Source organism: bacterium (assembly GCA_018812485.1).
GTDB lineage: Bacteria > JAHJDO01 > JAHJDO01 > JAHJDO01 > JAHJDO01 > JAHJDO01.
The window spans coordinates 1-48,130 of the sequence record JAHJDO010000115.1 but is presented as its reverse complement, the minus strand read 5'-3'; the positions used below and the strand labels follow the sequence as shown (position 1 = coordinate 48,130).

Annotated in this window: 49 protein-coding genes and 2 tRNA genes; 15 read left to right on the top strand and 36 right to left on the bottom strand. The window is 37.8% G+C overall.

Annotated features, from left to right (window positions below):
• From KKC91_09500 to KKC91_09450, 11 genes are all read right to left on the bottom strand, one after another.
• The coding region (locus tag KKC91_09500) for a glycosyltransferase family 1 protein (protein MBU0478785.1) at nt 1-654 on the bottom strand (654 nt) is incomplete at its 3' end.
• 14 nt (nt 655-668) lie between these two features.
• The gene (locus tag KKC91_09495) at nt 669-1,193 is read right to left on the bottom strand and encodes a PIG-L family deacetylase (protein ID MBU0478784.1); all 525 of its coding nucleotides are present in this window, start codon (nt 1,191-1,193) and stop codon (nt 669-671) included.
• Between the two features lie 52 nt (nt 1,194-1,245).
• A complete protein-coding gene (locus tag KKC91_09490) occupies nt 1,246-3,222 on the bottom strand; it encodes a methyltransferase domain-containing protein (protein MBU0478783.1) in 1,977 nt (658 codons plus the stop codon).
• A gap of 32 nt (nt 3,223-3,254) precedes the next feature.
• Entirely contained in the window at nt 3,255-4,178 is a 924-nt protein-coding gene (locus KKC91_09485; GenBank protein ID MBU0478782.1) for a glycoside hydrolase family 130 protein, read from the bottom strand.
• Nucleotides 4,179-4,193: 15 nt separating this feature from the next.
• Nucleotides 4,194-4,430 carry a 4Fe-4S binding protein gene (locus KKC91_09480; protein ID MBU0478781.1) on the bottom strand — a complete coding sequence of 79 codons (237 nt, stop codon included), beginning with the start codon at nt 4,428-4,430 and terminating at the stop codon, nt 4,194-4,196.
• Nucleotides 4,431-4,441: 11 nt separating this feature from the next.
• Nucleotides 4,442-5,575 (bottom strand): glycosyltransferase, encoded by a 1,134-nt coding sequence (locus tag KKC91_09475; GenBank protein ID MBU0478780.1) that lies wholly within the window; start codon nt 5,573-5,575, stop codon nt 4,442-4,444.
• On the bottom strand, nt 5,538-6,521 hold the full coding sequence (locus KKC91_09470) for a hypothetical protein (GenBank protein ID MBU0478779.1): 984 nt from the start codon (nt 6,519-6,521) through the stop codon (nt 5,538-5,540). The genes KKC91_09475 and KKC91_09470 overlap by 38 nt, the downstream gene beginning before the upstream one ends.
• A gap of 25 nt (nt 6,522-6,546) precedes the next feature.
• The gene (locus KKC91_09465) at nt 6,547-7,446 is read right to left on the bottom strand and encodes a sugar phosphate isomerase/epimerase (GenBank protein ID MBU0478778.1); all 900 of its coding nucleotides are present in this window, start codon (nt 7,444-7,446) and stop codon (nt 6,547-6,549) included.
• 76 nt (nt 7,447-7,522) lie between these two features.
• Nucleotides 7,523-7,666 carry a hypothetical protein gene (locus tag KKC91_09460; GenBank protein MBU0478777.1) on the bottom strand — a complete coding sequence of 48 codons (144 nt, stop codon included), beginning with the start codon at nt 7,664-7,666 and terminating at the stop codon, nt 7,523-7,525.
• A gap of 38 nt (nt 7,667-7,704) precedes the next feature.
• Nucleotides 7,705-8,031, bottom strand: a complete 327-nt coding sequence (locus KKC91_09455; protein ID MBU0478776.1) for a hypothetical protein — start codon at nt 8,029-8,031, stop codon at nt 7,705-7,707.
• Nucleotides 8,028-8,396, bottom strand: coding sequence for a metalloregulator ArsR/SmtB family transcription factor (locus tag KKC91_09450; protein ID MBU0478775.1), 369 nt, complete (start codon nt 8,394-8,396; stop codon nt 8,028-8,030). The genes KKC91_09455 and KKC91_09450 overlap by 4 nt, the downstream gene beginning before the upstream one ends.
• A 162-nt stretch (nt 8,397-8,558) precedes the next feature.
• On the opposite strand from KKC91_09450, the gene KKC91_09445 reads away from it, so the two are divergent.
• Genes KKC91_09445 through cobC form a run of 8 tightly spaced genes read left to right on the top strand, consistent with a single transcriptional unit; the run spans nt 8,559 to nt 15,975 of the window.
• A complete protein-coding gene (locus tag KKC91_09445) occupies nt 8,559-9,605 on the top strand; it encodes a rod shape-determining protein (GenBank protein ID MBU0478774.1) in 1,047 nt (348 codons plus the stop codon).
• Nucleotides 9,605-10,390 carry a rod shape-determining protein MreC gene (gene mreC / locus KKC91_09440; GenBank protein MBU0478773.1) on the top strand — a complete coding sequence of 262 codons (786 nt, stop codon included), beginning with the start codon at nt 9,605-9,607 and terminating at the stop codon, nt 10,388-10,390. Before KKC91_09445 ends, mreC begins: the two co-directional genes overlap by 1 nt.
• Nucleotides 10,390-10,917 carry a rod shape-determining protein MreD gene (gene mreD, locus KKC91_09435; protein MBU0478772.1) on the top strand — a complete coding sequence of 176 codons (528 nt, stop codon included), beginning with the start codon at nt 10,390-10,392 and terminating at the stop codon, nt 10,915-10,917. The genes mreC and mreD overlap by 1 nt, the downstream gene beginning before the upstream one ends.
• Nucleotides 10,884-12,653, top strand: a complete 1,770-nt coding sequence (mrdA, locus tag KKC91_09430; protein MBU0478771.1) for a penicillin-binding protein 2 — start codon at nt 10,884-10,886, stop codon at nt 12,651-12,653. The genes mreD and mrdA overlap by 34 nt, the downstream gene beginning before the upstream one ends.
• Before the next feature lie 11 nt (nt 12,654-12,664).
• On the top strand, nt 12,665-13,459 hold the full coding sequence (locus tag KKC91_09425; protein MBU0478770.1) for a hypothetical protein: 795 nt from the start codon (nt 12,665-12,667) through the stop codon (nt 13,457-13,459).
• A gap of 12 nt (nt 13,460-13,471) precedes the next feature.
• The gene (locus KKC91_09420) at nt 13,472-14,548 is read left to right on the top strand and encodes an aldose 1-epimerase family protein (GenBank protein MBU0478769.1); all 1,077 of its coding nucleotides are present in this window, start codon (nt 13,472-13,474) and stop codon (nt 14,546-14,548) included.
• On the top strand, nt 14,529-15,377 hold the full coding sequence (locus KKC91_09415; GenBank protein MBU0478768.1) for a PHP domain-containing protein: 849 nt from the start codon (nt 14,529-14,531) through the stop codon (nt 15,375-15,377). Before KKC91_09420 ends, KKC91_09415 begins: the two co-directional genes overlap by 20 nt.
• Nucleotides 15,355-15,975, top strand: a complete 621-nt coding sequence (gene cobC / locus KKC91_09410) for an alpha-ribazole phosphatase (GenBank protein MBU0478767.1) — start codon at nt 15,355-15,357, stop codon at nt 15,973-15,975. The genes KKC91_09415 and cobC overlap by 23 nt, the downstream gene beginning before the upstream one ends.
• A 216-nt stretch (nt 15,976-16,191) precedes the next feature.
• Here cobC and nifU read toward each other — a convergent pair whose 3' ends face one another.
• Nucleotides 16,192-16,548, bottom strand: a complete 357-nt coding sequence (nifU, locus tag KKC91_09405) for a Fe-S cluster assembly scaffold protein NifU (protein ID MBU0478766.1) — start codon at nt 16,546-16,548, stop codon at nt 16,192-16,194.
• Between the two features lie 439 nt (nt 16,549-16,987).
• Here nifU and KKC91_09400 point away from each other — a divergent pair, with 439 nt between their 5' ends.
• The 6 genes from KKC91_09400 to KKC91_09375 all read left to right on the top strand — a co-directional run bounded on the left by KKC91_09400 (nt 16,988) and on the right by KKC91_09375 (nt 21,216).
• Nucleotides 16,988-18,106 (top strand): site-specific integrase, encoded by a 1,119-nt coding sequence (locus tag KKC91_09400; protein ID MBU0478765.1) that lies wholly within the window; start codon nt 16,988-16,990, stop codon nt 18,104-18,106.
• Nucleotides 18,107-18,117: 11 nt separating this feature from the next.
• Complete coding sequence (locus KKC91_09395) at nt 18,118-19,236, top strand: hypothetical protein (protein ID MBU0478764.1); 1,119 nt, start codon at nt 18,118-18,120, stop codon at nt 19,234-19,236.
• A gap of 160 nt (nt 19,237-19,396) precedes the next feature.
• On the top strand, nt 19,397-19,642 hold the full coding sequence (locus tag KKC91_09390; protein ID MBU0478763.1) for a hypothetical protein: 246 nt from the start codon (nt 19,397-19,399) through the stop codon (nt 19,640-19,642).
• Nucleotides 19,639-19,824 (top strand): hypothetical protein, encoded by a 186-nt coding sequence (locus KKC91_09385; GenBank protein MBU0478762.1) that lies wholly within the window; start codon nt 19,639-19,641, stop codon nt 19,822-19,824. The genes KKC91_09390 and KKC91_09385 overlap by 4 nt, the downstream gene beginning before the upstream one ends.
• A gap of 46 nt (nt 19,825-19,870) precedes the next feature.
• A complete protein-coding gene (locus KKC91_09380; protein ID MBU0478761.1) occupies nt 19,871-20,578 on the top strand; it encodes a hypothetical protein in 708 nt (235 codons plus the stop codon).
• 164 nt (nt 20,579-20,742) lie between these two features.
• Nucleotides 20,743-21,216, top strand: coding sequence for a hypothetical protein (locus KKC91_09375; protein ID MBU0478760.1), 474 nt, complete (start codon nt 20,743-20,745; stop codon nt 21,214-21,216).
• A 21-nt stretch (nt 21,217-21,237) separates the two neighbouring features.
• Here KKC91_09375 and KKC91_09370 read toward each other — a convergent pair whose 3' ends face one another.
• The 5 genes from KKC91_09370 to KKC91_09350 all read right to left on the bottom strand — a co-directional run bounded on the left by KKC91_09370 (nt 21,238) and on the right by KKC91_09350 (nt 27,076).
• Nucleotides 21,238-21,882, bottom strand: coding sequence for an NYN domain-containing protein (locus KKC91_09370; GenBank protein MBU0478759.1), 645 nt, complete (start codon nt 21,880-21,882; stop codon nt 21,238-21,240).
• A gap of 160 nt (nt 21,883-22,042) precedes the next feature.
• On the bottom strand, nt 22,043-22,462 hold the full coding sequence (locus KKC91_09365) for a hypothetical protein (GenBank protein MBU0478758.1): 420 nt from the start codon (nt 22,460-22,462) through the stop codon (nt 22,043-22,045).
• The gene (locus KKC91_09360; GenBank protein ID MBU0478757.1) at nt 22,452-22,595 is read right to left on the bottom strand and encodes a hypothetical protein; all 144 of its coding nucleotides are present in this window, start codon (nt 22,593-22,595) and stop codon (nt 22,452-22,454) included. The genes KKC91_09365 and KKC91_09360 overlap by 11 nt, the downstream gene beginning before the upstream one ends.
• A gap of 73 nt (nt 22,596-22,668) precedes the next feature.
• Nucleotides 22,669-25,167 (bottom strand): DEAD/DEAH box helicase family protein, encoded by a 2,499-nt coding sequence (locus KKC91_09355; GenBank protein MBU0478756.1) that lies wholly within the window; start codon nt 25,165-25,167, stop codon nt 22,669-22,671.
• Nucleotides 25,160-27,076, bottom strand: a complete 1,917-nt coding sequence (locus KKC91_09350) for a site-specific DNA-methyltransferase (protein ID MBU0478755.1) — start codon at nt 27,074-27,076, stop codon at nt 25,160-25,162. Before KKC91_09350 ends, KKC91_09355 begins: the two co-directional genes overlap by 8 nt.
• A gap of 510 nt (nt 27,077-27,586) precedes the next feature.
• On the opposite strand from KKC91_09350, the gene KKC91_09345 reads away from it, so the two are divergent.
• Entirely contained in the window at nt 27,587-27,856 is a 270-nt protein-coding gene (locus tag KKC91_09345; protein ID MBU0478754.1) for a hypothetical protein, read from the top strand.
• Between the two features lie 659 nt (nt 27,857-28,515).
• Here the strand turns inward: KKC91_09345 and KKC91_09340 are convergent.
• From KKC91_09340 to nagB, 19 genes are all read right to left on the bottom strand, one after another.
• A tRNA-Met gene (locus tag KKC91_09340) sits at nt 28,516-28,592 on the bottom strand.
• Between the two features lie 12 nt (nt 28,593-28,604).
• Nucleotides 28,605-28,675, bottom strand: a tRNA-Gln gene (locus tag KKC91_09335).
• 24 nt (nt 28,676-28,699) lie between these two features.
• Complete coding sequence (locus KKC91_09330) at nt 28,700-29,284, bottom strand: septation protein SpoVG family protein (GenBank protein MBU0478753.1); 585 nt, start codon at nt 29,282-29,284, stop codon at nt 28,700-28,702.
• A gap of 33 nt (nt 29,285-29,317) precedes the next feature.
• Nucleotides 29,318-30,178, bottom strand: coding sequence for a 4-(cytidine 5'-diphospho)-2-C-methyl-D-erythritol kinase (locus tag KKC91_09325; protein ID MBU0478752.1), 861 nt, complete (start codon nt 30,176-30,178; stop codon nt 29,318-29,320).
• Nucleotides 30,171-31,040, bottom strand: a complete 870-nt coding sequence (locus KKC91_09320) for a dihydroorotate dehydrogenase (protein MBU0478751.1) — start codon at nt 31,038-31,040, stop codon at nt 30,171-30,173. The genes KKC91_09325 and KKC91_09320 overlap by 8 nt, the downstream gene beginning before the upstream one ends.
• A 38-nt stretch (nt 31,041-31,078) precedes the next feature.
• Nucleotides 31,079-31,921 (bottom strand): dihydroorotate dehydrogenase electron transfer subunit, encoded by an 843-nt coding sequence (locus KKC91_09315; GenBank protein ID MBU0478750.1) that lies wholly within the window; start codon nt 31,919-31,921, stop codon nt 31,079-31,081.
• 155 nt (nt 31,922-32,076) lie between these two features.
• Nucleotides 32,077-34,695 (bottom strand): DEAD/DEAH box helicase family protein, encoded by a 2,619-nt coding sequence (locus KKC91_09310; protein ID MBU0478749.1) that lies wholly within the window; start codon nt 34,693-34,695, stop codon nt 32,077-32,079.
• Between the two features lie 2 nt (nt 34,696-34,697).
• Complete coding sequence (locus KKC91_09305) at nt 34,698-36,398, bottom strand: AIPR family protein (protein ID MBU0478748.1); 1,701 nt, start codon at nt 36,396-36,398, stop codon at nt 34,698-34,700.
• Nucleotides 36,399-36,401: 3 nt separating this feature from the next.
• Nucleotides 36,402-38,390, bottom strand: a complete 1,989-nt coding sequence (locus KKC91_09300) for a site-specific DNA-methyltransferase (GenBank protein MBU0478747.1) — start codon at nt 38,388-38,390, stop codon at nt 36,402-36,404.
• A gap of 87 nt (nt 38,391-38,477) precedes the next feature.
• Complete coding sequence (locus tag KKC91_09295) at nt 38,478-39,107, bottom strand: hypothetical protein (protein ID MBU0478746.1); 630 nt, start codon at nt 39,105-39,107, stop codon at nt 38,478-38,480.
• The gene (locus KKC91_09290; protein MBU0478745.1) at nt 39,104-40,387 is read right to left on the bottom strand and encodes an MFS transporter; all 1,284 of its coding nucleotides are present in this window, start codon (nt 40,385-40,387) and stop codon (nt 39,104-39,106) included. Before KKC91_09290 ends, KKC91_09295 begins: the two co-directional genes overlap by 4 nt.
• Nucleotides 40,384-41,679, bottom strand: coding sequence for a dihydroorotase (locus KKC91_09285; GenBank protein MBU0478744.1), 1,296 nt, complete (start codon nt 41,677-41,679; stop codon nt 40,384-40,386). The genes KKC91_09290 and KKC91_09285 overlap by 4 nt, the downstream gene beginning before the upstream one ends.
• Nucleotides 41,676-42,614 (bottom strand): aspartate carbamoyltransferase catalytic subunit, encoded by a 939-nt coding sequence (locus tag KKC91_09280; GenBank protein MBU0478743.1) that lies wholly within the window; start codon nt 42,612-42,614, stop codon nt 41,676-41,678. The genes KKC91_09285 and KKC91_09280 overlap by 4 nt, the downstream gene beginning before the upstream one ends.
• Nucleotides 42,615-42,634: 20 nt before the next feature.
• Entirely contained in the window at nt 42,635-43,171 is a 537-nt protein-coding gene (pyrR, locus tag KKC91_09275) for a bifunctional pyr operon transcriptional regulator/uracil phosphoribosyltransferase PyrR (protein ID MBU0478742.1), read from the bottom strand.
• A gap of 190 nt (nt 43,172-43,361) precedes the next feature.
• Nucleotides 43,362-43,595, bottom strand: coding sequence for an acyl carrier protein (gene acpP / locus KKC91_09270; GenBank protein ID MBU0478741.1), 234 nt, complete (start codon nt 43,593-43,595; stop codon nt 43,362-43,364).
• A 35-nt stretch (nt 43,596-43,630) separates the two neighbouring features.
• Complete coding sequence (locus tag KKC91_09265) at nt 43,631-44,896, bottom strand: hypothetical protein (protein ID MBU0478740.1); 1,266 nt, start codon at nt 44,894-44,896, stop codon at nt 43,631-43,633.
• Nucleotides 44,897-44,934: 38 nt separating this feature from the next.
• Nucleotides 44,935-46,128: an acetate kinase gene (locus KKC91_09260; GenBank protein MBU0478739.1), complete on the bottom strand. Its 1,194-nt coding sequence runs from the start codon at nt 46,126-46,128 to the stop codon at nt 44,935-44,937.
• A 16-nt stretch (nt 46,129-46,144) separates the two neighbouring features.
• Entirely contained in the window at nt 46,145-47,131 is a 987-nt protein-coding gene (gene pta, locus KKC91_09255) for a phosphate acetyltransferase (GenBank protein MBU0478738.1), read from the bottom strand.
• A gap of 7 nt (nt 47,132-47,138) precedes the next feature.
• Nucleotides 47,139-47,885 (bottom strand): glucosamine-6-phosphate deaminase, encoded by a 747-nt coding sequence (gene nagB, locus KKC91_09250; protein ID MBU0478737.1) that lies wholly within the window; start codon nt 47,883-47,885, stop codon nt 47,139-47,141.
• Nucleotides 47,886-48,130: the final 245 nt, after the last annotated feature.

The following is a 48,130-nucleotide window of genomic DNA, read 5'->3' as shown; positions in this document are numbered from 1 at the left end:
CCCTAAATGGGTGGCTAATTGCAAATCGTCTAGATTCTGCTTATATGTACGCGGTTGTGGCCAAACTTTACAAGCATATTTCCAATCAGGAGCCTTAGTATCGTTTATCGCTAAAGCCTGCATAACTTCCTGTGCACCTTTTGAGGCTGCATCACCGCCTACAGTTAAAATCATTATTTGGCCATCTGCTATACCTAAAGTTTCACGCACAGCGATAACCTTTTGCTCTTTCTTATCGCGAGGAATAAAAGCATCCGTATCACAACCTACGTGCAAAACCTCAATGTTTTTACCACTAAGACCATCACGTATATACACTTTTTTAACCCAATCGGAAGTAACAAGCACTAAAGGCAAATTATCAAGTACCTCACTATAGTTCGCCATATAACCATCAGCGACCAGCCAAGGAACAGCTGTTAACCCGTATCTTTGGGGATGAAGGACTAAATGAGGTGTTTGTCCCCAGTATCCAATGCCTACAACAATATCAGGTTCAAACCACCTATAATACCACTCTTTCTCTTGAGCAGACTCAAAGTTTACAGAATAAACATCAATCCCCATTTCCTCCAGCCCTCTATGCAGCAAATGTCCTTGTGTCGCAAGACCTGCCGGTGAGGGAGGGTAATCATATAAAAGCAATACTTTCATTTAAACTCTCCCTTCTAAATTTTCATACGCCAGAATGCTTCTTTTCTGGGTGTTGTTCTTGCTTCAAAACTATCCTTATCGAAACCATATATTTCAGTTATAATACTATACTTCCTCTGCCATATCTCATCAGTAAGTTCAACTGACAAATCTGCCTCAACAATCGCTTTTGGGAGATATTTTCCGTTACCATCTTCATATGCAAATGTCCATAACTGATTTGCGGATACTTTCTTACTGCGCCACAAACTTAAAACTGCATTTGCAGTTTCTTCATGCCTTAAATGTCTTGTGTATTCACCATTCAAACTATGTGTAAGAATAATCTCAAACATGCTGGAAGGCAATAATTCCATTATAGTTTTTTGAATTTCTATACTGCTTAAAGGATTTTGTTCTGGTCCATCATTCAAATCAGCCATAAAGCCAGATGCTTTGAAATTATCAAGAGTTTTAAAAAACTTAGGGGCACGGTTAGTATCACTTTTTCTGCAAATTGTAATTATCGTCCAGTCAACTTGAGTATTTGAAAGTATCATGCCTCCAGCCCACAAAGTTTCATCATCCGGATGGGCAACAATAACAGCACATTTACTGTTTTTCTTTATTGTAGGCAACACGCTCCTCTATCCTTTCATCCGTCTGGATATTCAATCGTTGTTCGCCTGCTTTTAAGATAGCCTCCAGTGTTTCTGAATAAGACATGCCCGCTATACTTGCCATCTTTGTAAGATGTCCGTCCCAGCACCAGCCCGGATTGGGATTCACCTCAAGAAGCTTGGGATTGCCTTCTGAGTCAAGTCTCCAATCAAAACGGCAGTAATCTCTATTTTCCAGCCTTTCAAAAAGCTTTAAACACCATTCTTCAATAAGCTTATTTGTCTCCTCCGGTAGTTCAGCAGGGACGGATTTAATTTTCCAGTATGGTGAGTCTGGGAGCCACTTAGACTCGTATCCGCATATTTTTGGAAGTTCTGCTGAAATTAATGAATAATCCGCTTCAATAATGGGTAAGACTGTGTAAGATCCGGGGGAATTTCCTATTATTCCTACGCTCAAATCTTTTCCTGTAAGAAATTCCTCAACAAGAATAGGTTTATCATAGCCAAATTTCTCCCGCATTTCTGAGATTGCGTTAACAAGTTCCTCAATATTATTTGCCACACTTCTTTGGGTTATTCCAAAACTGGAATCGCCGAAGTTTGGTTTGACTATAACAGGAAATCCAAAGGGAAGTTCAAAAGCAGTGTCTTCGGGCTTGATAAAGAATGCCGTAGGTACAGGAATATCCATTTCCTGCGCAATTCCACGTACAAGTGATTTGTCATAACAATAAGCAAGAGACTGAGGTCCAGAGCCTGTATATGGAATATCAAGCATTTCTATCAGAGAAGGGATATGAAGCTCTTTTCTGGCATCATTATTGAATCCCTCATCGCATAGGTTAAGAACCATCAGATTTTCTTTTGTTTTCAGTTTTGCCATATCATGAAGCAGAGTATCGTGATTGCTAAGATAGGTAAAGGAATAGTCTTTCAGTTCCCTTAATGCATTTTTTAATTGATCGATTGTATAGTAGTCATCATCGTCAAAGGAAGATAATGGCTTCAAAGGATCTGGTTTTGCCGGGTCGCCTAAGATCACAACTACATTCTTTGCTGCCTCTTTTTTCTTCTTGGAAGCTGCCCATTCTTTTCTTACTAAGGCTGTTACGATAATTCTTCTCGCCATCATTCCCAAGTCCTGATTCCGTTGAGAATTAGTGGATATCTGCTCAGGAATGGTAATGTCGTTGAATCCTACTGTTTCTAAAAGTCCAGTTATTGTCTCGCGGGTATAGAGTCTCTCTGCATAAAATTGATCCGCAATAATGCCTTTTCCAACATGAGTTATCAATTCTCGAGAAATTAGACGCTGTTTGTCCGCCGAGAGCGAACGTTCCCTGCAAACGAAATACTTTTTATCTATCCATTCCCATGATCTTGTTTTATACTGTTTTCTTAAATATTCCCCGTCAGTAATGTCGATGAGAAGTTTTCCCCATGGCTTTAGGGCTCGAAAAATCTCTTTTAAAACTCTCATATCATCCTGAACTGTTTCAAAATAGCCAAAACTATTTCCTAAAACCATTACTACATCAAAGGTGTCTGGTGTATAGGGAAGTTTTCGGGCATCACCTTCCTTAAATTTAATATCCAACACTTTCTTTCTCGCTCTAAATTTTGCCTTTTGAATCAGATAGTGGGAACGATCTATCCCTTCAACATATTTGAAACCTCTCTTTGCTAATCCCATAGAATGACGTCCTTGTCCGCAGCATAAATCCAGGATTTTATTGTCTGGAGACAACTTTAGAATATCAGAGAACAAATCCAATTCTTGATTAGTGATATCCTTATCCTCAACTACATCACCATCTGTTTTTATATATAGGGAGTTGAAAATATTACGCCACCAATCTGGACGCACATGCTCTTCAAGACTTGATACGGGGCCTAATATTCTTTGATAGTATTTACTCTTTTTCTTACTTTGTGGAGGTTTGTCACTAGACGTTCTTTCATTCATCGTTTTTCCCTCTTTGTTTTGCTGTTATTGTGTTAATCAAAACATCTTTCCACCAGATTGTTGAGGTCAGCAGTAGCCAGGCAGATACAAGTATCACATGCTCCGTAGTAAATTTTTACCTCACGGGTTTTTCCGTCTAAAATCGCGCCGCAGCAGAAAACCACATTATTCACATCGCCCACCCTTTCGTAGTATTCTCGGGGAGAGAGGACAGGAGCTCTGCCCCTGGCGATTAATTTAGAAGGGTCTTTGAGGTCAAATAAAGCGGCTCCCAAGCGATAGATACTGCCGCTCGCTGTCTTTTTCACTCCATGATAAATTTCCAGCCAGCCTTTATCAGTCTCAATCGGCGGCGCGCAAGCGCCGATGCGATGGGAATCCCAGTAGCCGGATCTGTTCTCCATAACGCATATGGAATTTCCCCAATAGACTAAATCTTTGGAATAAGATATCCATATCCCTTCGCCAATCGGACGGTCAAAGCGGACAAAGTCGCCGTTAATCTTTTTGGGAAAAAGAACCGCATCCTTATTGTCCGGCTGTGAAATAAGAGCAATTCTTTCAAAAGTTTTAAAATTTTTTGTAGAAGCAAGGGCAATGCGTGGTCCGAAATGAGAGTAAGCGGTATAAATGATGTAGTAAATATTTCCAATCCTTGTAATTCTTGGGTCTTCTATCCCTCTCCTTTCATATGTCTCAAACGGCTCCTTATTACTTCGATGCATAACCGGATTTTGGGAAATTTTAAACTTAATTCCGTCCCGACTCTCTGCCAGGAAAAATCTTGACTTTCCGTCTAATCCTTCTACCCGCAGCAAAAGAAAATACTTATCCTGATAGTATGCTGCTCCCGCATTAAAGACCGAATTGCTAGCCTGTGGAATATCATTTAGAGTTATAATGGGATTCTTCTCATATCTTTTGGCAACCTCCTGCTGCCATTGTTTTTTATCCATCATACATTCTCCTTTCTAAAAGTTTTTTTTCACTTTCAATGCCTTCTCTGGACAGGCTTCTTGACACCCCCCACAGGCATCACAGAGCTTGATGTCCAGAATGGCTATCTTCTCCCTCACATCCTCTGACCAGCCCAAAGCTTTTTTAGGACACTTTTCAATACATTTTCCACAGATATTGCATAGGCCAGGAAATAAAGCGATGACTACTCCGTCTGCCTCATAAACCAAAGACCTTTCTTTATCTGCCATCCTCCTCTCCTTTATAGGTCAATATACCTTGCTCTCCCATAAGGGACAGAAACTACATTGTGATAAGCATCTCTCGTCCTCCTGGCTACAATCTCCCATGACAGAGTTTTCTTTACATAATCTCGGGCATTTTTTGATAACTCATTACTAAGGGCATCATCACTCAAAATTCTTACGATATGCTCCACAAATTCATCGTCATTATTGGCAATGAAACCACATTTGGATCTCGTAATCATATCTCTGAAAGCTCTCACTTCGGGAGAGACAACTACCGGGCGATTGAAAGCAAGACAGTGAGCTAATATTCCGCTCTGGGAACCATTCAGATAAGGCATGGGAACAACATCGGCAGCCGAGAGTATAGTGTCGAAAGTCTTCTGCGGAAACTGACCTCTAAGAACCTTTATCCTGTCAAAAACAGGCGAGTTATTCACTAAATTGAAGAACTCGTCTCTATACTCACTATACTCTTGCTGTCTCATCTTGCCTGCAATGACAAGGACTGCATTCTCTATTCTTTCCGCTATCTTGGGGAATATTCTTACTATTCTGTCCAGTCCCTTGGATGGTCTGAAGTAGCCGCAGAGAAGAATGACCTTTTCATTTTCGTTCAAGCCTATCTTCCTCTTCGCATCTGGGATGGGTTCGATTTCCCTTGAGCCATGTGGGATAACTATGATGTTATCAAAGGAGCCAATCTTGTTGAGAATCGCTTCTTTCTGATATTCTTCATGGACTATTACTGCATCAGTGCCCCGAATAAGTGCTTCCAAAATTATCTTTTTCTCTCTTGAAAAGTCCTCATAAACAGTGTGTAAGGTTATAACCACCGGTATCTTGCGCAGTTTGAGTCTATATAACAGAGGAATGATATTCACTCCCTTGTCTTTTCCAAAGAGCCCATATTCGTGTTGTATGTGGACAACATCTGGAGTGAACTTAATCATGATCCGAAAGATTTTGTCGGCTAAATCGGGATCATCGGCATGGAAAGCTGGATAAACTCTCTTACCCTCTCCTCCAAACTGGCTGACGATATAGACCTCACTGCCAGACATCCGCAGGGCGTCAACTAAGTATCCTGTATAAGTAGCAATACCACACTCAATCGGCGGGTAGGTAGAGACCATCCCGATTCGCAATTTTTTTCTCCTCGCTTTCTATCAAACGACCAGCTAAATGGGAAACCTTCTCATCCAGCTCTTTGATTATCTCCAGTTTATCGTGAAACTCATTCATTCTACCCTCAATTATAGCTTCTTTCAATGTTTTTTTGTATCCGCAGTAGCCGGATAGAACGCCCAGCCAGAACATAAATTCTTCTCTTCGGTCATTGGTATTTATGGCCTGAAGGATATATTCGCAACATTCTTTACCGGCGGCTTCAACAGAAGCCTTAGCTAACCAACGCAAACTGGCATAGAAGTAGCCAATTGCCCAGTAGTAGTTGATTCTATCCGACCAGCAGTCGTAGTCTGTAGTCAAAGCCCGAAACTTCCCATCATACCTGACGATGCGAAAATTTTTAATATCAGGATCCTCAATGCCCGAACCGTAGCAAAAGCAAATGCCTTTGTCTCTTAACTTGGGAAGGACATCTTTCGTCCCTGAGATGAAAGGGGCGAGTTGAGGGAATTGCTCGCTCAATTCAAGGAATCCTCTCAAGGCACGCGGCACCTGAAATATATCCTTTCTTGGAAACATAGTGTCCAGCAGGTCTAAGTAGTCGAGGACAGCATCTATGGCAGAATAGGCTTCCTCGCCTAACAGAAACGGAGGAAGAAACTCTCCTATATAATGGCAGACGATTGTTCTCTCCTTTTTGCAAACTTGGAATATCTCGGGGTGAAAAATCCCGCGTTCCTTTAAAAGAGCAAATATTTCTAAGGATCTCAGGTGCCTTTCCTCATCGGGGAAAGTTGTGGAGACAAACCTCCGAGTCTTATCCTTGAGAACGGAACAGACCACTTTTCTCTCCCAGCTGTCTTTGGCATTTAATCTTGACTCAAAGACATAGCCATACTTCCTGAGAGGGAATCTTTCTAAGAAGTCCTGACTTACATTACAGTCCTTCAATTCCTCAAGCATACAAGTCCTTACTCAATTAAAAATTCTAATCTATCCCTGTTCTTTTCAAAAAATTCAGGCTTTCTTTCAAATCTTCACCAGACACATTACCTCCTACTTCCACTATCTTAATGGTCTTTTTCGATAGATACTTCCTGACTAAAGAGAAATCCATATCTCCCAGTCCGGGCAGGAGATGATCTTCTAAGCATCTAACATCGTGCAGATGAATCCCAACCATTTTCTCCCTAAAAGTCTTGAGCCAATCTTCTTGTCTGCTTAATCCCATGTTCTCCTGAACCTGACAGTGTCCGGTATCGTGCCAATAGCAGAGGTTATATTCTTTTATCCTGTTAAATATTCCTTCCATCTCTTTAAGGCTTGGAATCTCATAAAAATTTACTCTTGGTTCAAGACAGAATAAAGTTTCCCTATCTCTCTGGCAGAGCGTCTTTAAGCTCCTGATAACCCTTTCCACGTACTCGTAGGCGTATCTTGTTCGCATTTCCAGCAAATGCTCTCTTAGCACTTGCAAATGAGTACTCCCTTCAGACCATCTCTTCTTGAAATCTCTGTAGCTCTCCTTCAAGTCTTTATCTTCAATATACCCGGCATGGAGAACGACTACCCTTGCTCCCAAGGATTTAGCAAACTTAGCTGTTTCCAGGGTGAGTTCAATTGTCTCCTCTCTTTTCTTCTCGTCAGCGGACGCGAGGAAATCTCCTCGTTTATTCTCAGGATCAACAGGCTTATCGGTAAATATGTTGTGGACACTTGCTACCTTTAAATTCAATCTCCTCTGACAATTTAGAATATCCTTTTTAGATACTCTAGAAGAGGATACTCCGATCTCAAACGTGCCAAAGCCTATTCCTGTACTCCTTTTAAAGAATTCATCTAAATTGGATGACAATCCAGGCATACAGGCAGTGGAAATACCTAACATAAATTCTTAAACCTCCTTATCGCCAGACAGCGGGGTAAAGGGATTTCTCACCCCGCCGACTGGGAGAAGAATAACACTATTCTTCCACTTCTGCCGCTGGAGCTTTTTCCTCAACTGCCGGCTTCGTCCCCATAGCTGATTCCTTCTTACAGCCAGTTGCAATTATGGAAATAGAAATAATCAGGCAACCGACCATCACCAACCTTAGCCATCTCAACATTGTTTTTTCACCTCCTTTGAAAGCAAGCGTTTTTATCATTAGTCTTCTTTCTCAACAGAGATAATCTTAGCTACTTTTTTGCCGTCTCTAACCACATACTCAATTTCGACACTATCACCTGCGGCGATATCTTCCAGTGCCTTCACATTTTTAAGTTCTACCTTGGTGTCTATAATGTAGGAGACATCTACTTCTTCGCCCTCGTCATTAGACTCTCTAACTACGAGTTCGTTAGAAGATAAGCTTCGCACTATACCGTAAGAGGACACTAACTCCCCTTCCTCTTGAGCCAGCGATATGTTAGATACAAAACACATCAGAAGACTTAACGCCAATCCTGCAGCTATCACTAAATGTCTATTCATTTTTTATCACCTCCTTTCGCATTTGTATTTTTCCTAATCTTTCTGATTTCTTTGAGCCTGTCCAAATCCTGCTTAAACGTCTCTAATCCATCAAGCCCAACTGTGACAATCCTAAGCAATTCTTTATAAGCCTTTCCCTCTGGTTTTATTAATTGATAATAAACGTTGAGCCCGTCTTTTCTATCACATACCACTCCGGTTAATCGTAGTCGAGTAAGATGCTTGGAAAGATTGGATTGATTTGATTGCAGAACTTCGCACAGCTCAGTCACATTTAATTCGTGCTTGCTGAGGAGATTTATGACTCTTAGCCGAGTTTCATCGGCAAAGGACTTTAATATCTGGTCTGCCTTCTTAATTCTCATCGACAACCCTCCTATTCTATCACTATGCAACTATATGACCATATAGTCATATAGTATGACTATGGAAATTATATTGTCAAGTAAAATGTCAAGCAAAATAGTAATTGACCTAGTCTGCCTTGTATGATACTTTTAGATTATTAAAACAATATGGAGGAAGGGATGAATACAATTTTTCAGTCCATTTTTAATTTGTTTTCAAATGACATAGCAATAGATCTTGGAACGTCTACTACTCTCATTTATGCAAAGGGCAAGGGCATTGTTCTTTCTGAACCATCGGTTGTTGCTATAAGAGGAAATACAAGCAAAGTGCTGGCTGTTGGAAACGATGCAAAGAAAATGCTCGGAAGAACGCCTGGAGATATTTCTGCAATAAGGCCTCTAAAGGATGGAGTCATTGCGGATTTTGAGGTAGTGGAGATAATGCTAAGACATTTTATAACAAAAATCCATAATAGAAGAATGTTTATAAGTCCAAGAGTAATTGTTGCTATTCCATCAGGTATAACAGCCGTAGAAAGGAGGGCTGTGGAGGATTCGGCTATTCATGCTGGGGCAAAGGAGGTTTATTTAATTGGAGAACCAATGGCAGCAGCTGTAGGCGCAGGACTTCCTGTCCAGGATCCGGCTGCAAGTATGATTGTAGATATAGGAGGTGGAACTACAGAGGTTGCTGTTATATCTCTTGTTGGCAGCGTTTATGGACGGACGATCCGTATTGCTGGCGATGAGATGGATGCAGCTATTATAGAGCATATCAAAAAAGCGTACAATGTTCTTATTGGTGAACGTACAGCAGAGGATATAAAAATAAAAATAGGTTCAGCATTTCCAGCAGACAAAGAGGGAAAAATGCAGGTTAAAGGAAGAGATTTGGTTGCAGGATTACCAAGGACTGTATCTGTGTCATCTGAGGAGATAAGAGAAGCTCTGAGTGAGCCTGTGTCTGCAATTGTTGAGGCTGTTAAAGCAACTCTTGATAGAACGCCACCTGAGTTGTCAGCAGATCTGGTTGACAGAGGAATAATATTAGCAGGAGGAGGAGCACTTCTTAAGGGACTGGATAAATTGCTCATTAAAGAAACGGGTCTTCCTACCAACATAGCAGAAGATCCTTTAACTGCTGTGGTTAGAGGCGCTGGAAAGATACTGGAAGAGTTAGATTTTTATAAGGATGCTTTGATACATTCTGAATACAGGACGTAGTGAAACGCGTTCTAGTTCCCGTTATTATTTTATGCGCCTGCATTATTCTACTCACCGTCAGTCATAATTATTCACAAGATAATGTAAGATCAGTATTTTTAAATCTACTATATCCATTTCAGAAATTAACGCGCTCTGCATATAAATCTGGTGTGAATCTAAAAAAAGCTATTCTCTCTGTAAGGGAAATGCGTTCTAAGGAGGATGCTCTGGAAAAGGAGATTGAAAGCTTATCAATAGAGATAAAGTTGTTGAGATCTTTACGTACAGAGAATAAGAAATTAAGAGAACTTTTAGAGATCAAGAATAAATATAATTATCAGATAATTTTTGCAGAAATTATTGCAGGAGATATAACAAGTTTGTATGATTCAGTAATAATTGACAAAGGGAAAAAGGATAATATTGAGAAGAATATGCCAGTTATGACAGCACAGGGCATTGTAGGAATAACACAAGATGTAGGAGCATACTCAACCAGGATTATAACTATTCTAAATCCAAATTGCAAGCTAGGTGTATTTGTTGGCAGAAGTTCCCTAAGAGGAGTTATGCAAGGCAAAGGCGATTATTGCGTTATAAAATATATATCTATAGAAGAAAATATAGAAATAGGAAACAGGGTATACACCTCTGAAGGAGGAGGAATATATCCGGAAGGAATAGAAGTTGGAAAAGTCTTCAGAATAGATAAAAACCCGCATGATATTTTTCAGGTTATATACGTTCTTCCTTGTGTAAATATTCGAACACTTGACAAGGTTGCAGTAATTAAAGACAAATAATGAAATTCCTTATCTGGCTATTTCTGGGCCTATTTTTAATCATTTTCCAAACATCGGTTTTTGACAAACTGGAGATTTTTGGCGCAAAGCCGGATTTATTGTTAATTCTAGTCGTTTACGCCAATTTAGATAAAAAGATATATAAGGGATTAGCAGTTGCATTAATTGGCGGTATTTTTGCCGATGGATTTTCAGGCACTATTTTTGGGATACAGCTTATTTGTAAACAAGTTGATGCATTCGTTACCCAATTCTTATCAAGAAGATTATTTGCTAATGAGAAATTTGTAAAAATTTTAGTAATAGCGATAGTTAGTCTTGCGGATAGGGTAGTATTATATTCAACATTCATCTTACTGAATCAAAATATGAATACATTGTTATACTTGGTAAGAAATACAGCGGTTATTATTCTATACAACGTAATAATCAGCCTTATTCTTTTCAGATTCTTCGATTACGTCTTCATATTGGGGGATAAAATCTATAAAACATGTTACATGATAAAAAAGAGACTGCGAACATAAAGAAAAGAATAAAGAACGTTGCCTGGATATTACTGGCATGTTTTTTGGTTATTATCTTTCGTCTATGGTACTTGCAGCTCATAAGAGGGAACCAGTTCAGGGATAGAGCAAAATCCAACAGGATACGTTTAGTTCATCTTAACGCTCCGAGAGGTTGCATATACGATAGAGATGAAAATCTTCTTGTTAAAAATGTCAGCTCTTTTAATGTGCTGGCAGTCCCAAATGAAATAAAAGACATAGGCGCAACAGTCAAATTACTCTCCGAGATTCTTGGCTTAGAACAAACTCTCATAATGAGAAAACTCTACGATTTAAACTCTAAGGAGTACTCTGGTATCGAACTTGCATCAAATATTAGTTTGGAGAAAGTAATATTGATTGAAGAAAGAAGCTCCCTTCTTTCAGGGATATTTATTCAGATAGAGCCTCGGCGAAAATATATATTAGGAGAAAGTGCAGCGCATATAACGGGACATGTTAGACAAATTAGAAAAGGAGAGATTGAAAAGAAGCAGTATCATATATTTCAATACAATGAATTTAAGGGAGAAGGAGGCGTTGAGGAAGCTTTTGATAATTTTCTGAAGGGATCTGATGGAGGAAAACAGATTGAGGTTAATTCTAGAGGGGAACAAGTAGCATTGCTTGTAGAAAAAAAGCCGGAAAGAGGCAGCAATATTATTCTTACAATTGATAAGCACATGCAAGAATTTGTAAGCAAATTATTAGAGGATAAGACAGGTGCAATAATCGTTATGAATCCTCAAAATGGAGATATACTCGCAATGGCAAGCAGCCCTTCTTATGATCCTGAGATTTTCAATACACCTGTTCTTCAAACAGATTTAGACGCTTTAGCCAAAAAGGATGCGCCTTTACTTAACAGAGCTATTTCTGCTTTATATGCACCCGGTTCAATATTTAAGATACTTATAGCTGCTGCAGGCTTGAAATATCATGTTGTAACTTGCCCTCAAGAACTGGAGTGTAGAGGACACTTGAAAATCGGGGAAGGGATATTCTATTGCTGGAACAGAGCAGGCCATGGATATATGAATATGTATAATGCTATAAAAGATTCATGTGATGTTTATTTCTATAGACTAGGACTGTTATTGGGGGTTAATAGGATTGTAGATTTTGCGGATAAATGCGGATTCGGCAAACTTACAGGCATAAAGCTTTCTGGAGAAAAAGCTGGGCTTATACCAGATAAAAGCTGGAGAAAAAAGAGGGCTTGGTATTCTGGAGATACAGCGCTCTTATCAATAGGACAGTCCTATCTCTTAGTAACTCCTATTCAACTAGTAAGCCTGATTAGCGCAGTAGCAAATGGGGGAACTATGTACAAACCCAGAATTCTTTTGCAGACACCGCCTGAGCAGATAGGTAAGTTGCCATGCAACAAGGAGGCAATAAGACAGATTAAAAAGGCTCTTTGTGAGGTTGTAAGCGATAAAGGGACCGGTAAATTCGCCCAGGTTAAGGGATTGGAGATTGCAGGTAAAACCAGCACGATTCAGGTAGTAAAGATGGAACATATCATCAAATACAAAGATATTCCGTATAAATTCAGGGATCACGCTATGTTTGTTGCTTTTGCTCCTGCAAAAAATCCACAGATTGCTCTCGTAGTTGTTATTGAACACGGTGGAGAAGGGGGGAAAGTAGCTGCGCCTATTGCAAAACAAATATTTAAATGGTATATGAAAAACAGAAGTGATAAGTCATAGGGAGAAAGGTTATGTCAATAAATTTTGAATCCATGGACAAAATAGCAGAAGGGAAGACAAAGATAATTTATAGAAATCCTGAGGATGAGAAAACGGTTTATATGGTCTTCAAAGATGATATTACAGCAGGTGATGGAGTGAAACACGATGTAATTATGGGCAAGGCTTTAGTTGACTGGAAAACTAATAGAGATACATTTGAACTTCTTAATAGAAAAGGAGTTAGAACTCATTATATCTCAAGCCCCGAAGAAAAAGTCGCACTTGTAAGAAAACTTGACAGAAAGATTAACCTTGAAGTTGTGTCAAGAAGAGTTGCTGCAGGCTCTATTCTGAAATGGGGCAATGCTGCTGAAGGGCAGAGATACAATACTGTAATTACTCAATTTCACTATAAGGATGATCCGTTGCATGATCCTATGCTGGATAATGCCTATATTGCTTACATCATAAAGGCAAAGAGTGGTTTTGAATACGCTGCGATGAAAAAAATTAATGAACAGGCTTTCGGATATCTTGAGGCAGCTTTCGCACATTTTGATGTTCAGTTAATAGATATTAAGCTGGAATATGGTATTATTGATGGAGAAGTATATCTCATAGATGAGATTTCAGGAGGCTCATTTCGGCTGTGGCCCTACGCACACAAAAACCCTAATCTTAATCAAGCCAATGTATTGGGAGAACTCAATCCAGAAGCCAGGCTTGATAAGGATACGTACAGAATGGGGCAAAGCACAGACATGGTTAAAGATAAATTTGCAGAAATAGCCGATATAACTGCAGGTTTTAAGAACATAGAATAATAGGGGGTAAAAATGGCTGTCTTATACGGTAAAAGGATAGATAAGAAAACGTTACTAAAAAAAGTTGGAAGTATTTCGCAAGTTGCTGGCATAAAAAGATATACGCTTTTAGAAGGAAGAGGAAAGGGTGTTGAAGCTGCTGATATTAGGACAGGTTCGGGTTTTTCTTTTACAGTTCTTCCATCCAGGGGTATGGATATTTCTTTTGCACAGTATAATGGTAAGTCCTTATGCTGGAGATCGCAGACAGGTGATGTAGCACCAAGTTATTACGAGCCAGAAGAATTTGAATGGTTAAGAAGCTTTTATGGAGGATTGCTCCTCACATGCGGACTGACTCAGGCAGGTATGCCATGCATAGATAATGGAGAAAAGCTAGGACTGCATGGAAGAATATCAAACATACCAGCTACTGATGTTTCCATTAAGTCCGAATGGAAAGATGATAATTATATCATGAAGATAAAAGGGGAAATTATCCAGACCAAGGTTTTTGGCGAAAATATCTGTTTAACCAGAGAAATTACGGCAAAACTGGGTGAAAGCAGGCTGTTTGTTTACGATGTGGTAGAGAATTTAGGATTTGAGGATGTCCCTCATATGATACTGTACCACATTAACGGAGGCTACCCAGCAGTTGATGAAGGCTCAAGTTTAATTGCTCAAGTAAATAGTGTCTCTCCGAGGGACGATGAAGCAAAGATAGAACAGGAAAAATATAATAAGTTCAGCGGACCAATACATGGGTTCAAGGAACGAGTATATTATCTTAATATGGCTGAGGATAAAGATGGATTTGTAACAGCAGCGCTTGTAAATAAAACATGCGATAATGGAGAGGGATTCGGTTTCTATATTAGATATCTCAAGAAAGAGCTTCCGCGATTTATTGAGTGGAAAATGAATGGCGAAGGAACATATGTGGTAGGCATAGAGCCTGCAAATTGCATGGTGGGAGGCAGAGCAAAAGAGAGAGAAGCTAAAACACTCCAGTTTATGAGACCCGGAGAGAAAAGAGAATATCATTTGGAAATAGGTGTCCTCTCAGGTAAGGAAAGCATAGAGAAATATGAAGAACAAATGCGCTGATTTGCACATTCACACTACTGCTTCAGATGGAACTTTTTCGCCGAGAAGGGTAGTGAGGGAAGCAGCCAAAAGAGGCATACACGCAATAGCAATAACAGATCATGATACTGTTCAAGGCATTTCTGAAGCAATCAAGGCTGGCAAGGATATGAATGTTGAAGTTATTCCCGGAGTAGAATTGGCTACAGACGAGAAAGGAGTAGAGTTACATATTCTGGGACTGTTTATAGATTGGGAAAATAAAACTCTACAAGATACACTTAAAACCCTGTCTGTACAAAGAATTAGCCGAATGAAGAAAATGATATCCAAATTAGCTCAATTTGAAATGAATATAAAATTTGAAGAAGTTTTAGAACTGGCAAAAGGAGAGATAATAGGAAGACTTCATCTTGCCCGGGTCATGAAAAAAAAGGGGTATGTAGTATCTATTTCAGAAGCTTTTAATAAGCATATAGGAGACAGAAAAGCATGCTATGTCCCGAGATATAAATTGAGTCTGGAAGAAACTATTTTATTAATATACCGCGTAGGAGGTATCTCTATACTTGCACATCCAATGCTACTTCACAGAGATGACATTATAATAGACCTCCTAAAAAAGGGATTAGGTGGTATAGAGGTGTTTTATAATCATCAATCTAAAGAAACTGCTGAGCATTACGAAAAAATGGCAAAAGAGTATGGGCTATTGGTTACAGGCGGTTCTGACTGTCATGGAGAGGCAAAAGATCAGGTTCTAATGGGGAGTGTAAGAATACCCTATGAATATGTTGAGAGATTAAGGGAGAGCAAGGAGTCAATGAGTGGGGAAAATATTCATTATTAGACATGGCCAGACTTCTGGCAACAGCGCACTAAAATATTTTGGTATTACTGATGTGGAGTTAAATGAAGAAGGCATAATCCAGGCTGGATTGGCAAGTAAAAGATTAGAAAAGGAAAATATTTACAGAATTTACAGCAGTAGTTTAAAAAGAGCATTTAAAACTGCAGAAATAATAGCAAAGTCTCACAGAATAAGTATTGAATTAAAGGAAGACCTGAGGGAAATCAACTTTGGAAATTGGGAAGGCCTAAGTTTTCAAGAAATCCAGATGAGTTATCCACATGAATTTTCTGAGTGGCAGAATAATATAATGGGTTTCACAATGCCTCAAGGGGAATCAATATTGGAACTAAAAAGAAGAGTTGAGACAGCATTTAATGAAATATTAAACAGTGCAAGAGAGAATAATGTTGTTATTGTAACTCATGGAGGGCCAATAAGGATAATATTGAGTAAAATACTTTCTCCAAATGCGTTAGAGACTGCGTTCTGGAAGATAAAGCAGGATAATGCTGCATTAAATATTATTGAGAATACAGACAACACACAGATAATATCACTAATTAATGACACATCCCACCTAAATCAAAATTTATAATCGTTGCTATCTTTTTTTTGTAAATACTCAGTAAAGGCCATTATGAATAGAGATAAAACAGTGTAAATTCGAAGCACGAAATACGAAACAATATCAAATGACAAAAATACAAATGCTCAAAACAATACTTGGAATTTCGAAAATTTGAATTTAGAATTTGTTTCGAGTTTCGGATTTAGAATTTCGGATTTTTATGTAACGGAGTTTAGTGAATATTTACTTTCTTGTGGATTTTTTTAGATAGTCATTAATTGCTGATTTGAGTGCCTCCTCTGCTAAAACCGAACAATGCATTTTTATATGTGGAAGTCCACCCAATGCCTCTGCTACTGCTCGATTTGATATCTTAAGTGCTTCATCTATAGTTTTTCCTTTAACTAATTCAGTAACCATGCTGCTTGTAGCTATAGCTGCACCACATCCAAAGGTCTTAAATTTAGCATCTACAATAATATTATTTTTCACCTTAATATACATTTCCATAATATCCCCACAAACAGGATTCCCTACGTGCCCAATGCCATCCGGATTTTTTATTTCACCTACATTTCGTGGGTTTCTGAAATGCTCCATCACTTTCTTACTGTAGTTTTCCACTGTTTATCTCCTATAAGGATATATGCAAAGTTTTTTTTATCTTCTCAGGAATTATATAAATAAAAAGACGTCTTGCCAAGTATTTTTAGCGGATAGCAGGAAAATAGTATGACTAGTTGAAACTAAGCTATTAACTTGGTAGCGGGGGTAGGATTTGAACCTACGACCTTTGGGTTATGAGCCCGTCAAAACTACCATTTCTAATTTTTTCTATTTTTTACTTGACTTTACTAACTCCTTTATATATAGTGAGTTATATGAGAAATTACTTTTACTTTCGCTTACCATTTTTTACTAGCTTACCTTCCTTAAAGTTACTCTATGGTTACTCCAGCAGACCTGTGGGTTATTCTGTGGGTAACTTTATCTACTCAAATTATAGAGAAGGCAAAATGGATTGTAAAGGAATAAAATTATGCCTATTTATGTAGTATGTTCAAATTGCAAGAGTGTTCAGAACTTGAAGCGCAAACAATGCGGGAATTGTCAAAAATCTCTTCCAATGAAAGAACGGACTTATAAAGTAATCGTAAAGCATAATGGAGAGACAGTTACGAAACAAATTCCTTTCAATCTGGAACTTGCTAAGAAAATTGAGGCCAAGATAAAGAGCGAACTCATCGGAGATACCTATTATGATAGACGAAGCATAAAATACAGCTTGGATGATGCTGCAAAGCGTTATTTTGAAGAGTATAAGCTCAGAGGAAAAGATTGGAAGAGAACTTGGAGTCTATACAGCTATCTTCTTAAAAAGAGGTTTGGAGATAAGAAATTACATCAGATTGCCCCTTTTGATATTGAAAAACTCAAGATAGAGATGGGCAAGACTACCACAAGGTTTGGCAATCCTTATACATCTAAGAGCATCAGAAATGCTATGGAACTTATGTCCCGTATCTTTAACTATGCTCAAAGAATGAATCTTTATAACGGAAAGAACCCCGTTAAACAGGTAAATAAACCTAGAGTAAATAACGAGGTTATCAATGTGTTGGATAAAAAGCAGATTAACGGACTTCTTCAAGCATTAGAGGAATATCCTGACAAGGATATAGCGAACATTGTAAAGCTGGCTTTGTTCACCGGCCTGAGAAGAGGAGAGATTTTCAAGCTGAGATGGGAAGATGTGGACTTGAACAATGGATGGTTGTATATAAAAAACCCCAAAGGCGGGAAGAATGAGGTAATACCGCTAAACAACACCGCTTTGTCTTGTCTCAATGAACAGAAGCAATTAACAGAAGCAAGCGAATTAGTATTCCCGGGTAAAGGAAACAAACAAAGATATGATATAAAGAAACCCTGGAATAGAATAAAAGTGCTTGCTGAATTGCCTGATGATTTTCGTTTCCATGATCTAAGGCATACCTATGCTTCTATGCTCGCCTCTTCTGGTAAGGTAGATATTTACACTCTCCAGAGGTTACTAACACATAAAAGCCCTCAAATGACTCAAAGATACGCTCATCTGATAGAAGAGAGGCTCAGGGAAGGTGCAGAGGTTATGGATGAGGTGGTTGGGCATGGATAGGATGATATAAAATGCCAATAAATGATATTAATTTCAATGATTGGTCAATTACGTATGACGAGTTGGGATTTGGGCTACTAGATGAGGCATATTTTATGGGTTGGAGCGGTCATAACATACCCCCAGATAGTTTCCCTCCTAAACAACGTGAAAGCAAATTATGGCCATCCTTATTATATTCTTATGCTTCTTATTGTCCTAAAAACAAATCAAAAGAAACTTTAGAAAACGCACCTGAAATAATTAAGCAGTTATTTCTCAAATTCTATAATAAAGAGGCAAAAACAGTAACATTAGATGTATCCATAATCGCTAAGCCATACAAAAACTCTGATCTTTCGTTAGGATCTCTATTCTATTACTCTCTGCAGGATTATTGTTATATACCAAAAAAAACCAAAAATTATCCGAAAAGATATTATGAGTTCTTGCTTTCTGATTTTTGGATAAGAAATAAGATTTTTAAAAAAGGCACAAGTGAACACTATGGTTTTTCAACATTTGACGCACAATTTGAAGCGATATTCGTTATGATCTGGAAAAATTACTGCCAACTCGAACATCGCAGCTCATTAATGGGAGATATGGAATTTATGGGATATATTTATGCTTTACAGCAACTTGTAATCGATACAATAATAAATCCTATGCATGACATGGATGCCAAGCTTTTTAAAAGTAGATTTGAACGTCTCGAACCCGAAAGTGAAGATCCAGACGACTGTAAGTACTATGGCCTAAATCCTCAAACATGGGCAAATATTACTGATAATAACAAAAAATATATTCGCATTCTTGATTCTAAAGATTACTTGAATGCTTTTTTTGAAAAATATAATTATTCAACAATGAAAAATGCCTTAGAACTTTTCTTAATCAAAATGCTTGAGAGCTTTGGAGATGAACTGATAAGCAGACAATTGCTTTCTAAATGTGCTTTCTGTGAAGATTATTTTAGGTATTTAAAAGGCAAGAAGTATTGCTCACTTAGAGCAGAAGGTAAAGATTGCGGAAAGAGTGCACGCAATAAAAGATATTATAAAAAAAACACAGCAAAGATACTTCCTAAAGCTCGCAAATCCACAAGAGAGCTTCGAGAATTTTACAAGGAAAAAGGCATTAAGAAATAACCAGCCCCTACTGAATCTTTTTGCAAAATCCAATTTTTAGCCTACTAAATTCCCCTTCCAAATAGCCTGTTTTAGTAAATTTCCAAACTTTTAAAATAAGTTTATATTTAATTTATAAAGAATGATTACGTATCACAAAAGGAAAGGCAGGTGAATAAAAATGGAAACAGAAAGATATGTTCCAGTAAATGACGAAATACGTCTGAAACAGACTGGAATACCTTATACGAGGGCGACCTTATATCGCTTTAAGTGCCAGTCGAGATACCCAGGACTTGTTATTAAGATCGGCAATCGAGTTGTCGTAGATGTTGCCAAATTTGAAGAGTTAGTTCAAGAAGGGAAAAAAGATGCACTGAAAAAATCTGAGAAATTACAGAAGATAAGAGAGGAACTAAAACAATGAAGCGATTAACACCTATAAAAGCAATTAGAAAGAAATGTTTGGATTGTATGTGCAATCAATCCAAAGAGGTAAAACTCTGCACTAGTCCAAACTGTCCACTCTATCCCTATAGATTAGGAAAAAATCCTGCCCGTAAGGGAATAGGTGGGAAGATTGACAACTATAAGAAAACCCTAACTTGAGCTGGAGAATTCTGCGAGCAAAGGGTATTAACAGGGAGAGTTTACTTTGAAAAAGGCAAAGTGTTTTTGGGACTTTAAAAGAATAGAGAAGGAAGTCCGTATTGAGTCTGTATGTGCTGATATGGGAATAGTCATCGGGCCTTATAGGAAAATCCACTGTATCCGTCCTGACAGGCATAATAGAGGCGATAAGGATCCATCTCTTCATATTTATCCCGAGAAGAATAGATTCCATTGTTTTGGTTGTGGAATTTATGGCGGAGTTATTGAATTTACGAGAGAATGTTGCTTAGGAAGAGGTCAAAATATTTCTGTCTGGGATATTGGGAAGCATTTTTCGGATAAATATGGCATTGCGCCTAAATCAGGTAGTGAATTGGAAGTAACTGAAAGTGGGGAATTTGTGAAATTGTTTACGCTTCCTTATAAAACTGGATTGTTAGACAAAGTCTCATCTACCGCAGAGGCGGTTTATACTCGCCTCCGGGTAGAAGCTGGACCTAAAAGAGTAATGGCAAGTCCCAGTCAGGGAACACTTGCTTCAAAGATAAGTTGTAGCAGGCAGATGATAAATAAATGCATTAAAGAACTGACAAACGTTGGGCTGATAAAAACACACTGGTATAAGGGAACTTTGCATTATGTGTTGGTCAACGATACAGAACTTCTCAGGAAGATTCTTGGGAAAGAAGAGAAAAAGGTATGTAGTGTAAATACAGTTGACACTACAAGAGTAATGGTAGGAAATGTGTGATGTCAACTATATTGACAACCAAAGTCGTTCTAGTTGACACCACATGGCTATTATACTCTTATATAGTGTTAAAAGCTTGATGTTGTTAAGTAGTTTATTGTGAAAAGTTGAAAAAAGGTAAAAATTTTGATACCTCATGCTAACATAAAAAAGGAGAATACCTCATGCAATGCACAGCTATAAATAAAAGAACTAAAACAAGATGTCAGCGATACGCTATAAAGGGGAAGGACAAATGTTATCAACATGGTGGTGCTACTCCTATTAAACATGGATTATATTCTAAGTATAGGCAATCAACAAATGCAAATAGGATTGAAGAAAATCTACAAGATAAGAATTTACTGAATCTAAGGAATCAAATTGCTCTTATAGTTACACTTATACAAAACTATCTTGAGAAGTTTGAAGATATGCCAAAAGAGCTACGGGTTATGGAATCATTGGCAAATATGGCTGATAAGGTGTCATCTATGGCAGAGAGATTGCACAGGATAGAGAATGGGGACACTCTTAATATCAATATAAAAGAATTGAAGGTTATAGTCATTCAGATACAAACTATAATCTTAAAGCATATCAGTGATCCGGTGGTAAAAAATAGAATAGCACACGACCTTAAGGAGATAGGGTTATGAAGAACGACGAAAAGAGGATAACTAGTTATTTTTTTCTTTAGTCTTACCAATTCTATAATCATTAGAATCTATACAAGAATCATAAGTTTGTTTATCAATTTTAATCCAATCAGTCTTATTTATACCTCTCTTATTTTTACATGTAGGACTTGCAGGAAAAGCTGAAACTATTTTAATCCAACGCTTTTGTGCAATAGCAATTCCCCTTATCTCTTCCGCAACTTCGCTTAAATCTTGATCTTGGCTAAATATAATCGCTATATCATAAGCTTTTTCACGAGCAAGCCTAATAACATCAAGAGCTATACGAACATCTACTCCTTTCTCATGTCCTACAAGAGCAGTATAAAGTTTATTGCATGACGGACATTCCATTTTTTGATTATGGTATCTCAACTCTCTTGAAAAAGGCTTAATACCAGCCCGTCCCATATAACTTAATTTTTTACTCCAGAAATTATGCCAGAAACTGTTGTCTTGTGAATCCGGTATCCCCGTATAGAAATATACATCACCCAAAGTCCATCCTTGCATTGAACATATCCTTTCAGATAATAATTTAATATCATAATTCGGAAAGGAATACCCAAAAGCTTCCTTTACTGCATGGAATAAATCTTGCCCACCGGCAAACACAAAAGCCCTCTTTTTAGATGATTCTATCATTTCTTAATATATAGACCTATAAATGAATAACCCCGCCTGAGCCCTTTCGGGAAGTCAAGCGGGGAGCAAGTATCATTACTATCATAATAAATTCTTTTACGCCCTTATTATAACAATATACAAATTCTCGTCAAGCCCTCGCAGGCTATCGAAATTGCTTTTACCATCTGTATGTAGGTTTAAAACCCATTGATTGGTGTCTACGCCCGATTAATTTTAACATTGGTCCAACAGAAGTCGCTCCGTATTTATTTTGAAGCGTGGTTCTAACTACAATAGCAGATATGTACCATCTTCGTTTACGTGTGGTTCGCTGCATATAATTAAATCCAGTTGTTTTAAACTCAGCATAAACATTATTTCCATGCTCATCCCATAAATTTGCGCAATAAATTCCTTTATTTACTTGAGATATACCTGTTGCATAGTTGAATTCAATTCTTATTATTTTGTTTTCATAATCTGCCCAACTTAAATTAAGTTCTGAGATAGTCATTCTTATTTCTCTACTTCCCGCAGATGCCTTTACCCCACAAAATAAAATTAAGAAGCACATAAATAATAATGTTTTAGCTTTCATCTGTTTGCTCTCCTTTTTTTGGTATCTTTTTCATCAAGCGGGCTCTTATAGCCTTCCTGCGTGCCAATTCTCTTATTAGCTTCAATCTTTCTTCTTGCGACATCTTTGCTATTTTCGTTTTCAAAGTATCCATCCTACTCTTCTGTCCTTTCTAAGAATACCTGATTCCTTATATAATTTTCAATAATTTTCCCGTCCCCATAAAATTATTCCTCTAACTTTGCCTCAAGCTCTGATTTGAAATCCCTGTGCGTTTTCTCCCTCAAGGACTTAAAAAATAGGTCATAACTTCCTGGGGAAAGGAATTTGAAATAATACCTCTGCTCTTTCTGCAGCTCGGTGACCCTGGCAAAATGCTCCCTGGTATATCGGAGTTTAGCCTTATTTTCATCGGAGATATCATCGTCCATCTTGATTTCCACCACAATAATATCGCTACCCGCCTTGATAAAGAAATCAGGATTAAAACTCCCCGGCTTAGGATGCTCCCCTTTTCGCCATGAGTATTCAATACTGTAGAAACCCACATCCAGAGATTTGATCCATGTATCTATCGCCTTGACATTATCACTCTTAATCAAACCTTGTATGAATTTTCTCTCTGGTTTGTAGCTAGATAATGTCATATTGAGCGGAGTTTTGAAATTATATCGGTTTTCAACCTTAACAATATCTATAAGCTCTCCGTCCTCTTTTATCTCAACCAACTCTTTTAGGAGTTTTCTATCTTGTTCGTCTCCAGTAGTTAAAGAGTAGTCATCCCAAAACACCGTGTTGTCACGCCGTAGAGCCCCTACACCGACACTGTTTTTATTTATCTTTCGGGTGCTGATTTTGTAGGGTTCTTTTGATTTCAGCACTATCCTTGGGAAAGTGCTGCTTTTCCTTTTGATAACACCAAATGCCTGTATTGTTTTCTGGCGATTTTCCTCGCCAACCATGCCTGTTTTATCGTTCACTTGTCGCAAAGACTGTCGGATAATGTTAGCAATTCTTTCTTTAGGCCATTCTCCGCTATAGTCGGTCCCTGCCTCTTGGTCAAAAATACGAAGGCGATTGGACACATCATGTGCCACCTCGTCGACAGAATACATCTTGAACTCAATCAGCGTTTTCTTTACATCCTGCTCGCCAGAGACCGCCCTGACGTAGGTAGTGCTCTTTTCTACATCCTCCTCCTGGCTCCAATAAGCAATATATCCTTTCTTGAGTAATTCAAACTCATCCTCTTTTGGATATTCCTTAGTCTCTTCTATTACCTTCTCATAATCAATTTGATATAGATTAAAGTTGTAGTCCTCTTTCTTCTCCACCGGGTAGGAGTGGATGCGCTTCTCAATCTCCAAAACTTCATCTACCAGGTGTTTGATACTCCCTGACCACTTATCGTGATTGAAAACAGTTACAACTGGTTGATTGCCCCTGTAGACCTCAGGTATCCTCAAGCCCCTTCCCAGTACCTGGGCAATCAGAAGTTTTGAATTAAACGCTTTCTCCTCATGCGGGACGATCTGAAAGACGTTTTTGACATCCCAGCCTTCGGAGAGCATGCTAACAGAAGTAATCCACTCAATGGGGTTGTCCTTGTCATCCACCCTTCGCAGGATGGGGATATTTTTCTTATGCTCGTTGGCAGAGGTAACGATTAAAATCTTCGCTACCGCTTGCTCTTTACTGATCCTTTCTTTGGTGGCAAGGAAGGCAACTAGTTTATCGGTGAGACGCTTGCAGGCGGCGATGTTTTTGGTAACCAGGATAGTAATGGGTTTAACCTTACGGTATTTTACCGTCTTGTTCTCAATGTGATTGTCGTAAATCTTCTGGAACTTTTCATCCTCGCTCCCTGAGGAGTCCTCTGCCACATAACGGATAGATTTGATAAACTTCTCCTCAATGGAATCCCTCAAGGAAAAGCGGTGGATGACATCAGTGAAATAGTCATCTTCTATATAGCAAGTGCCTGAAACATTCACGATAAATTTGAATCCATATTTAGGATCAAGTAAAAATTCCTTCCATTTTTTGAGTGCCGTATCGGAGGGGCTCATCAAGTGGTGTGCTTCATCGTTCAATACCAGAGTCCGCTCGCCTTTCCCGACAAGGCTATCCTCAATGGCAGATTTGGTGTTGATATAGGTGGCGTGGATGTTCTCAATGCAGACGTCCCCCTTCTGAATGGTGTTGGAGGCATTGATAATACGTGGGTTGGCAATCTTAGAATCGGCAGGCAGAAGGTCTTTGAGGGTTCTATCAGCGGAGAGGCTCAGAAACTTCTCTGTGAGCCCAGCCTCGATGGTGTTAGAAGGACACAGGACCAACGCCTGATCCACAGCGCCCTCGGCCAGCATAATGCGGGCAATGCCATACATCACATAGCTTTTGCCGGTAGCCGTTGCGTGATCCAGAGAGCAGGAGAGTTTATCCGGCAGTTGCAGATAGCTTAAGAAATCTGCAGAAGATGAATACTTCTCCTGAAGTTTGGGGTTCTTATGATAGTTTTCCTCCGCCAGTTCCTTGAGGCTTTTGTATTCACCGCCCAAAAAGTAGCGCATCGCTTCCCTGATTGCCTCTTTCTGGTATTCCCTGTCCTCGCAGAGGGCGTCCAGAAAAGCCTCGTATTTATTCGGATCAAACCTCTTGGGATCGTAGTTGGAAGATACTTTAAGGACTAAATCCTTGTTCCGAAAGGTCTGCCGCTCAAGCATGGTTTTTCCTCTTTCCGTTAAAGTCGGACAGTGTCTTTATTTCCCGCTTTTCATTGCCGAAGATGTCAATGTAAATAACCATGATTTGCCCCTTTACCTTATTCTCGGCAAACCGCACCTCGTAGTCGTTCTTCTTCAAGTTCTCGGCATAGAAGACCTCGTCCAGGTCAAAGACCTCCCCATCAAAATCGTAGTCCAGCATGACCATAGAAAGGGTCTCAAGATTGGCAAACTCCAGCGGCTTACGGGAGATAACCTTGCTCTCAAACTTCTCAATCTTAATGACACATTCTTTTGTCTTCTGATTCAGGAGATCAGGATTCTTTGATTTATCCAGATAATATTTGCATTCCACCATCGGCACTTGAATAAAATCAAACCCCACGGCATCCACTGTGTCGTTGACATTCATCTCGCTGACAGGCTGTTTGATCTTGGTAAAACCTCGATTGTGAATCTCTTCAATGATGGAATAAGGGATGCGGAGGATAAAGTATTTCGTCTTGCCTTTTTCTATGTAGTCCTCAAGAAATTGCACCGAGGCGGCGGGGGCGATGATAAAGAAGCGTCTGCCAATTTTGTGCCCCAGATATTTATGGAGGTCATCAATAAATCCCCTGTCCATTACGGCGTCTTTGTGTTTCTGGTAATTGAAGACCATGACGCTATCCGCCCCCAGGTAGCCGTCAAGTTCAATCTTGGAAATCTCATACTTCTTATTCCTGCACTGAAAGAGCTTTAAGGCAAATTCCCGATATTGCTTCCAGGGGAGTTCCTTGACCATCTTGTAATCGTAAAGACCTGCATTGTAGAGAGCGAAAGGCTTGCACGGCTTTTCATATTTATTCTTAGGCTTCTCCAAGTTTTTGCTCTCGGCGATGTTCAAGAGGCGCTTCTGCATGGTATAGATGGCAAGCTTGCCGCAGTCCACACCAATCCACCTTCTGCCTAACTTCTCCACTACGGCAAGGGTCGTGCCTGAGCCGGCAAAGCAGTCCAGCACAAGGTCGCCCGGGTTGGAGGAGGCTTTGATGATGCGGTCAAGTAATGCTTCGGGCTTTTGGGTGGGATACCCTAAAATCTCTGTTCTTATTCTTGCCACAATTGGTAAGTACCACCAATCTTCTGGTATTTTACCTTTTGATAAATCGGCCTCAGTTCCGCCAAAACCCGTTCCTTCACTTTCAAATTTTCCGGCTGTTGTGTCATGATATGGAACTCGAATTTCATCAACATTAAAAACATAATCATTTGATTTTGCGTAGAATAATATAATCTCATGTTTCCGAGAAAATTGTTTTTGTCCTGGAGCAGATGGCCCTGTATAACACCACGCTATTTCATTTCTAAAATTTTGTTCTCCAAATATTTCATCTAAGAGAATTTTTCCATAATGCCCCTTCTTCCAATCCAAATGCACATAAATGCTCCCATCCTCACTCAACAATTCTCGCAGGAAGACCAGCCGCTTCCTTAAAAACTCCAAGAACTTTGCCCCAGCAATCTTGTCCTGATACGCCTTCTGATCTTGGCTTCCCCGAAACTCCTGCCTTGTGGCAAACGGTGGATCAATATAAACGAGCCTCACTCCTGACGTTCCATCGGCGTTTGTGAGCTTGCCTTCCAGTTTCATTTGTAAGAGGGTCTTCAGCACCTGAAGGTTATCGCCAAAGATAAGCATGTTCATCCAGTCATTGCCGTTCCTGCCGTTTCGGAAGGTCTTGACCTTCTGCAATGGCACAGACATGGTGTCAGATAGAATATCAACCTCTCTTTCCTTATCAGCATAGAGCAGTTCATATTCCTTCTTGGTATCAAAGAGGCTGACCTTGTAGTCATCGTGCAAGGGCTTGCCTTCCTTGAGAAGGCTTACAATTTTTCCAATCTCCTGATCCGAAAGTTTACGCATAGTCGTTACCTTCTCTTTTTCTTCTTTCCTTTGTCCGCTGGGACTGGAATATCCGATTGTAATTATTCCAACTTTGAAAAGGTGGGACTAAACAGATAATGGCTATATTCTTGGAAGGTACGGTAGGTAGGTTCTCTAAATTATTACTATGATATAACTTGTTCTTAAACAATTAGCCCGTCTCCATCACCTCACTCAAGGATTTTATATTCTGGCAAGCCAGAACAGACGAAGACGGGCATAACGCCCGCTTCACGCCACCTTGAGTGAGGTTTTTTAATTAAAAGCGTGAATTAAATTGTCTTATTCTACTTTGTTATCGTTATATTTTCTCCGATTCGTTTACGTTTAACAATGTTGCTAATGTGATAATAGCATTTCATGGCTGAGCTGTCAAAACATAGGTATCCTGAGCCCTTTTTCCCCTTCAACCCATACCACAAACCATTAGTCATTAGAGAAAATGGCTTGTGCATGCCTCTGCATGGCTAGATACCGCATTAAATCCATATGGAATATGGAGAGATGTATTCGCAAGCCATTGAAGAAACAGGTTTTGATTATGAAACCTTGCGACATGATGTTGCTTTATGTGGAAGAATTGAATTAGGTCGGCGTCGACCTAATCTAAGTTTTGGACATCATAACGAAATAGCATATTTAGAACCCGAACAACAAAAAAAATGGCTAGACAGGGCAGAAAAGGAAGACTTAACTGTTGCAGAGTTGGGAACCCAGGTAACCAGATTGCTTACTTATGCTTACATTCAATATTACTAAGAAATGATAAGGTTCAAGATTATTGACTTTTATTGACATTCTGCTGCTTCGTCAGTTGGGTGGTGCGTATTCATCTTTGCGAATTCTACAGGGTGGGGTGTTCGTGGTAGGAAGTAAAGATAACTTCAGCAAGCTATGGAAACTCACAAAATATATCAAGGGTATGGCTAGGGCAGTTGGGGCTTCTTTAGTGGGAAGGAGCGTTGCTGGCTTTAAGATTAACTCTATCGTGTGCCTCGTTTCTTACACATATAAATCTACGCTAGTTTACATAATGCTTTTTTATCCGATAGACAAAACCACTCTGCCTCTAAGGTCTGTTGGATAGAAAATGTTATGTAAAAATGCCCTTGATATATACCAAATAACTTTGCAGGCTTTTCATTGTCCTGCTTCAGGTCGCTTCTCAGGGACAGCGTCCCTGTTGAGCGACGGCAATTCTCCGTTGATTGCATTTTGCGCAGTAGTGCCTGTTGGGGCTTCATCCACAGGCACGGACGCCCCAGAGCACATTCGTGCGAACTTGTTATACCCATTACGTCCGCATTGGCAGGGGAAAGATGGCTCTCAAGTTACTCTATAGTTACTCTGAAAGAAAAAAGCCAGAAGAGAAATTCTCCTAGCTTCTACTTAACTCTTTGCGTATCAAGTTGTTAGCTTGGTAGCGGGGGTAGGATTTGAACCTACGACCTTTGGGTTATGAGCCCAACGAGCTACCGGACTGCTCCACCCCGCGATATTCTATATGTTGCCCGGCAAGGGCTCGAACCTCGAATCTCAGTACCAAAAACTGATGTGTTACCATTACACCACCGGGCAATTAAATTATTATTCCTGACTTATCTATTCAGGTTTTTCTATTTGATCAGTATTAAGCTCAATTTCTGGTGATTGCTCAGGAGTATCTTCAGATTGCTGTTCAACGTTTTCTGACGATTGCTCAATACCAGATTCAGACCCAGGTTCAACTACCGGTTCAGGTTCAACTACTGGTTCAGGTTCAACTACTGGTTCAGGCTCAACTACCTGTTCGGGTTTAACCTCCTGAGGCAATTCTGCCCTTTCTACCTCGTAGGCTTCTAATACCTTTTTTTGCAGATAATCTCTGGCTTCTGTAGTTATTGGATGCGCCACATCTCTGTGCTCATCTAATCTATTATCCTCTCCTTCTTTTCTTGGAACACTCTGAAATTCGAGAGCCTTGCCGCACTGATTACAAAATTTGCTTCTGAGAGCATTGCGATGATGGCAGTTGGGACATGCTTCTCTTACCTGCCGAGAAGGCATTGCTACAAACAATCCTTTTCTTCCATCAATAATTTTTAAGTCTCTCACAACAAAAGAATCGTCAAAAGTAACAGTTGCGTACGCTTTTAATTTATTTCCTTCTCTATCCCTTAGTCTGACTTTTACTTCTGTAATTTCCATTGAAATTCTCTCCTTAATTTGCTGTCTACTACTTTAGAGACCACTTGCCACATAACAAACTACTTCTAATTTTGGGTCATTAGAAATTTTTTTGGCTATTTTATAAGCATTGTCTTTGCTTGAGGCTATACCAAAAACTGCAGACCCTGTTCCACTCATCAAAGCACCACTTGCTCCACAAGCTATCATTTTCTCCTTAATGGCCTTAATAAGAGGATATTCCTTAAACACCACCCCCTCCAATCTGTTAAACAAATTATTCACTATATCCTTTACCTGTAACTTCTTAAGTCTTGGCAATCTAGCACTATTTATATTTTTTGTCAACTCCCTATCCAGTCTTCCATATGCCCATTTTGTTGAAACACTTATATTTGGAATAGCTAGAACAAGCCATATTTTAGGCATAGTAAAGCAAGTGTGTATTTTTACTCCTCGTCCTTTTACCAGTGCAGTTTTACCATTAATGAAAAATGGGACATCAGAACCTATTTCTGCTCCTAATTCCTGCAATTCGGCATTTTTTAACCCGATATTCCAGAGTTGATTTAATCCTTTGAGAACTGAAGCTGCATTGCTGCTACCGCCTCCTAAACCAGAACCAACAGGTATCTTTTTGTTAATTGTAATAAAAATCCCTTTTTTAATATTAAATCTTTCTATAAGTAGTTTTGCTGCTTTGTATGCCAGATTGTTGCGGTTAGATGGAATGTTGATTTTTTTGTTTGGACAGAGAATAGTTATACTTCGCGGTCTATCTTCCAGCAGGACATTGTCGCATAAACTTATTTTTTGAATCAGGCTTTCAATTTCGTGGTAACCATCATCTCTTTTCCATAATACTTCCAAAAATAAATTAACTTTTGCATAAGACTTTAGAGAAAGACTACTCATTAATTCGCCCGACGATATCTAATATATTACTAAACTTGTTGTTTTTCATATATCTTTTAATGCCCTCTATAATCTCACAGCAAGTATTAGGGTTAACAAAGTTTGCTGTGCCAATAGCAACTGCACTTGCCCCGGCAAGTAAAAATTCAATAGCATCGTCCGAAGTCATTATTCCTCCCATCCCAATTACTGGGATACGTACTTTTTTAGACACTTCATAGACCATTCTTAATGCTACTGGCTTAACTGCAGGGCCTGACAGCCCTCCAACGACATTTGCCAGCTTAGGCCTTTTTGTCTGAATATCTATACTCATGCCTATTAGAGTATTGATTAAGGATATTGCATTTGCGCCCCCGTCTTCTGCTGCTCTGGCAATTAGTGTAATATCTGTAACATTAGGAGTAAGTTTAACAATCAGTGGCAGACTTGTAACCTTTCTTACCTTTCTAACAAGTTTATAAGTTGTATCTGCATCTTGGGCAAATAGTCCTGCATATCCCACATTTGGGCAGGAAATATTTAACTCTAGACCTGATAATCCAATATCTTTCAATAGATCAGCAAGTTTGACAAACTCTGCCTCTCTGCTGCCTGAAATATTTGCTATAATTGGCACGCCATACCCTTTTAGCTTTGGTAGTTTTTCTTCAATAAAAACTTTAGCTCCTGGATTCTCGAGTCCTATTGAATTCAGCATACCACCAGTTACCTCCACAATTCTAGGTTGGGGATTACCAATCCTTGGTTCCAGTGTTATAGTCTTTGTAACAATTGCTCCAAATTTTTTTACATCTATTAGTTGTGAATACTCCAAGCCATATCCGAATGTGCCGGAAGCTGTCATTACGGGACTTTTCATCTTTATTCCAGCAATATCCACACCAAGACTTAATTTACTCACATCTCCTCCCAAGCAATTTCTTTAATATCAAAAACAGGACCGTCTTTACAAACCTGTTTATAATCAAACATCTTATTTTTTCGGATTTCGGATTTCGGATTTCGGATTTTTATACTGCATCCCATACATGCTCCAACACCACACGCCATTTGCCTTTCTAATGAGACCTGAGAGGAAACATTATACTTGGAAGCTAATTGATTAACCTGTTTCAGCATAGGGACAGGCCCACAAGTAAAAATTTTAAATTTTGCATTTTGAATTTTGAATTTTGAATTTGCTGGAATAAGTTCATTTTTTAATAAATCAACAACTGTTCCGCTTATTCCTGCGCTTCCATCATCTGTAGATACTTTCACTTTGCAATCCAATTTTTTAAGCTCATCTACGCAGAGAATGTTGTATTTAGTATCCGCGCCAATAAGAACAGTTATATTTGAGCCTCTCTCAACAAGTCTCTGAGCAAGAAAATATAAGGGGGCAATTCCTATACCTCCACCAACAAGAATTGGCAACTGGCAATTGGAAACTAATTGGTAATCAAAACCATTGCCTAATGGACCTATAACATCTATAGTATCTCCTGAGGTCTTCTTAGATAATAATCCTGTTCCCCTTCCAATTACTTTATAAAGAATTCCAATAACATTGTTTTCTATACTATGAACACTGATGGGTCTTCTTAATAAGGGATCATATGTATCCGAGCATTTTATATGCAGGAATTGTCCTGGTTTTACTCTGCAAGCTATTTCTTTTGACTCGAATGTCATTCTATAACAATTGGAAGAGACTTTTTTGTTTTCTATTATTTCTTTTTTGACATTAAAAATTTTCATCTAAAAATATCCTTTCTGTCATTGCGAATCCCGAACGCTTTCGGGATGAAGCAATCTCGCTTGTCATTCTCTGATTTAATCGGGGAATCCAGATGTTTAAAGATTTGACATCATTCTTCAATTTAACTATTTGGGATACCCCCGTCTTTCATAATTTAAAAAAGTATTTTATTTTCTAACGCTTCCTCAAAATCTTTTTTCAATTTTTCGTTGTAAAAAGGCAGCCCCATCAGCTTAAAGTGTTTATTTTCCAATTTTAAATCAGTGTCTGCTTTTTCTTCCATCCCAAGTAAAAATTTTTGTTTCCATCCCTCTTTAGAATTTTCAAACTTGCCTTGACTGTCTTTAAATTGATCTCCTTTTGGCTCAATAAAAATCTGATAAATACCAATGGCTCTATTCCTTTTTTTCAAAATCATTATAAAATCCGGCTCAAACGCTCTGCCTTCATCAAAATCAAAAACTTGAAAAAACTTTTCATTGCGAAGTAAAGCAATATCTGAATATTTTTGTCTTAATTTCTCTATAGCTTCATCAATAAATTTGATGAAATCTCTTTCTTCGCTTGTTCCATATAAATCGTTTTGCGCATACCAATCTTTATCATCCAAATTTATTTCTACCATCTCCTGCGCCCTTTCGCTGTCGCTATCCAATTTCAAGGTCTTTCTGCCTTCATTTTTGCCGAAAATATCTCTAAGTAACTGTGCCTTAAATAATTTTGTCCCTATGAATTCTGAAGTGTTAGTTCTCGCTTGTTCCGATATCTTTTTAACTACAAATAAAACCATTTCTAATTTTTGAGTTGAAGTTAATTTATTTATTTTGTCCTTTGGGCCTAAAACCTCTATGCTAACGCTGCCTAAATAATTAAGCGACGAAATAAATGCTTTAACTGATTTCACATAAGGGAAATATTTCCTTAGTGTTTGGAATTTATAGAACTCAAATCTATCTAAAGCGTTTCGCACTATATTTTCTCCAAAATCAACAAATTTATATGCTATTTTGTCACGCGTAACGCCTGATGACTTTGGTTTCTTTGCTTCATCTAAAATAATTTCTTCTTTAATTTCTCCAGTTCTCAATTCGTATCTATATTTCTCTTCAATTTTTGCGTCTTGCAAACTAAATATCTCCCCTCTTGGATTTTGTATCCTGTCATTTATAAAAATCACACCTTCTTTCCAAAATTCAGTCTCCTTAAAAGAATCTTTAATAAACAAATCTCTCTGAATATACTTTTCCGGTAAAATTCCGATTTCAGTAAGAGCCGATTTCAGTTCAGAAATATAATCAGGATTGTGTTTGCTATGATAATGTAATGCCTCTATAACACGCATTTCATTTTCGGCATCTTCATCAAATTTTCTTTTATACCTATCTTGTATCTCGTCTAATTGAAATGGGAAATATCTTGCTCCTCTGCCAATGAGCTGCGCTTCACCCATTGTCGTATTGCCGGGCTTATACTTACCGTGAACCCATTTCCCATCCCGCGTATCGTATAACCGGACAATATCAAACAAGTTAAGCACATCCCAACCTTCATTTAGCATATTAACCGCAAAAATAGCCCTCAGCTCATTATTCTTATTCTCTAAAGAATTAAGTTTTAATTGCTTTTCTTCATCAACATTTTCGGAATCCAAAAGCATACACTTTTCTTCAGAAAAATCCTCTTGCATTTCTCTGATTAAATTGTCAAAAGTTATATTCTCTTTTTGGAAATAGTTAAACACATCTTCTAAAATTGTGCCTTTTGCCCGTGAATGTATTTCTTGAATATCTTTGGAGGATAATTTTTTTATTTTTAATAAAAACCCCTCATAATTTTCTTTTGATTCTTTTATGCTTTTAGACTTAAAAAGAATCACTGGCTTTAGCCTTATTTTGTTTTTCTCGGCAATTTTTCTGCGATACTGGCTTAAAATAACTACCTGTAAAGCTCGGTCAATCGGATCTAAATCCGCCTGTAAAACCTCTATTTCTTTTGAATACTTATCCAAGCGAAATTGTTTCAAATCATATTGGAAGACGATTTTGTCTTCGTATTTTTGCCTGACATTTTGATTGCCCAAGTCAATCGTTGCCGTAAACTCCAACAGAATATTTTTAAGATTGCTCCTGAAAATCTGCTCAACTGTATATTCCCAGCTTCTTTTTTCTTCCAATTCACTTCCTGATAATTTGGATTTTGTCAGGGTTTGCAAGTGATGCGCTTCATCTGAGATAAGGACAATTTCTTTGTCTTCAAAATCTTCATATGTTAAAGCGTTCTCGCGAGGATAATTTAAACGCGTGTGCAATCCCTGAATAGTGGTAAAAACAATATTGATATTTCCCGAATTTACCGCTTCAAAATTTTGAACCTCTCTAACATCAACTTGCTTTTCTCCAAACTTAATTTTTGGCGCAAAAAGATATTTTTCTGATAAAGGATTTAAAAAATTATCCCGTGTTTTTTCAATAATGTTCGTGCTGTTTACAAAAAAGATAAAATTGCGGTACCCGAGCGTGTATAAATACAAAATATTGGCAGCCATTATCAGCGTCTTGCCGCTTCCAGTTGCCATATGGAAAAGCAATTGCGCCGGGAATTGTCTTTTTTGATAGCCGTTGAAATAAAAATCAAATCGGCCCAGCGTTTCTTTTTGGTATTCGCGTAATTCAAACTTTGGATTGAGATTCTGGACTATCTCATCGCTAACCCGCGAAATAAAATAATCCTGCCCAAATGATTCTCTTATTGAATTAAAAGTTTCGTAGAGCATAGTCATTTTTTAGTTTTATTAGGGTCGTCTATTTTACTAGAATTTTTTATTTCATTCACTAAATCGTCCGATTTGAAAAGATGTGGCATAGAAAATTTAGGATCTTTTTTCTTTTTCTTGACTATATCTCGCAAAATTGTTTTTGCTTTGTTGTAAAATTCAAAAATCTTATTTGCATTTCCCCGATTTAACAATATATTTTCATTCTCTGCCAATAGTTTAAGTACAAATAATAAATAATAATGAGCATGACTTAAAAATCCATCTTCATGCAAGCTTTTTTCTAAATCTTCTATCTTGTTGTCCTTCTCTAACTTTCTAACTTTTTTAGTAAATTTTTTAATGTCTATTTCTATTTTTTTATACAAAAAATTCGGCAATAATACATAATCAGTATTAATTTTATCTTCCGCAAATATATCGTTATAAAAATCTCCAAATATTTCTTGTTTTTTATTTTTAGCAGAACCTGGTTTCTCTAAATAAAATGTCAAAATCGCTTGTCCTAATTTTTCAGCGTCAATTTTATTATTATTATCAATCTTCTGTTCTCTATACTCGTATTTTTTTCTTTCATAGTAAAACCCTTCATTATGTAACTCTTTTTGAAGTTTAATTTGAATTAAATCATTCGACATAATATCTCTATTTTTCACAGGATTTTGTGTATTTGTAAATCTTGCTATTTCCTGTCCAACTTCCCTATTTTTAACTTCATAAATCCTTAGCAATAAATATATATTGTCAATTTTGTCTTTTAATCCATTTTTATATGCTTCATAGATAGAATGCATCGTTTGTCCGCCATTAACTATTTGAAAATTTTTCAAAGTTACAAGAGGACTATCTGATCTGTTGTGCTCAAAACTGTCACAAACAGCTGTAATCCCATTGTTGTAGTAAAAAAACTTATAATTTTCTTTAGCTTCTATCGAATTGTATATCTGTTTATTAATTTTTGTATTAGATTGCAGATAAACTCTTACGTTTTCATTAAACACCTCTTCTTTTATCTCTTCTTTCTTGTCTAATACTGACTTTAGAAAATTTAGAGCATTTACTTCAGCAATTAAAGCCCTAACATCTCCCGTGGACTCTTCAAAATAGTTTTTTCCTTTTAACTGCAATTTAATATCTACCGGATGAAATTCTTTTTCTATAATTAATTTTACTAATTCGTCTAAAGATAGAACTTTAAGCTCGGCTCGAAATCTATCTTTTATTTGCTGTCTTGCCTTAGTCATATGATCGTTATCAAGAGTGGTTTGATAATTGGTTATAAGATAAATGTTCGTTTTTATAAAACCTTTTTCAAAAGCTTCCCAAATTTCTTGTATAGCCTCTTCTAGCTTAATATTTGCTCTTTTTAGCAAATCTTTATCTCTATTCCAGATTGCTTCTAACTTTACAATTAGATCATTTAGTTCTTTCTCTTTTATTCCATTTTTCTTTTTTGCTGTTTCAAAACTTCCGGTATGTTTAAATTGAAAAAGATTGATTGTTTTCTTCGCTTCGTCTATATAATAAGCATCTATACTGAAATCCATACTGCCATCGGTAATGTAGTCGAGCGGATCTATCTCTGGATAGAGTTTCTCCAATACCATAAATATAAAAGCCGTAGGCACTTGCTCTATCTTGTTCCTCTTTTGTACAAATTCAACTTCTTTTTTTATTAAAGAGAAATCTTGATATGTAGCCATAATTTAACCTCCATGAAATTCCTTATTTATTATTTTATCCGCCTCACTTACTCCATACTCCTCATCATCAATCTCGCTGTAGTTTACATAGAGATGGTTTTTGTCCAAACACTCAAGCAAAAATCTTTTTTGGTTTTCAATAGATAAGCTGGCAAAATCTTTGGCGTTTTCGTCAACTGCCTTTATATCTACCTTGTAACTCAAAAACGCTTTCTCTTTCATTGTTTCCCACAATTTCTTTAGTTCTTCTTTTGTTTTTGCTCTTTCTATTTTCTCAGCAAAATTCTCGTTCCATTTCATAAGTTCTAAATATACAAAATCCCCGCCGCCTTTCCAGTTAGCTTCTTTCGAAATACCGATTTGTTCTCCTTTAATAACATTATTAAGTCGCTTTATTGTTTTTTTACAATGATCATCTAATTGTTCAACTAAGATATATTGGAGGTTAAGTTTATGAGCAACAGCACCAGTGGTACCCGTTCCTGCAAAAAAATCCATTACAATTTCATTTTCTTGCGTAGTTAAGTTAATTATTCTCTCCAACAACTTTTCTGGCTTTTTGCCAAACCGAAGTTCTACTCCACCTTCATTTGATAGATTATTGATTCCTATGTCAGTCCAAATATCACCTAGTGAAACGACAGGTGTCAATTTGCCAGCAATTTTAATCACCTTTTCTGCAGCGAAATTAACATCCTCATGTTTGTAAGCAAAATAATAAGATCCATCCTGATTCTTAATTTTTGTAAACTTGTCGTAAGGTAAACTAGAATAATCAGCACCTCTATTGCGAGCGGTTCTAAAAATTAAGTCGGCGTTTTGTAATTTAAATTCTAAAATGGCTCTTCTGTCATTCTTATCAATGCCAATATCCTTAATGGCTTGTGATAATGAAATCGCTTTCCACTTTTGGCACTCATCATCTGGGTAACCATTTTTATATAAAAAAGAATTATATCTTTCCAATGCCTTGTCCCAAGAAGCAGGAATAAATTGTGGATTGAGTTTTATATTTCCTGATTTTGTATACCACAAGATAAACTCCTTGATTTTTGGAAGTTTTTTATCCTTGTGTGCCATCTTTACACCGCTCAAATGAGACATTTGCACGCAAATTGTAGTGTGAAAATTCTCTCTGCCAAAAACCTCATCGCATAGAACTTTCAAATGACCTTGTTCAATATCGTTAATCTGAATAAAAATAGAGCCGTCCTCTTTTAGCATATCCTTTGCCACCTCTAGCCTATTTTTCATAAATGTAAGCCATGTAGAATGATTAAAACTATCGTTATAACCAAAACTGTCGTTGTTAGTGTTGTATGGCGGGTCAATGTAAATTAGTTTTACTTTTCCGGCAAAGCGTTTTTTGAGGGAGTGGAGGGCTAAAAGGTTATTGCCTTTGATAATAAGATTATCTTTAATGTCGCCGTTTTCATCAAGGCGAAAACCGAGATTGCCACGGTCGCTATCGCTCCCTCGCAATGACACCATAGGATGTTCACCATTTTTGTCAATTCGTTTCGCATTGGTAAAAACTTTTGGGTCAAGCAGGCGGCTGATTTCATCCGGCGCCAGCGTTTTGTTCCAGAAAATCTCATTATGCTTTTGATCTTCTTTGGTCATCCCGCCTTCCAAAACACAATCTTTATAAGGCCAGACAAGAACGACTTCTTTTTTGGGATCAATTTGTCTAAACATCCTACCGTCTTCGTGCATCAATCCAACATTTTGGGAAAAAGCTGTATAAGAGTCCGGCAAAAATTGCTTGTTGGAAACAAAACGGAGAAATTTATCTTTATCAAAAATTAAAACCTTATCTACATCAGCGAAAAATACCATCTTCATTTTTTTATCAGACAAAAGAAGTTTTAGAAGCCCCTTATCCAACTTCAAGGCAAGCTCAATAATTTTATTCTTCAAAAGATCGCCTTCGCTGGTCAATCGCTCATCTTTTTGAAGCAGGGTTTTTAAATTGTGTAATAAGTTTTCCATATTTTTATTTTACTCCAATTTTTTCATTTATTTGTGATTATACCCCACCATCCCAAATCCATAAAGGGAAAAGGGGGCATGAATGTTTCATTCGTTAATCTCTATCAATCTTACATTATCAAAGTACACAACACCTTTTGGCCAGTATGCATACACAACTACCTTCATTTTCTGAGCAGTTGATACTTTAATTTTAAATGTTCTTGAGCATGTACTCCAATCCCCGGGGTTTTCAGGGTAACAATGCATAGGAGCACGATACACCTCAAAGGATTTCATCTTTTTCTTATCATAACTGTACGCTTTAACAAACACAATAACCTTGGGACCGTTTTCCTTTCCATTAATACCTACACTTTTAATATCTATACTGAGTTTGTATTCCTGGTTATACATGGCAGGAATATATTCGCTTTCATATTCCATTCCACTTGTCGCAGCGATTGAAGTCCATTGCTTTGCTGGCTCATTAAGTCTGAATTCTATGCATCTACCCGTAGGCGATTCAGTCTTATTCCACAGGAGATTTTTGTCTTCTATTACTTTGCCTTTTGCACTTTCATATACTTGGACTGTAGAATCCTTTCTCGCATTAGATCCCCAATGAGCAGGCATAAGCCGTCCATTCTCAAAATCACCATTTGGAACCAAATTGACCTCACAATAAGCAAGCGCAGTAACTTGTAGAAACAATAAGATGAAAATTTTTGTTCTCATGTCACTCCCAAATTCTTCTTCTTGAATGGCACAATAACCAATGCTATAGAAATTAAGGTGCTAATAGTAGCAAGAATGAATAACAACCTGTAAGAAATATGGTCTATTATCATTCCTCCCATGATTGGTCCAATCGCAACAAAAGAAGCTCGCAGGGTATTTAGCAATCCGATATATGTTGCTCTTTTATTAGAGGGTGCCATCTCAAGAATGAGATTATGATAAGAAACTACCGAGAATCCCAAATACAGCCCCATAAGACTAAATATTACATATAGTCCTGTGACGCTGGTAGTAATTAAAGCCCATATACTACAAAGTCCTGCAGACAACAAAGAAATTAAAAATACAGGTTGTGCTCCTAATTTATCTGTCAACTTTCCACCAACAGTAGCTGCTATAATCTGTGATATAAGAAGAATTGCTGTGAATGTTCCAACATCTCCAATAGGAATATTAAAGTTTTCTCTTGCATAGATAATATAGAACGCGTTGACCATTGCTGGCCCAAAACCAAGCATCATCATACAAAGAACAAATCTTAAAAAAGATGTATTTTCCAGGATTGATTTAGCATTGGAAAAATATTCCTTAGGAGATATTCTATCAGCAACTTTTGGAGGATGAGGCTCCACTGTTATAGCAAGAAAAGTATTTGCAAGGCAGAGAAATGAAAATGCCAGTAAAAAACATATGGCGAAATTAACAGGAAAGGGATATGCTGCAAGGATATATTTTATTGCAAAAGCTCCTAACACAGCAAGCATTGTCCCTATTACGTACCAAAAACCATAAAAGGCACCTCTTTTGTTTCTGGAAATCAGTTTTCCAACAAAAGCAAGCCACGTTGGTGTAGCCAATCCTCCAAAAAGAGAATGAATGGCAAACGCAATAAAGAAAACAACAAGAGCTACTTTGGAAGATGCTTTAAAAAAAACAAGAAAATAAATAGCAAGTATCAGCCATGGAAAAGCATAAATTATTTTAAGAAAAACAATTATCCGCTTTTTCTGCTTAATTGGTTCTGTAAAATATGCTGATAATATCTGTGGAAACATCCAGAAAAAAACCCAGGTAGCAGGAAGCAATCCTATAATAGTTTTTGAGTCTGTGAGAAAGCTTAAGAAAACTGGTAATACCGTTACTACTGAAACAAATGTTCTACCAAATACATCAAAGGAATGTTCAGCAATGTTGAAGATAAAATTCCATCTTCTGAATATGAATATTTCACGTTTATAGCGCTTAGTTTTTTGTTCAGTAATATGAGAATCTATCATTTACTCCCTATTATTGCGTCATGAAATACAATCTTTCCATCAACAATAGTAGCTATTACCCTGCCCTTTAATTTTCTATTATGATACGGTGAGTTTTTACTCTTTGAGAGGAACCTGTTTACATCTACAGTCCATTTCTTATTCTCATCTATTATTGTTATGTCTGCGTCTGAGCCGATTTTCAACGTTCCCTTTGTCTTAAACCCAAGAATTTTTGCGGGATTACAAGAGAGCTTTTCAATAAGCTGGGATAATGATAAAACTTTGCTGTGAACAAGTTCTGTAAGGGCAAGCCCTATAGCTGTCTCAAAACCAACAATCCCGAACGGAGCATTATCATATTCATATTCCTTCTCTGTTATTGTGTGAGGAGCATGGTCTGTTGCTATAACATCTATTGTTCCATCAGCAAGCCCGTTTTTTATGGCTTGAATATCATCTTCACTTCTCAATGGGGGATTAACCTTTGTATTTGTATCATAACCATTAATAGCTTGTTCTGTTAATGTGAAATGGTTAGGTGTTACCTCACAGCTGACCTTTATATTACGGTTTTTAGCCTCTTTTATCAATTCTACTGTTCCCCCGCTTGACACATGCGCAATATGTATTCTGGTATTCAGCATCTTTGCTAAGCTTATATCTCTAAAAACAGCGATTTCCTCTGCTTCCCTGGGAATGCCTTCCAGTCCCAAGACCGTTGAAATATAACTTTCGTTTATCATTCCTTTCTCTGAGAGTGTCTTATCTTCACAATGCGATATTACCAGAATATTAAATATCTCACTATATTCAAGTGCTCTTCTCATGAGAGCAGAATTTTCTACCCAATTACCATCATCTGAAACAGCAACTATTCCCGCATCTTTCATATCTCCAATCTCTGCAAGTTCGGCTCCCTTTCGCGCCTTTGTGATCGCGCCAATAGGGAACACATTGACCTTACCCTCTTTTTTAGCTTTTTCTAAAACAAACTTTACAACAGATTGATTATCTATCGCAGGTTCTGTATTTGGCATACAGCAAACTGACGTAAACCCGCCCTTTGCGGCAGATGCGGTTCCTGCAGCTATTGTTTCGGCATCCTCCATACCAGGTTCTCTCAAATGAGCATGCATATCAATAAATCCGGGAGAAACTATCATGTTTTCGGCATTGAATATCTCACAATCGTTCTCCCTGATATTCTTACCTAACTTGCATATTTTATTATTTTCTATCAATATGTCCGTCTTTTCATTTATATGTTGAGATGGATCAACAACAGTTCCGTTTTTAATGAGTAGTTTCACGCGCTCACCTCCTTAGTTTTACTGCCCATAACAAGATAGAGAACAGCCATACGAACTGCAAGTCCATTAGTTACCTGTTCGAGAATAACTGAATACGGTCCATCAGCTACTTCAGGCATAATTTCAACACCTCTGTTTATAGGGCCTGGATGCATTATTAAAACATCCCCTTTTGCATACTTAAGCCTCTCGCTTGTGAGCCCATAGAACTTTGAATATTCTCTTATTGACGGGAAATAACTTTGTCCTTGTCTTTCTTTCTGAATCCTTAGTGCCATAATAACATCTACATGCTTTATGGCATGTTCTATATGATAGAAAACCTTTGCGCCCGTTTTTTCAATATCAACAGGCAATAATGTCTTCGGTCCGCATATTCTCACATCTATCCCCATTTTCCTCATGCCCCAGATGTTGCTTCTTGCAACGCGGCTGTGTCTGATATCTCCAACAATCGCCACCTTAAGTCCCTCTAATCCGCCTTTTTTCTCTCTTATTGTAAACATGTCTAGAAGTGCCTGCGTTGGATGCTCATGAGTTCCATCTCCAGCATTTATAACACTGGCATTTAGCTTTTTTGATAGCATATAGGATGCACCAGAAGAGCTGTGACGTATCACAACACAATCTATTTTCATAGCTTCAATATTTTTTGCTGTGTCAATGAATGTCTCTCCTTTTGAGAGACTACTTGTTGAAGCAGAAAAGTTTACCACATCTGCACTTAGACGCTTCTCTGCGAGCTCAAAAGAAATCCTTGTTCTTGTACTAGGTTCAAAGAACAAGTTTGCAATAGTCTTTCCCCTTAATGCCGGTACTTTCTTTATCTCTCTCGTTGATATTTCTTTGAATGATTCTGTTGTGTCTAAAATCAGCTTAATCTCTTCCTTTGTTAAGTCCTCCAGTCCAAGAAGATCTTTTCTATTCCATTCCATTTCTATTCCTTTCCCTTTGCCTATTTCCCAATAATTATAACCTCTGTCTTTTTATCGTATTCTTCTAATCTAACCTCAACGATTTCTTTCTGAGAAGTAGGAACATTCTTCCCCGCATAATCAGCTCGGATAGGTAGTTCTCTATGTCCTCTATCTACTAAAACTGCTAGCTGGATTGCCTTTGGTCTGCCAAAATCAATCAGTTCATCTAATGCTGCTCGTATAGTTCTACCCGTATAAAGAACATCATCCACTAAAACAACCACTTTATTCGTTATATCAAAAGGTATCTCTGTCTTATGAACCACTGGCTGGGAAGCAATAGTGCTTAAATCATCCCGATAAAGAGTTATATCAAGTACGCCAATAGGAAGAACAGCCTTTTCTATTTGTTTTATTTTCTTTACTATTCTCTCTGCAAGAAAGACCCCTCTGGTTCTTATGCCAATAATTACCAGATTATCTGTTCCCTTATTTTTCTCAACTATTTCATGAGCTATACGGCTGATTGTCCTCTCTACACCTTCTTTGTCCATAACAGGACCTTTCTCTTTCAAACCCATATTCATTCCTCCAATCACAAAAGCTCATTTACATAAATAAAAAACCTCCCTAAAAAACTTAGGAAGGCCTCTTCTTTCATCATATTTCTTTCCCTTACTAGCTTCTCAGAACTAGTTTAAAGGTTCATCCTTTAATGGCAGGTTAACATAGTGAACTGTTTATGTCAAATTTTCCTTTTTTTCCTTATAACAGATCCTCAAAAAACTTCACAGCTTGTCCAACAGTCTTAACCTTTCCTGCTTCATCCTCATCCAGGGACATATCAAATTCCTCTTCAAACGCTGCAATTAACTCAAGCGATTGCATGGATTCTGCGCCTAGATCCTCAATAAAGCGCGCTTCATCTTTTACATCACTGATATCAACATTCAATTGTTTTGCAATAACCTGTTTTACTCTTTCTTCTGTACTTGCCATTATCTATCTCCTTTTTCTGGTTACCACTTTACTGTCTAATTATTTTCTGTTCTTGCTTTTCTAACTATTGTATCTCTTTCATCCCGTGTAGCTTTCTTAATATATCTTAAAAGCTCGATATCCTCTTCTGTCAATTCTTTCTTGCGCCTGTTCATTGATGTTTTTACAGTTTCAAGCATCGTTTCCAGACCATATCCTTTGGCAATCTTTCCTTTATAATACCATGCAAGAGAGGGAATATACTTTGGCAGCACTCCGCCGCTTGCAACAAGTATACATAGTACTCCGATAGATGTTCCCGTATTTAACAATGTTCCTATACTTGTTTTAGTATAATCTCCAATAAAACATCCAACCTTAGTATCATTTGTATCAAAAAGTTGTCCTTTTATGTAAACCTGCACTGAGCCATAATCGTTTTTCAAGTCGCTATTTGTTGTTAATGCACCAAGATTAACCCATTCTCCAATATATGCATGGCCAAGAAATCCGTCATGATATTTGTTGCTGTAGCCATGAATTATACTCTCTTCAATCTCTCCGCCAACTCTAGAAACAGGCCCTATTGAAGAGCCTTCCCTTAGCTTTGTTCCAAACAGTGTTGAGCCCTTTCCTATTGAACACGGTCCTTCAATTCTTGTAAAAGGAGTTACTGTCACATCCTCATCTATTATTACAGGGCCTCCTGCAGTTTCTATTATAGTATGAGGCTGAATCTCTGTGCCTTTACCAATATGCACCTTACTGCTATCTCCATAAATAATCGCTCCTTCTGCCATGTTTCCGAATATACCCTTTTGAGGAAGCTTATTAAAATCATCTTCAATAGCTTTGCCATTATTATGAATCACTTCCCATAAATAGTTAAGCAAAGTAACAGACATTTCTTTTCTTGGCAGAACTTGTTTTATATTCTTCAAAACAGCTTCAAATGAATCTGCTCTGCATTTATCTAAAGTCCGTTTCTTCACTCTTGCATAAACGAGTGTATTATCCATAATGCCTATTTCTTCATCTCCCTCAGCCTGGATATCTATATTCATAAAAAGAGTACGGCCATTAAACATTAATATATCATCGTTTAAAGCAGATAGGTCATTTACGGACTTCCCTTCAACTCTTTTTCTGAATGTCGGTGCGATCCAATCCCTGAGAAAAAAACATGTTTCTATGTCAGGAAAAGCTCTCAGTATTTTCTCATACAAAAGAGTGTGCCCGCATCTCAATTCAAAGATTGGTCTTGTTAATGTTATCGGATAAAAATTCTCAAATGTGTCGTCTTCAAATATACAAAGTTTCATATTAGACATCTCCTTGTTATTATTAAGGGGCATTGCCCCTAACTTGCTATTTTTATACTATCTCTTGCAATCATAAGTTCTTCATTAGTAGGTACAACAAGAAGTTTGATTCTGGAAGAGTCTTTACTAATAACTGCTTCTTGTTCAAAACAGTTGTTATTTTTGGACTCATCAAGTTCAATTCCAAGGTATTCAAGATTCTGACATATATTTTTTCTAACAGGTTTTGCCTTATCACCGATGCCTCCTGTAAGCACTATGGCATCTACTTCGTTAAGAACAGCTATATATGCGCCAATATATTTTTTTATCCTGTATGCAAACATGTCAAGTGCAAGGCGTGCCTTTTTGTTGCCTTTATCTGCATTTTCAAGCAGTGTTCGCACATCATTGCTAAGCTCTGACACTCCCAGAAGCCCGCTCTTTTTATTGAGTAATTTGTCAATCTCTTTAAGACCTACATTTTCTTTTTCTGCAAGGAAGAAAAGTATAGCTGTGTCTATGTCTCCACAGCGCGTACCCATAATAAGTCCTTCAAGAGGTGTAAGTCCCATACTTGTATCAACTGATTGGCCATTTTTTATTGCTGCCATACTACATCCATTTCCCAAGTGGCAGGTTATCAAGTTTACTTTGTTAAGCGGTTTATTGAGCAATTCTGAAGCTCTGATAGTTACATATCTATGAGAGGTGCCGTGAAATCCATATCTTCTTATACCATATTTTTCATACCAGTAATATGGAAGTGCGTACATATAGGCAACCTGAGGTATTGTGTGATGGAATGAAGTATCAAACACAGCTATATGTTTGCTATTCGGGAAATAATTCATTGCTTCTCTTATGCCTACAAGATTAGGCGGATTATGAAGAGGAGCTAATGAAGAATATCTTTCTATTATTTTAATGGCTTTTTCGTCTAGTAAAGCAGACTCATAGAATTTTTCTCCTCCATGAACAACTCTGTGTCCAACTGCCTTAATCTCATCAATATTCGCTAAAACATCTGTTTTGGGACTGAGCAAATGTTTTGTGAACAGAGCAAAGGCTTCTTTATGGTCTTTAATTTGTTGACTGAGCTTAATATTGTTTTTTTCTGATTTTTGAGTAAAAACAGATACTTCCTCTCCGATTTTTTCAACAAGTCCTTTAGCAAGTTCCTGTTCGTTACTCATATCAAAAAGACTGTACTTTATTGAAGAACTTCCACAATTGACGACTAGTACCTTCATCTGTTTCTCCTTTTTTTTAACTTCTCACTGCTGTTATAGCAGTAACTCCAACAACGTCCTGAACGCTTGCCCCTCGTGATAGATCATTTATTGGTTTTCTAAAGCCCTGAAGTATCGGGCCATACGCTTTTGCGCCGCCAATGTACTGAGTTAGTTTGTATGCTATATTTGCTGCGTCCAGATCTGGAAATATTAATACATTTGCTTTGCCGGCAACGTTACTTTCTTTTACCTTTTTTTCTGCAACTTTTGGCACAAGCGCTGTGTCTGCCTGAAGTTCTCCGTCAATATTCAAATCAGGTTTCTTTTGCCTTGCAATTTTTGTAGCTTCCACTACTTTATCAACATCTGAGTGTGAAGCACTGCCTTTAGTTGAAAAAGACAGCATTGCAACTTTTGGTTCAATTCCAAGAAGTTTTTTAGCATTCATGGCTGTAGCTATTGCTATTTCAGCGAGTTGGGGAGCTGATGGAGAAATTGTAACAGCTGCATCAGCATAAATTAATACTTTATTTTTTTCTCCTAAAAATTCAGGAAGTACCATTATAAAGAAGCTTGATGGAGTTGAAATGCCTTGTTCAAATCCTATACACATTGCGCCTGCCTGAATTAGAGAGGCTGTTGTACTTGCTATTCCGCCGACCATGCCATCGGCAATGCCTTGAGAAACCATCATTGCGCCAAAATAGAGACTTCGTCTCACTATTCTTTTGGCCATACTAAGACTGATGTTTTTACGCAATGAACTGTATTTCTCTGCGAATTCGTCAAGATATGAAGATTCCTGCGGATTTACAATCTGAACCCCGCTTATATCAAAACCTGCCTCAGATGCCGCTTTATCTATTGCGCTTTTATCTCCCAGAAGCACAGGAATACATATTTCTTCAGATTTTATAATTGATGCGGCTTCTATAATCCGTATATCTTCTCCTTCCGGAAATACAATTTTCTTTGGAGTCTTCTTTGTGCGTTCAATAAATCGGCTGATTATGTCTGACATATAAATTTTACACTGTCTCATAATTTAATGTTAGCTTTGTTGCGCAGTCTTCAGTTATGACATAAGTTACAAACCTATGCAGCTGAAGCGCACTTGATGGACACATTGATGTAATGGGGCCCTCAAGAGCTGCTCTGATCGCATCAGCTTTATTTGCGCCGGCTGCAAGCAAGACAATTTTCCTTGATTTCATTATGGTTCCAATCCCCATTGTTATTGCCTGTGTCGGGACGTCTTCCTTTTTTTCAAAGAATCGCGCGTTATCTGATATTGTCTCTGCAGTTAGTGTCTTTATTCTTGTCAAAGACCCAAGAGAAGAACCAGGCTCATTGAATCCAATATGTCCATTGCCGCCAATTCCAAGAACCTGATAATCAATACCTCCTATTTCATCTATCATTTTTTCGTATTCATGGCAGGATGCATCAATATCCTCTGCCATCCCGTTGGGGACATGAGTATTTTTCTTTAATATATTGACATGGTCAAACAGATTCTCATTCATGAAGTATCTATAACTTTGATTATGAGCTGGGTCAAGTCCTACATATTCGTCCAGATTAAATGTTATCACAGTAGAAAAATCCATTTCTCCGGCTTTGCTTCTTTCTACGAAGTCTTTGTAGAGTGGCAAAGGTGTACTGCCTGTTGCAAGACCCAGTACAAAACTGGTTTTTTTCTTCATTTCCCCTGCGATCAAATCAGTTGCCTTCTTTCCCATTTCTTCATCATTTTTTACAATTATGACTCTCATTTCCGATCTCCTTTCCTAGTTTATTTTCACCCTAGTCAAATAAATTTTGTAACTCGATTTAATTGTGTATAATATATAAAAGTTTATTTTAAGTAAAGTATTGAGTGTATAACCCTAGAATCGCTATTGGAAATAAATTGGTGTGGAAAGATATTGAAAAAGCCTCGTTGGCAAGCGATAATAGGACTCACAAAACTAAAACAACCACTTAACCAACGAGGTGAAACAATGGTACAACAAACAGT

Coding starts and splice junctions, on each gene's coding strand:
- KKC91_09495 (MBU0478784.1), bottom strand. CDS start 1,193: ATGATACTTTCAAATACTCAAGTTGACTGGACGATAATTACAATTTGC.
- KKC91_09490 (MBU0478783.1), bottom strand. CDS start 3,222: ATGAATGAAAGAACGTCTAGTGACAAACCTCCACAAAGTAAGAAAAAG.
- KKC91_09485 (MBU0478782.1), bottom strand. CDS start 4,178: ATGGATAAAAAACAATGGCAGCAGGAGGTTGCCAAAAGATATGAGAAG.
- KKC91_09480 (MBU0478781.1), bottom strand. CDS start 4,430: ATGGCAGATAAAGAAAGGTCTTTGGTTTATGAGGCAGACGGAGTAGTC.
- KKC91_09470 (MBU0478779.1), bottom strand. CDS start 6,521: ATGCTTGAGGAATTGAAGGACTGTAATGTAAGTCAGGACTTCTTAGAA.
- KKC91_09465 (MBU0478778.1), bottom strand. CDS start 7,446: ATGTTAGGTATTTCCACTGCCTGTATGCCTGGATTGTCATCCAATTTA.
- KKC91_09460 (MBU0478777.1), bottom strand. CDS start 7,666: ATGTTGAGATGGCTAAGGTTGGTGATGGTCGGTTGCCTGATTATTTCT.
- KKC91_09455 (MBU0478776.1), bottom strand. CDS start 8,031: ATGAATAGACATTTAGTGATAGCTGCAGGATTGGCGTTAAGTCTTCTG.
- KKC91_09450 (MBU0478775.1), bottom strand. CDS start 8,396: ATGAGAATTAAGAAGGCAGACCAGATATTAAAGTCCTTTGCCGATGAA.
- KKC91_09445 (MBU0478774.1), top strand. CDS start 8,559: ATGAATACAATTTTTCAGTCCATTTTTAATTTGTTTTCAAATGACATA.
- mreD (MBU0478772.1), top strand. CDS start 10,390: ATGAAATTCCTTATCTGGCTATTTCTGGGCCTATTTTTAATCATTTTC.
- mrdA (MBU0478771.1), top strand. CDS start 10,884: ATGTTACATGATAAAAAAGAGACTGCGAACATAAAGAAAAGAATAAAG.
- KKC91_09425 (MBU0478770.1), top strand. CDS start 12,665: ATGTCAATAAATTTTGAATCCATGGACAAAATAGCAGAAGGGAAGACA.
- KKC91_09420 (MBU0478769.1), top strand. CDS start 13,472: ATGGCTGTCTTATACGGTAAAAGGATAGATAAGAAAACGTTACTAAAA.
- KKC91_09415 (MBU0478768.1), top strand. CDS start 14,529: ATGAAGAACAAATGCGCTGATTTGCACATTCACACTACTGCTTCAGAT.
- nifU (MBU0478766.1), bottom strand. CDS start 16,548: ATGGAGCATTTCAGAAACCCACGAAATGTAGGTGAAATAAAAAATCCG.
- KKC91_09400 (MBU0478765.1), top strand. CDS start 16,988: ATGCCTATTTATGTAGTATGTTCAAATTGCAAGAGTGTTCAGAACTTG.
- KKC91_09395 (MBU0478764.1), top strand. CDS start 18,118: ATGCCAATAAATGATATTAATTTCAATGATTGGTCAATTACGTATGAC.
- KKC91_09390 (MBU0478763.1), top strand. CDS start 19,397: ATGGAAACAGAAAGATATGTTCCAGTAAATGACGAAATACGTCTGAAA.
- KKC91_09385 (MBU0478762.1), top strand. CDS start 19,639: ATGAAGCGATTAACACCTATAAAAGCAATTAGAAAGAAATGTTTGGAT.
- KKC91_09375 (MBU0478760.1), top strand. CDS start 20,743: ATGCAATGCACAGCTATAAATAAAAGAACTAAAACAAGATGTCAGCGA.
- KKC91_09370 (MBU0478759.1), bottom strand. CDS start 21,882: ATGATAGAATCATCTAAAAAGAGGGCTTTTGTGTTTGCCGGTGGGCAA.
- KKC91_09365 (MBU0478758.1), bottom strand. CDS start 22,462: ATGAAAGCTAAAACATTATTATTTATGTGCTTCTTAATTTTATTTTGT.
- KKC91_09360 (MBU0478757.1), bottom strand. CDS start 22,595: ATGGATACTTTGAAAACGAAAATAGCAAAGATGTCGCAAGAAGAAAGA.
- KKC91_09355 (MBU0478756.1), bottom strand. CDS start 25,167: ATGCTTGAGCGGCAGACCTTTCGGAACAAGGATTTAGTCCTTAAAGTA.
- KKC91_09350 (MBU0478755.1), bottom strand. CDS start 27,076: ATGCGTAAACTTTCGGATCAGGAGATTGGAAAAATTGTAAGCCTTCTC.
- KKC91_09345 (MBU0478754.1), top strand. CDS start 27,587: ATGGAATATGGAGAGATGTATTCGCAAGCCATTGAAGAAACAGGTTTT.
- KKC91_09330 (MBU0478753.1), bottom strand. CDS start 29,284: ATGGAAATTACAGAAGTAAAAGTCAGACTAAGGGATAGAGAAGGAAAT.
- KKC91_09325 (MBU0478752.1), bottom strand. CDS start 30,178: ATGAGTAGTCTTTCTCTAAAGTCTTATGCAAAAGTTAATTTATTTTTG.
- KKC91_09320 (MBU0478751.1), bottom strand. CDS start 31,040: ATGAAAAGTCCCGTAATGACAGCTTCCGGCACATTCGGATATGGCTTG.
- KKC91_09315 (MBU0478750.1), bottom strand. CDS start 31,921: ATGAAAATTTTTAATGTCAAAAAAGAAATAATAGAAAACAAAAAAGTC.
- KKC91_09310 (MBU0478749.1), bottom strand. CDS start 34,695: ATGCTCTACGAAACTTTTAATTCAATAAGAGAATCATTTGGGCAGGAT.
- KKC91_09305 (MBU0478748.1), bottom strand. CDS start 36,398: ATGGCTACATATCAAGATTTCTCTTTAATAAAAAAAGAAGTTGAATTT.
- KKC91_09300 (MBU0478747.1), bottom strand. CDS start 38,390: ATGGAAAACTTATTACACAATTTAAAAACCCTGCTTCAAAAAGATGAG.
- KKC91_09295 (MBU0478746.1), bottom strand. CDS start 39,107: ATGAGAACAAAAATTTTCATCTTATTGTTTCTACAAGTTACTGCGCTT.
- KKC91_09290 (MBU0478745.1), bottom strand. CDS start 40,387: ATGATAGATTCTCATATTACTGAACAAAAAACTAAGCGCTATAAACGT.
- KKC91_09280 (MBU0478743.1), bottom strand. CDS start 42,614: ATGGAATGGAATAGAAAAGATCTTCTTGGACTGGAGGACTTAACAAAG.
- acpP (MBU0478741.1), bottom strand. CDS start 43,595: ATGGCAAGTACAGAAGAAAGAGTAAAACAGGTTATTGCAAAACAATTG.
- KKC91_09265 (MBU0478740.1), bottom strand. CDS start 44,896: ATGAAACTTTGTATATTTGAAGACGACACATTTGAGAATTTTTATCCG.
- KKC91_09260 (MBU0478739.1), bottom strand. CDS start 46,128: ATGAAGGTACTAGTCGTCAATTGTGGAAGTTCTTCAATAAAGTACAGT.
- pta (MBU0478738.1), bottom strand. CDS start 47,131: ATGTCAGACATAATCAGCCGATTTATTGAACGCACAAAGAAGACTCCA.
- nagB (MBU0478737.1), bottom strand. CDS start 47,885: ATGAGAGTCATAATTGTAAAAAATGATGAAGAAATGGGAAAGAAGGCA.